Origin of the sequence: Paenibacillus sp. MAHUQ-63, assembly GCF_028765165.1 — a bacterium.
Lineage (GTDB): Bacteria > Bacillota > Bacilli > Paenibacillales > NBRC-103111 > Paenibacillus_E.
In genome coordinates this window covers 1,842,361-1,900,031 of sequence record NZ_JARADB010000001.1, presented here as the reverse complement: position 1 = coordinate 1,900,031, position 57,671 = coordinate 1,842,361, and the positions used below count along the sequence as shown (strand labels likewise).

47 protein-coding genes (2 of these 47 only partly in view) are annotated in these 57,671 nt (G+C 54.3%); 35 read left to right on the top strand and 12 right to left on the bottom strand.

Annotation, left to right across the window (positions count from 1 at the left end):
• From PUT07_RS08255 to PUT07_RS08160, 20 genes are all read left to right on the top strand, one after another.
• Positions 1-1,179, top strand: partial view of an ABC transporter substrate-binding protein gene (locus PUT07_RS08255; protein ID WP_274467387.1) — the 3' portion only. 126 nt of this gene lie to the left of the window's left edge; the window shows 1,179 of its 1,305 coding nt (coding positions 127-1,305); the start codon falls outside the window, past its left edge; its stop codon occupies positions 1,177-1,179.
• Between the two features lie 165 nt (positions 1,180-1,344).
• Positions 1,345-1,911: a CBO0543 family protein gene (locus PUT07_RS08250; protein WP_274467386.1), complete on the top strand. Its 567-nt coding sequence runs from the start codon at positions 1,345-1,347 to the stop codon at positions 1,909-1,911.
• Between the two features lie 173 nt (positions 1,912-2,084).
• The gene (locus PUT07_RS08245) at positions 2,085-3,359 is read left to right on the top strand and encodes an MFS transporter (RefSeq protein WP_274467385.1); all 1,275 of its coding nucleotides are present in this window, start codon (positions 2,085-2,087) and stop codon (positions 3,357-3,359) included.
• Between the two features lie 77 nt (positions 3,360-3,436).
• Positions 3,437-4,534, top strand: coding sequence for an NADH:flavin oxidoreductase (locus tag PUT07_RS08240; RefSeq protein ID WP_379239641.1), 1,098 nt, complete (start codon positions 3,437-3,439; stop codon positions 4,532-4,534).
• 52 nt (positions 4,535-4,586) lie between these two features.
• Entirely contained in the window at positions 4,587-5,165 is a 579-nt protein-coding gene (locus tag PUT07_RS08235; protein WP_274467382.1) for a TetR/AcrR family transcriptional regulator, read from the top strand.
• Positions 5,166-5,251: 86 nt separating this feature from the next.
• Positions 5,252-5,839 (top strand): TetR family transcriptional regulator, encoded by a 588-nt coding sequence (locus PUT07_RS08230; RefSeq protein WP_274467380.1) that lies wholly within the window; start codon positions 5,252-5,254, stop codon positions 5,837-5,839.
• Between the two features lie 454 nt (positions 5,840-6,293).
• Positions 6,294-7,034 (top strand): SDR family oxidoreductase, encoded by a 741-nt coding sequence (locus tag PUT07_RS08225; RefSeq protein WP_274467379.1) that lies wholly within the window; start codon positions 6,294-6,296, stop codon positions 7,032-7,034.
• Between the two features lie 112 nt (positions 7,035-7,146).
• Complete coding sequence (locus tag PUT07_RS08220; RefSeq protein ID WP_274467378.1) at positions 7,147-7,665, top strand: TetR/AcrR family transcriptional regulator; 519 nt, start codon at positions 7,147-7,149, stop codon at positions 7,663-7,665.
• A gap of 205 nt (positions 7,666-7,870) precedes the next feature.
• Positions 7,871-9,016 carry a mandelate racemase/muconate lactonizing enzyme family protein gene (locus PUT07_RS08215; RefSeq protein WP_274467376.1) on the top strand — a complete coding sequence of 382 codons (1,146 nt, stop codon included), beginning with the start codon at positions 7,871-7,873 and terminating at the stop codon, positions 9,014-9,016.
• Between the two features lie 32 nt (positions 9,017-9,048).
• Positions 9,049-10,050, top strand: a complete 1,002-nt coding sequence (locus PUT07_RS08210) for a galactitol-1-phosphate 5-dehydrogenase (protein ID WP_274467375.1) — start codon at positions 9,049-9,051, stop codon at positions 10,048-10,050.
• Positions 10,047-10,814: an SDR family NAD(P)-dependent oxidoreductase gene (locus PUT07_RS08205; protein ID WP_274467373.1), complete on the top strand. Its 768-nt coding sequence runs from the start codon at positions 10,047-10,049 to the stop codon at positions 10,812-10,814. The genes PUT07_RS08210 and PUT07_RS08205 overlap by 4 nt, the downstream gene beginning before the upstream one ends.
• A 37-nt stretch (positions 10,815-10,851) precedes the next feature.
• A complete protein-coding gene (locus PUT07_RS08200; RefSeq protein ID WP_274467371.1) occupies positions 10,852-11,844 on the top strand; it encodes a sugar phosphate isomerase/epimerase family protein in 993 nt (330 codons plus the stop codon).
• Positions 11,845-11,865: 21 nt separating this feature from the next.
• Positions 11,866-12,708 (top strand): SDR family NAD(P)-dependent oxidoreductase, encoded by an 843-nt coding sequence (locus tag PUT07_RS08195; protein ID WP_274467369.1) that lies wholly within the window; start codon positions 11,866-11,868, stop codon positions 12,706-12,708.
• Positions 12,692-13,465 carry an SDR family NAD(P)-dependent oxidoreductase gene (locus tag PUT07_RS08190; protein WP_274467368.1) on the top strand — a complete coding sequence of 258 codons (774 nt, stop codon included), beginning with the start codon at positions 12,692-12,694 and terminating at the stop codon, positions 13,463-13,465. Before PUT07_RS08195 ends, PUT07_RS08190 begins: the two co-directional genes overlap by 17 nt.
• Positions 13,466-13,499: 34 nt before the next feature.
• A complete protein-coding gene (melA, locus tag PUT07_RS08185) occupies positions 13,500-14,822 on the top strand; it encodes an alpha-galactosidase (protein WP_274467367.1) in 1,323 nt (440 codons plus the stop codon).
• 724 nt (positions 14,823-15,546) lie between these two features.
• Positions 15,547-16,878, top strand: coding sequence for an ABC transporter substrate-binding protein (locus PUT07_RS08180; protein ID WP_274467366.1), 1,332 nt, complete (start codon positions 15,547-15,549; stop codon positions 16,876-16,878).
• 68 nt (positions 16,879-16,946) lie between these two features.
• Positions 16,947-17,885 carry a carbohydrate ABC transporter permease gene (locus tag PUT07_RS08175; protein ID WP_274467364.1) on the top strand — a complete coding sequence of 313 codons (939 nt, stop codon included), beginning with the start codon at positions 16,947-16,949 and terminating at the stop codon, positions 17,883-17,885.
• The gene (locus tag PUT07_RS08170) at positions 17,882-18,700 is read left to right on the top strand and encodes a carbohydrate ABC transporter permease (protein WP_274467363.1); all 819 of its coding nucleotides are present in this window, start codon (positions 17,882-17,884) and stop codon (positions 18,698-18,700) included. Before PUT07_RS08175 ends, PUT07_RS08170 begins: the two co-directional genes overlap by 4 nt.
• A 48-nt stretch (positions 18,701-18,748) precedes the next feature.
• On the top strand, positions 18,749-20,455 hold the full coding sequence (locus tag PUT07_RS08165; protein ID WP_274467361.1) for a cache domain-containing sensor histidine kinase: 1,707 nt from the start codon (positions 18,749-18,751) through the stop codon (positions 20,453-20,455).
• Complete coding sequence (locus PUT07_RS08160; protein WP_274467360.1) at positions 20,452-21,957, top strand: response regulator transcription factor; 1,506 nt, start codon at positions 20,452-20,454, stop codon at positions 21,955-21,957. Before PUT07_RS08165 ends, PUT07_RS08160 begins: the two co-directional genes overlap by 4 nt.
• Here PUT07_RS08160 and PUT07_RS08155 read toward each other — a convergent pair whose 3' ends face one another.
• On the bottom strand, positions 21,958-22,848 hold the full coding sequence (locus tag PUT07_RS08155; RefSeq protein WP_274467357.1) for a helix-turn-helix transcriptional regulator: 891 nt from the start codon (positions 22,846-22,848) through the stop codon (positions 21,958-21,960). It lies immediately after the preceding gene.
• A 156-nt stretch (positions 22,849-23,004) separates the two neighbouring features.
• Here PUT07_RS08155 and PUT07_RS08150 point away from each other — a divergent pair, with 156 nt between their 5' ends.
• The 9 genes from PUT07_RS08150 (at position 23,005) to PUT07_RS08115 (ending at position 36,879) form a co-directional block, all read left to right on the top strand.
• Positions 23,005-24,834, top strand: a complete 1,830-nt coding sequence (locus tag PUT07_RS08150; RefSeq protein ID WP_274467356.1) for an APC family permease — start codon at positions 23,005-23,007, stop codon at positions 24,832-24,834.
• A 691-nt stretch (positions 24,835-25,525) separates the two neighbouring features.
• On the top strand, positions 25,526-25,594 hold the full coding sequence (locus PUT07_RS35585; protein ID WP_379239640.1) for a potassium-transporting ATPase subunit F: 69 nt from the start codon (positions 25,526-25,528) through the stop codon (positions 25,592-25,594).
• 35 nt (positions 25,595-25,629) lie between these two features.
• Complete coding sequence (gene kdpA / locus PUT07_RS08145) at positions 25,630-27,300, top strand: potassium-transporting ATPase subunit KdpA (RefSeq protein WP_274467509.1); 1,671 nt, start codon at positions 25,630-25,632, stop codon at positions 27,298-27,300.
• 36 nt (positions 27,301-27,336) lie between these two features.
• Positions 27,337-29,379 (top strand): potassium-transporting ATPase subunit KdpB, encoded by a 2,043-nt coding sequence (gene kdpB, locus PUT07_RS08140; protein WP_274467507.1) that lies wholly within the window; start codon positions 27,337-27,339, stop codon positions 29,377-29,379.
• A 22-nt stretch (positions 29,380-29,401) separates the two neighbouring features.
• Entirely contained in the window at positions 29,402-29,965 is a 564-nt protein-coding gene (gene kdpC, locus PUT07_RS08135) for a potassium-transporting ATPase subunit KdpC (RefSeq protein WP_274467355.1), read from the top strand.
• Between the two features lie 70 nt (positions 29,966-30,035).
• Positions 30,036-32,345, top strand: coding sequence for a histidine kinase (locus PUT07_RS08130; protein ID WP_274467354.1), 2,310 nt, complete (start codon positions 30,036-30,038; stop codon positions 32,343-32,345).
• 4 nt (positions 32,346-32,349) lie between these two features.
• Positions 32,350-33,939: an ATP-binding protein gene (locus PUT07_RS08125; RefSeq protein WP_274467353.1), complete on the top strand. Its 1,590-nt coding sequence runs from the start codon at positions 32,350-32,352 to the stop codon at positions 33,937-33,939.
• Positions 33,887-34,600 carry a response regulator gene (locus tag PUT07_RS08120; RefSeq protein WP_274467352.1) on the top strand — a complete coding sequence of 238 codons (714 nt, stop codon included), beginning with the start codon at positions 33,887-33,889 and terminating at the stop codon, positions 34,598-34,600. The genes PUT07_RS08125 and PUT07_RS08120 overlap by 53 nt, the downstream gene beginning before the upstream one ends.
• Positions 34,601-35,211: 611 nt before the next feature.
• Positions 35,212-36,879 (top strand): ribonuclease J, encoded by a 1,668-nt coding sequence (locus PUT07_RS08115; RefSeq protein ID WP_274467351.1) that lies wholly within the window; start codon positions 35,212-35,214, stop codon positions 36,877-36,879.
• Between the two features lie 13 nt (positions 36,880-36,892).
• Here the strand turns inward: PUT07_RS08115 and PUT07_RS08110 are convergent, their stop codons facing one another.
• The 3 genes from PUT07_RS08110 to PUT07_RS08100 form a co-directional block, all read right to left on the bottom strand.
• Positions 36,893-37,885 (bottom strand): zinc-binding dehydrogenase, encoded by a 993-nt coding sequence (locus PUT07_RS08110; protein ID WP_274467350.1) that lies wholly within the window; start codon positions 37,883-37,885, stop codon positions 36,893-36,895.
• A gap of 150 nt (positions 37,886-38,035) precedes the next feature.
• On the bottom strand, positions 38,036-38,866 hold the full coding sequence (locus tag PUT07_RS08105) for a hypothetical protein (protein ID WP_274467349.1): 831 nt from the start codon (positions 38,864-38,866) through the stop codon (positions 38,036-38,038).
• A gap of 285 nt (positions 38,867-39,151) precedes the next feature.
• On the bottom strand, positions 39,152-39,841 hold the full coding sequence (locus tag PUT07_RS08100; protein WP_338000746.1) for a response regulator transcription factor: 690 nt from the start codon (positions 39,839-39,841) through the stop codon (positions 39,152-39,154).
• Between the two features lie 287 nt (positions 39,842-40,128).
• Between PUT07_RS08100 and PUT07_RS08095 the strand changes: the two genes are divergently transcribed.
• Genes PUT07_RS08095 through PUT07_RS08085 form a run of 3 tightly spaced genes read left to right on the top strand, consistent with a single transcriptional unit; the run spans position 40,129 to position 45,658 of the window.
• A complete protein-coding gene (locus tag PUT07_RS08095; protein ID WP_274467347.1) occupies positions 40,129-41,415 on the top strand; it encodes an EAL domain-containing protein in 1,287 nt (428 codons plus the stop codon).
• 24 nt (positions 41,416-41,439) lie between these two features.
• Positions 41,440-44,688: a response regulator gene (locus tag PUT07_RS08090; protein WP_274467345.1), complete on the top strand. Its 3,249-nt coding sequence runs from the start codon at positions 41,440-41,442 to the stop codon at positions 44,686-44,688.
• Positions 44,689-44,743: 55 nt separating this feature from the next.
• Complete coding sequence (locus PUT07_RS08085; protein ID WP_274467344.1) at positions 44,744-45,658, top strand: PhzF family phenazine biosynthesis protein; 915 nt, start codon at positions 44,744-44,746, stop codon at positions 45,656-45,658.
• A gap of 15 nt (positions 45,659-45,673) precedes the next feature.
• Here PUT07_RS08085 and PUT07_RS08080 read toward each other — a convergent pair whose 3' ends face one another.
• The 7 genes from PUT07_RS08080 to PUT07_RS08050 form a co-directional block, all read right to left on the bottom strand.
• Positions 45,674-46,006: a DUF5658 family protein gene (locus PUT07_RS08080; protein WP_274467342.1), complete on the bottom strand. Its 333-nt coding sequence runs from the start codon at positions 46,004-46,006 to the stop codon at positions 45,674-45,676.
• Positions 46,007-46,562: 556 nt separating this feature from the next.
• Positions 46,563-48,119 carry an ABC-F family ATP-binding cassette domain-containing protein gene (locus PUT07_RS08075; protein ID WP_274467341.1) on the bottom strand — a complete coding sequence of 519 codons (1,557 nt, stop codon included), beginning with the start codon at positions 48,117-48,119 and terminating at the stop codon, positions 46,563-46,565.
• A 116-nt stretch (positions 48,120-48,235) separates the two neighbouring features.
• A complete protein-coding gene (locus tag PUT07_RS08070) occupies positions 48,236-49,690 on the bottom strand; it encodes a stalk domain-containing protein (protein WP_274467339.1) in 1,455 nt (484 codons plus the stop codon).
• A gap of 164 nt (positions 49,691-49,854) precedes the next feature.
• Positions 49,855-50,358, bottom strand: a complete 504-nt coding sequence (locus PUT07_RS08065) for an SRPBCC family protein (protein WP_274467337.1) — start codon at positions 50,356-50,358, stop codon at positions 49,855-49,857.
• Between the two features lie 61 nt (positions 50,359-50,419).
• Complete coding sequence (locus PUT07_RS08060) at positions 50,420-50,755, bottom strand: ArsR/SmtB family transcription factor (RefSeq protein ID WP_274467335.1); 336 nt, start codon at positions 50,753-50,755, stop codon at positions 50,420-50,422.
• 231 nt (positions 50,756-50,986) lie between these two features.
• Positions 50,987-51,787 carry a DUF2935 domain-containing protein gene (locus tag PUT07_RS08055; protein WP_274467333.1) on the bottom strand — a complete coding sequence of 267 codons (801 nt, stop codon included), beginning with the start codon at positions 51,785-51,787 and terminating at the stop codon, positions 50,987-50,989.
• 99 nt (positions 51,788-51,886) lie between these two features.
• The gene (locus tag PUT07_RS08050; RefSeq protein ID WP_274467331.1) at positions 51,887-52,792 is read right to left on the bottom strand and encodes a helix-turn-helix domain-containing protein; all 906 of its coding nucleotides are present in this window, start codon (positions 52,790-52,792) and stop codon (positions 51,887-51,889) included.
• Between the two features lie 123 nt (positions 52,793-52,915).
• Between PUT07_RS08050 and PUT07_RS08045 the strand changes: the two genes are divergently transcribed.
• From PUT07_RS08045 to PUT07_RS08035, 3 genes are all read left to right on the top strand, one after another.
• A complete protein-coding gene (locus PUT07_RS08045; protein ID WP_274467330.1) occupies positions 52,916-53,992 on the top strand; it encodes a Gfo/Idh/MocA family protein in 1,077 nt (358 codons plus the stop codon).
• Between the two features lie 22 nt (positions 53,993-54,014).
• Positions 54,015-54,851 (top strand): sugar phosphate isomerase/epimerase family protein, encoded by an 837-nt coding sequence (locus PUT07_RS08040; protein ID WP_274467329.1) that lies wholly within the window; start codon positions 54,015-54,017, stop codon positions 54,849-54,851.
• 288 nt (positions 54,852-55,139) lie between these two features.
• Complete coding sequence (locus PUT07_RS08035; protein WP_274467328.1) at positions 55,140-55,424, top strand: hypothetical protein; 285 nt, start codon at positions 55,140-55,142, stop codon at positions 55,422-55,424.
• An 84-nt stretch (positions 55,425-55,508) separates the two neighbouring features.
• Here the strand turns inward: PUT07_RS08035 and PUT07_RS08030 are convergent, their stop codons facing one another.
• Positions 55,509-57,671: the 3' portion of an AraC family transcriptional regulator gene (locus PUT07_RS08030; RefSeq protein ID WP_274467327.1), read on the bottom strand. Its footprint extends 162 nt past the window's final position; the window shows 2,163 of its 2,325 coding nt (coding positions 163-2,325); the start codon falls outside the window, past its right edge; it ends in the stop codon at positions 55,509-55,511.

Here is a 57,671-nt window from a genome sequence, read left to right as displayed (position 1 = left end):
AGTACGAAACCCGTGAAGCTCCGTATCGTATGGTGGGGCTCGCAGACGAGACATGACGCTACATTGAAGGCGCTGGACGCCTATACCAAGAAGCATCCGAACGTGACGTTCGAGCCGGAGTTCTCCGGATTCGACGGCTATGCGGACAAGCTGGCGACGCAAGCGGCCGCGAAGAACGCGCCTGATATTATTCAGATGGACCCGGTGTGGTTGTCCGAATACGCAGGACGCAATCAATTGGCTGACTTGTCCCAAGGGATCAATGTGGCCGATGTCGACAAATCGCTGGTGGACTCCGGCAAGTATAAGGACAAGCTCTATGCCGTTCCGTTAGGCAACAATGCGATCGGCGAAATTTTCAACAAAAATGCGGTCGATAAACTCGGCATTCAAGGACCGGCGAACGGCTGGACTTGGGATCAATATTTCCAATTCGGTAAAGACGCCAAAGCGAAGCTGGAGAAGGACAAATACGCGCTGCAAGACAACACGAAGGATTACACGTTCTATGCGTCCTATCAAATCAGCCAAGGCAAAGGCTATCCGGTAACGGCGGACGGCAAATTCAATTTCGATAAGGAAACATGGCTGAAGTTCGTGAACAAGTATGCAGAGCTGCGCAAAGAAGGCGTGGTTCCGCCGGCGGATATCACAGCTACGGATAAAGAGTCGGATGCCCAGATGGATCTCATGAACAACGGCTCGATCTTGGCAAGACAAGGGTTCGCGGCATTGTTCCCGGGATTCGAGGGCGTGAAGCCGGGCGTTTACAGCATGGTGACGCTGCCGAAAGGGGCTCAATCCGCAGGCTTCCTGAAGCCTTCGATGTTCTGGTCGATCAGCAGTGATTCCAAATATGTGGAAGAATCCAAGAAGTTCATTGACTGGTTCATTAACGACCAGGAAGCAGCCGACATTCTGACGACGACCCGCGGTATTCCCGTTTCCAAGAAGATGCTCGATTACTTGACACCGAAGCTGACTGCGGCCGACAAGCTGCAAATCGATTTGATCAAAAATGTGGCTACCGACGCTCAAGCGTTCAATCCGGGCGCTAAAGGTTGGAGCAACTATACGGCCAAGGACTATCCGGATATCGCGCAGAAAGTGATGTTCGGCAAGCTGACCCCGGAAGCGGGTTATGACGAGCTTGTGAAGAAGGCCAAAGAATACCAGTAAAAGAGGATGGAGCCCGCTAACCAGCGAGGCTCTTTTCATTTTTCTGGCAAATATACAAGTATTTCTAGCACTTCATTCTAGCAATTTCACATTATGCACTCATAATTACTGGCATTTGATAGCACACTAGTTGTCAAAGAACGAATTGATAAGGAGATAACCGTTATGGAAAAGCTGCTACTGAGGGGGTTGTTTCTGGCTTCTGCGGCCTCAATCCCATTTGTTTTAAAGCGTAGGAACTTGTTGATGCTCTTGGTTGTGTTCTTTGCCAAATGTGTGCTGTCGGTGACGCTGGACTCCTATTTTATCAAGCGAAAAAAGATTGCCTATCCGGCTCGGCCGTTCGCCCGAATCTTCGAGGCGAATATCCTGTACGACTTCCTGTTCTATCCGTTGTTAAGTGTGATCTGGGTCAGAATGACTTATCATTCCAAACCCATGGAAATGATAACCAAAAGCCTTTACTTCAGTGCACCGATGTCTCTCTTGCAATGGGCGCTGGAGAAGAAAACCAAGCTGTTCGAATGGAAGTCATGGACCGTGCTGCATACGTTCGCTTCGATCAATTTTACATTGTTTACGATTCGCGGTTTAGTAGGCTTGCTTAGAAGAATAGTGCCTGCAGAGAGGCTGGCTAGCGTCGGTTCGGTTCATCCCGGACTGGATGAAAATCGTTATCCGATGTACGTGGAAAATCGGGTTGATCGTGCGGAGATCTCTGCCGAGAGATGATTTCGCTGAGAGAACATTTCGATGGGGCGATCGAAGTGTTCTTTTTTTATTGACAATGTGCGACCGGATCGTATAGTATACAAATATATTTTAGAATGATCATTCCCGAATGGCGAGATCTTCATTGCGATTCACGAATATATCGTTCACGATAAAGAAAGGTGTGATCGTTCATGTTGCAGGAACAACCGAAGTCCAAATTTTACTATGGGTGGTTCGTCATCGGGATCGTCTTCCTGACGCTGCTTGTATCCGCGGGAATCAGCTCTTTCCCAAGCGTTCTTATTCAATCGTTGGAGAAGGAATTCGGCTGGGACCGCGCTGCCATATCGGGCGTTATTTCCATTCGCATCCTGCTCTATGGATTCATCGGTCCATTCTCAGCCGCGATGCTGGCTAAATTCGGCGTGAGGCGAACGATGATCGTCGCCATGCTGTTCATGGTGCTTTCCCTGGGATTAACCCCGCTTATTACAGCCGTATGGCAGCTGATGCTGCTGTGGGGCGTCCTTGGCGGACTCAGCACCGGCGCGTTAGCCAACGTGCTGGGGGTTACCGTGGCGAACCGCTGGTTCGTCAAGCATAAGGGCTTGGTTGTCGGCTTGCTGACAGCGAGCGCGGCGACAGGGCAGCTGCTGTTCCTTCCGCTGCTCGCCAGGATCACGAGTGCGGACGGTTGGAGGTATGCCGTCTATACACTCATGGGCGCGGTCCTGCTCTTGCTGCCGATCGTTGCCATATGGATGAGGAATCATCCGTATGACGTTGGGGCTGCCGCGCTTGGTACGACGGATGTCGTGAAACCGGCACCGTTCCAAGGAAATCTGTTTATGACTCCAATTCTTACACTTGTTTCCGTGATGCGGAGCGGGACGTTTTGGCTGCTCGCAGGGACGTTCTTCTTCTGCGGCTTTTCAACGAATGGTCTTATCGGCACTCATCTGATTGCAGCCTGCGGAGATAGCAATATCCCGATCGTTACGGCTGCAGGTCTGCTTGCTTTAATGGGCATTTTCGATCTTGTGGGCACAACGTTCTCGGGCTGGTTATCGGACCGTTTCGACAGCAGATGGCTGCTATTCTGGTATTACGGGCTGCGCGGACTTTCGCTGATTTTCCTGCCTAACGCACTGGGCAGCGGTTATACGCAGCTTACGATATTCGCAGTCTTCTATGGCTTGGATTGGATTGCAACGGTTCCGCCGACGGTGAAGCTGACGTCGGATGCGTTCGGCAGAGAGAAGGCCGGCATGATCTTCGGCTGGATTCTTGTCGCTCACCAGGCCGGCGCTTCAACGGCCGCTTATGGCGCGGGCTTCCTGCGCGAACTGCTTGGCAGCTACACGGTGCCGTTCGTGGCCGCAGGCTTCGTGTGTCTGCTGGCTGCCGTCATCGCACTGCGCATTCATAGAAGCAGAGCCGCAGCGGCGGCAGGATCCGTCGCTTAATAATTCAGCCGGTATAAGGAGAAGGTAACAAGGACGATCTTTCGTGATGTACGAAATTTGGAGGGAAACCGATGAGTATGGTTTACAAGCAATCCGTTCAATCGTTATTTCAGCCTTTTTCGCTTAAAACGTTATCCTTGTCCAACCGGATCGTCATGGCCCCGATGACCCGCAGCTTCTCGCCTGAAGGCGTGCCGGGGGCCGACGTAGCCGCCTATTACCGCAGAAGAGCCGAGAATGGCGTTAGCCTGATTGTGACGGAAGGAACCGTTATCGATCATCCGGCCGCAACGGGCGACCCGAACATCCCGAACTTTCACGGCGACGCCGCTTTGGACGGCTGGGCCCGCGTCGTGAAGGACGTGCATGCCGCAGGCGGCAAAATTATGCCCCAGCTCTGGCATGTCGGCATAACGAGGAGAATTCGGTCGGAGCCGAATTTGGAGGCGCCCTCGATCTCCCCTTCCGGCATTGATCTGATGGGAGAGAAGGCGGGAGAGCCGATGACGGAAGAGGAAATTGCCAAAGTGGTCCGAGCGTTCGCCGATGCCGCAGCCCATGCCAAGAAGCTGGGCTTCGACGGAGTCGAGCTGCACGGGGCGCATGGCTATTTGATCGACCAGTTCTTCTGGGACAAAACGAACCGGCGCACGGACCGTTACGGAGGCGACTTAGTCCGGCGTACCCGGTTCGCCGTTGAAATCATCGAAGCTTGCCGCCAGTCGGTAGGGCCGGACTTCCCTCTCGTACTGCGCATCTCGCAGTGGAAGACCGGTTCGTATGAGGCCAAGCTGGCCAAGACGCCCGAGGAGCTCGGCCAGTTTCTGGCTCCGCTAGTGGAAGCGGGCGTCGATATGTTCGACTGCTCGACGCGCCGTTTCTGGGAGCCGGAGTTCCCGGGATCCGACCTGAATCTGGCCGGCTGGACGAAGAAGCTGACTGGCAAGCCGACGATGACGGTCGGTTCCGTGGGGCTTGAAACCGAGCCTTACGGACAGCATGAGGAGCATGGTTTGATCGATAAGCTGTTGGAGCGGATGGACCGCGGCGAGTTCGACCTGGCTGCGATCGGGCGCGCCATCTTGGCGGATCCGGAATGGGCGGTCAAAATTCGCGAAGGAAGGGATAACGAGATTATTCCTTACACATCCGACCGCTTAACCGAGCTTTTCTAGTGATCATGCGGCCTGAAATGCTATACTAATCTCTGTACAAAGGAGGTCGCGTATGGCTAGAAGCAAAGAATTCGAGATTAATACCGTACTTCGCAAAGCGATGGACGTATTCTGGGAGAAAGGCTATGAGAAGACGTCCATGCAGGATCTGGTCAACGGCATGGGCATTCATCGCCGCAGCATCTATGATACGTTCGGAGACAAGCACGAATTGTTCATGCGAATCATGGACAAGTATGATGAATTAATGGATACGGCTATTCTCCGTCGCGATGCCGATGATCGCCTTTCACCGAAACAAGCGATTAGACATATGTTCGAACATACCATTAGCAAGAGTGAGTTCCCGTCCAAAGGATGTCTGATGGTCAATACAGCCGTGGAGCTGGCGATTCACGACGAGGAGGCGGCAGAGAAGGTCAATCAGAGCTTCTCCAGTACGGAAGCCCGGCTGCTTGAGCTTATTCAGCGCGGGCGGAAGAGCGGCGAGATCACCAGCCGCCATGAGGATGCTCAGCTGGCGCAATTTCTGAATAATGGGCTGCTCGGGCTGCGGGTACTGGTGAAAACGACGGGGGACCGGGCCAAGCTGCAAGCCATTGTGGACACTACGCTTTCTCTGTTGGATTGAATGAATGACAGAAAACAATCATTGATACTTTAGGCCTGCCAGAACCTTATGGTATGATGAGAATCATGCATTAAGGGAGAACCGTCATGGCAAATGATCAACCATTAACGAAAGAGGCTATTCTTGAGGCGGCGGAACAAGTGCTTCGGCGCTACGGCCCGGAGAAGACGTCTGTCGTCGATGTTGCCAAGGCTTTGCAAGTGAGCCATGGGACGTTGTATCGGCACTTTCCGAGCAAAGCGGCGCTGCGCGAGGCCGTTACGGAGCGTTGGCTGCTCAGGATCGCCGACCCGCTGCAGGAGATAGCGGAGCGAGCGGAGGGCAGCGCGGCGGACAGGCTGCGGCTGTGGCTGCGAACGCTGATCCAGAGCAAGCGAAAGCATGTCATCGAAGATCCCGAGATGTTCGGGATGTATACCTCCGTTACACTTGGAGCCGTGGAGATTGTTGCGGCGCACGTCGATCATCTGATCGGCCAAATGACACGGATCATCGCCGACGGGATCGGGACCAAGGAGTTTCGCTCCGGTCAGCCGGAGGCGATGGCTAAGGCGGTGTTCATCGCGACGACGCGATTCCACCATCCGTCCCATAGCTACGAGTGGTCTTCGCCTGACATTGACACGGAGTTCGAGCTCGTGTGGGAGTTGATTCTCACGGGGATTCGCGAGTGAGATTGAGCGGGCGCAGGAGATGGACAGCCGAAGAGGATGAACCTAGCGAGTATTCGCTAGGTTTTTTTGGTTTGTCTGAGAGCGATTGTGATACCAGATGCCATATTGATCATCTATATGATTTTTCGAATAGAATCAGCTGGGATGCAAAGCATTCGATTGAATGGATTCAGGAGGTGGGTAATCGCGCCCCATTGGACAGGATAGATGTGAATTAAACCTGTGAATACCGGGCTTGAGAAGCGAACGTGTACAAGCGGCCCGTTTTGGTAAATCGGAGGGGACATTCCTATGCGACGAAGAGCCGGGGGGAAGATGGACGGTGAGAGAGGCTGAAGATGGCTTTTTGATTATCAAATGACAAAATTATAAATTTGTCACTTGTAATTTGTTGTGGATATGCATATAATGAAATCAACAAGACAATCATGAATTAATAAGGAGGATTAATCCCATGAATCATTTATCCGGTAAAGTAGCTATCGTTACAGGCGCATCCCGCGGCATCGGGCGCGAAATCGCAGAAAGGCTGGCCGGCAGCGGCGCGAAGGTCATCATTAATTTCGCCAGCAACCCGGTACCGGCGGAAGAGGTTGTAGCTCGTATCAAGGCGAACGGCGGGGAAGCCATCGCGGTCAGAGCGGACGTGAGTCGTGTTGCCGAGATCGAGAAGCTGTTTCTGGCGGCGCTCGAGGCGTACGGGCAAATCGACATTCTCGTCAATAATGCCGGGATTATGGTGACCAAACCGCTTGCCGCTGTGACGGAGGAAGATTATGACCAACAGTTTGCGATTAATGCCAAAGGTACGTTTTTCGCTTGTCAGCAGGCATTGAAGCATATGAATAAAGGCGGGCGCATCATTAATTTCTCAACGTCCGTCGCCGGCATGATGTTCCCGACTTACAGCGTATATGTAGGCTCCAAAGGAGCCGTTGAACAGTTCTCGCGCCAGCTTGCGAAGGAATTCTCTCCGGCAGGGATTACGATCAATACAGTTGCCCCCGGCCCGGTGAATACGGAGCTGTTCACAGCCGGCAAGTCCGAGCAGCAAATTCAAGCCATTCAAAATCTGAACGCTTTCGGAAGATTGGGAGAACCGGAGGACATCGCAGGGGTCGTGCTGTTCTTGGCCAGCGAAGAGTCGCGGTGGATTACGGGCCAAACGATCCGAGTGAATGGCGGAATGGTTTAATCCAAAGCCTACGATGTCTTGCATTATCCGCAGGGATCATCTATACTAAGCTCAGATAGTGATTGATCAATTACTATCTGAGCTTTTTAATTTGCAAAGGAGGTCACTACGATTGGTTAAGGGTGTCACGTCTTCCGATCGGCGCAAGGATATCATCTCCGCCGCCGTCGAGATATTTGCCGAGCTTGGCTATTATCGCGCGACCACGGCACAGGTTGCCGAACGCGCAGCGATCTCCCAGCCGTACGTCTATCGGTTCTTCACCAAGGAGTCGCTGCTTGTGGCGGCGTTGGAAGTCTCCTGGCAGCGAATTCTCGAAACGTTCGGGCAGGTGAAGATGACGTCGTCGGCCGACCGGCTGGAGGAAGGCTTTATCCGAGCCTATGAGGCTGTCATGCAATCGCACCGGAATGAGATTTTGCTGCAGATGCAAGCGCAGACGATCCAAGAACCGCCGATCCGCGCGGCCATGAGGAAAGGGATGGAGGACGTGAAGCAGTTTGTCCTGCAAGCTTTTCAGGAAGCGGGCATGGAGCAGGCGGAGGAGCGTACTTCCAACTTTTTGGCAAGAGGCATGCTGTGCAACGTTTCTTTAGCGTTGGATATGCCGGATTTGATGCTAAAAAAATAGCATCAAATTTTTTTGAATATTGTTGATTGTTCGATCAATAATTTATGGGGTCGCCGAAAGGCGGGCCTCTTTTTTTTCGGAAAAGTCCAACATGTTCTCTCCTTTGGGCAAATATCGGCGGCATCATATTTGTTACAATGCTTATGAAAGCTTGTTAGCACTTCGACCCATGCTAGGATAGAAAAGTGAAAGGACAGGTAGCCCCATGATCATTACGAACGTAGAAACGTTTATCGTCGGGAACTCGTGGAAAAATTGGCTGTTCGTTAAATTGCACACGAAGGATGGCGTTTATGGTATCGGAGAAGGCACCTTGAACGGATTCGCCAAAACGGTGGAGGCGGCGGTTCACGAGCTGAAGCATCTGTACATCGGGATGGACGTTCATGATGTGGAGACGATCGCCCTCAAGATGACGCGTGACGTGTACTCGGATGGCGGACAAATCCAGGGCTCGGCGCTGGCCGCAATTGAAACCGCTTGCTGGGATATTATCGGCAAAGAAGCGGGGCAGCCGCTGTATAAGCTGCTGGGCGGCAAATGCCACGAGAAGCTGCGCTGCTATGCGAACGGCTGGTACCGGGGGCCGCGCGATCCGCAAAGCTTCCATGACAAGGCGAAGGATGTCGTCGCCAGAGGCTATACGGCTTTGAAATTCGATCCCTTCGGCAACGCTTGGCGGACGGTGGAGCGCAAAGACTTTCAGACCGGCCTGGAGATTATCGCGGCGGTTCGCGAAGCGGTCGGCCCGGAGGTCGACATTTTGATTGAAGGGCATAACCGGTTCAGCGTCCACACGGCGCTCCAATTCGCAGAGGCTATGCTGCCCTATGAGCCGGCTTGGTTCGAAGCGCCGGTGCCGCCGCAGCGGATCTCCTCCATGGTCGAGGTGGCGCGGCGCAGCCCGGTGCCTGTCGCTTGCGGCGAGGACTATTATAATCGCGAGCAGTTCGCCGAGCTGCTGAAGCACGACGCAGTACATATCATTCAGCTGGAGCCGCAGTATCTGGGGATCTCCGCTTCGAAACAAATATGCGGCATGGTGCATGCGCATAACGGGGTGACGGCTCCGCACAGCGCACAAGGCCCGATCTGTTCGGTCGTTTGTGCGCATTTGAATATGGCGACGCCGAATTTCTATATCCATGAAATATTCGATGAATTTAATGAGCCTTGGGAAGAAGAGCTGCTGACGCCTCCGCTCAAAGTGAACCGCGGATATTTGCTGCCGCCTGAAGGTCCGGGTTTGGGGATCGATCTGAACCTGGAGGAGATTGCGAAGCATCCCTATGATCCCGGTCATTGGCTTCCCTTGTTCAAGCAGGGCTGGGAGAAGCGCGAGAAGCATTGAATAAGCTGAGAGCCTGTTAAGGAGGGGTGCGCGTGAAGGCTTTAGTTTACGAAGGGCCGAGCACGATGATCATGAGGGAAGTGGAGCAGCCTGTGCCCGGACCGGATGAAGTGTTAATCCGCGTGGAGCGGGCTGGCATCTGCGGCTCCGAGCTTGGCGGCTACTTGGGACACAATTCCTTGCGGAAGCCGCCGCTCATTATGGGGCACGAATTCTCCGGCACCGTTGCACTGGCCGCGAGCGGCAGCAGCCGGCTGCGCCAAGGGGACCGGGTGACGGCGAATCCGCTCGTCTCCTGCGGGCGCTGCCGCGCCTGTACGAACGGGGCTGCGCAGCTGTGCCCGGAGCGCAAACTGATCGGGGCGCACCGTCCCGGAGCATTCGCGGAGTATGTTGCGATTGCGGAGAAGAACGTGTACCGGCTGGAGGATCATGTTTCAATGGATGAAGGCGCTTTCGCCGAGCCGTTTGCCTGTGCGGTGCACATCTGCAAGCTGCTCCGGCCGCTCCCGACGGACCGGCTGCTCATTATGGGCGGAGGGCCGATCGGCCTGCTGGCGCTGCAGGCGGCGAAGGTGTACGGCCTGAGGCATATCATGGTCGTCGACATCAACGAGCAGCGGCTGGAGATCGCCCGCGAGCTGGGGGCCGTGACAGCGGCGAGCGTCACCGGCGAGACGTATGACGCCGCGATCGATGCCGTCGGCATGGAGCTCACCCGCCAGGCCTGCGTGGAGTCGGTCAAACCGGGGGGCCGGGTCATCTTCACGGGACTGCATGAAGAAGCAAGCCGGCTGCCCATTAATGCCATCATCCGCAGTGAAATCCAAATGACCGGCGCTTTCGCCTATCACACCGACGATTTCGAGACGGCTCTTCAGTGGATCAGCGAGGGACGTGTATCCTTATCGCCATGGACACAGCTCGCTCCTCTCGAAGACGGGGGCGCTTGCTTTGAGACGCTAATCAAGAGCCCGGGCAAAATCGCCAAAATCTTATTCGCGCTGAACGGGGAAGGGGACAGGATGCGATGAGCTTGGATATATTCAAATTGGATGGCCGCATCGCTTTGATTACTGGCGGAACAGGGGGGCTGGGCTACGTGATGGCTGAGGCTCTAGCCCAGGCCGGGGCTGACGTCATCGTGACGAGCCGTGATCTGGCGAAGGCGGAGGCGGCGGCGCAAAGTATCGCCGCGGCAACTGGCAGGCGCGCGCTCGGTCTGGCCGCGGACGTCACCTCCGCCGAGCAGGTCGAGGCGATGGTCGATGCCGCCGTCGGGGCGTTCGGCCGGATCGATATTTTGATCAATAACGCCGGGATTAACGTGCGGAAGCCGATTGAGGATTTCGATGAGGCGAGTTGGGACCTCGTGCAACATACGAATTTGAAGGCGCCGTTTCTGTGCGCGCGCGCTGTGGCCAAAACGATGAAAAGCCAGCGCTACGGCAGAGTGATCAATATGTCTTCCATGCTGGGCAGCATCGCGCTTCCGGAGAGGGGAGCCTACTGCTCCAGCAAGGGCGGTCTCATACAGCTCACGAAGGTACTTGCTCTGGAATGGGCGCCGTACAATATTACAGTGAACGCGCTGTGCCCCGGTCCGATCGCGACCGAGCTTAACACGGTTGTGATGAACAATCCGGAGGCGAACCGGTTCTTCGTGGACAATATCGCACTCGGACGGTGGGGGAGACCGGAGGAGATCGTCGGCGCCATTATTTATATGGCCTCTGACGCTTCCAGCTTCATGACGGGGGCTTCAATGGTCGTTGACGGCGGTTGGACGGCGCGGTAGCGGCAGGAAGCCGCTTACCGAGGAGAGGGGAACGGGTATGAAACTAGGTCTTGCCGTATACGGCACAACGTTCATGATGGGCATTCATCCGCAAGCGAAACGTCCGCGCATTAAGGCCTCCGAGCTGCTGGATCAAGCCGCACAGTACGGACTCCAAGGCATAGAGCTCCCCCTGTCGCTGCTGGAGGGGGAGGATGCCGCCAGCTTGGCTCGCACGGCTCAGGCTCGCGGCCACTATCTCGTTATAGCCTCAGGGGGCTATGACCCGCAGCCGCTGAAGCATGCGATCGAAGCGGCTGCAAGGCTGGGCGCGAAGGTCGTAAGGACGGTCGTCGGCGGTGCGGATTTCGGCGGCGACCGGCGGCGGATGGCTGGGCGGTGGCACGATTTCATGCAGGAAGTGCTGGCCGGATTGGGAGAGGCGGCGAGAGCGGCAGAGCAGGCAGGTGTTACGCTCGCGGTAGAGAACCATCAGGACCTCGCTTCCGAGGAGCTGATCTGGCTCTGCGAGGAGATTGGCTCGCCGAGCTTCGGCATTACGCTGGATACCGGCAATCCGCTCGCTACGGCGGAGGAGCCGGTTGAATTCGCGAAGCGGATCGGCCCCCACCTCAAGCATGTTCACTTGAAGGATTATTGGATCTATTTAAGCGATGAGGGCTACCGGCTCGTGCGCTGTCCGCTCGGGCAAGGCGCGGTTGATTTCTCAGCCTTATTCGACGTGTTCGCTGTATTTTGTCCGGAGGTGTCTATGTCGATGGAGCTCGGGGCGCTGGAAGCCCGCCATACGCGAGTTCTCTGTGACGATTATTGGCGGGACTACCCGCCGAGGTCGGCGTCACAGCTGGCGAAGCTGCTGCGGTTCGTACAGGCGGAAGCCAGACCGGCAGGCGATTGGCGCACGCCTTACGAGAAGCGGGCACCGGAGGAGGACGTCGCCGCCTACGAACAGCGGCAGTTGTTATCGAGCTTGGCCTATATGCAGCATACACTCCAAGAACGCAGCCGGGCCATTCGGCAGACATTGTGAACGGAGAGGGGACGGAAGGCCATGCACATTGATTTAACGGGGAAAGTTGCCATTGTCACAGGGGCCGGGCGGGGGATAGGGCGAGTGATCGCTTCTGCGCTGGCGCGAGAAGGCGTCGTTACGGTTGTCACCGACATTAAGGAGGCTGACTTAGCGGATGTTCAGAAAGAATTCGACCGGGAAGGGTACAAGGGAAGCACGTACTTGTGCGATGTACGCGATGAGCGGCAGATCCAGCACGTCGTTGGGCAGGTGACGGATACCTACGGGCGTATCGATATTTTGGTCAATAATGCCGGGGTCGCCGGAGGAGCGCCTGTGGATGTGCTCTCGGAGGAGGTTTGGGATCTGAACCTCGACATTAACTTGAAAGGCACCTTCCTGATGTGCAAGGCCGTCGCACCGGTTATGAAACGGCAGAAGTCGGGACGCATCATGAACGCAGCCTCCTTCGCGGCGATCGTGCCGAGCTATGGCAGTGCCGCGTATGCGTCGTCCAAGGCCGGCGTAGAGCAATTCACCCGGGTATTGGCCGGTGAGCTGGGGCCGTGGAACATAGCGGTGAACTGCTATGCTCCGGGCATGATTCCGACGGATATGAACCATTTCGCCGAGCTGCAGGAGCCCCAGCAGCAGCGGCTTCTGGACACTCTGACGCTGCGCCGCTGGGGGGAAAAGAGCGATGTCGCTCACCTGATCTGCTTCCTTGCTTCCGACTATGCCGGTTATATTACCGGCACGATGATCGATATTAGCGGCGGCAAGCTGGCGACGCAAATTCCGCGAGTCGCTTATGAGAAAGCTGCCGCCGAAGGCGCTTACGAATTCCAGGAGAGGGGGAGAAGCGATGAGCGATCAGGTTAGCTACCGCTATATCGGCAAGACCGTGCTCGTGACGGGAGCGGCCAAAGGGATCGGAGCGGCGATCGCGGGCGAATATTTACTCGCCGGTGCGAGCGTTGTGATCGCGGATTACGACGAGCAGGGCGAAGAAGTCGCCGCTCAGTGGCGCCAGGAAGGCTACCCCGCCCAATTCGTCCGCTGTGACGTGGCGAAGGGCGACGAGGTGGCGCACATGGTCGCTTATGCGGAGACGGCGTTCGGAGGCTTGGACATCGTCGTGAACAATGCGGGCATATTCCCCCGCGCCGACTTATTTCAGACCGATGAGGCGTTCTGGGATAAGGTCATGGGGGTGAATCTTAAGGGTGCATACCTCACCTGCCAGGCTACCGTACCGGGCATGATCCGCAGGGGCGGCGGCAGCATCGTGAACATCGGCTCGCTGCACGCTTCCAAAGGGGCGCCGGATACGTTGGCCTACGCGATATCCAAAGGCGGCATCGTCACGCTGACGCGGAATCTGGCGGGGACTCTCGCGAAGCATCGCATTCGTGTGAACTGCATCCACCCCGGCTGGGTATCTTCGGAAGGGGAGCTGGCGCGGCTCGCATCGCTCGGCGAGGACGGGAAGTCGCTGGAGCAAGCGTCTCAGCGGATGCCGATGGGCCGGATGCAGAATGGCAAAGATATTGCATCCGCGGTGCTTTATATCACCTCGGATGCCGCCGGTCAGGTTACCGGGCAGCAGCTGACGGTTGACGGCGGTCTAGGTTTGTGAGGTTTGTGAGTCGAGTGAGGAGTGTGATGCCGGTATGACGAAGATTGCTTTCATTGGTGCAGGCAGCTTGGTATTTACCAAAAATCTGGTTCGCGATTTGCTGACGTTTCCCGCTTTTGAGGCTTGCACGATCGCTCTGATGGATATTTCGGAAGAACGGCTGGCCTATGCCAAGACAGCTGTAGATAACATCATCGCCGCGGGAGGATATCAGGCTACCGTGCAGGCGACGACCGACCGGGCGGAGGCGCTGACGGGAGCGGACGGCGTCGTCTGCACGATCCTCGTGGGCGACTTGGAAGTCTGGCGCACGGATATCGAAATCCCCAAAGCGTACGGCGTCGATATCAATATCGGCGATACCCGGGGACCGGCGGGCATATTCCGGTTTCTGCGCACCGTGCCCGTCATGCTGGAGCTTTGCCGGGACATCGAACGCTATTGTCCTGAGGCGATATTCCTGAACTATTCCAACCCGATGGCCATGCTCGTCAGAGCGATGCAAAGTCAGAGCAGCGTTCAGGTCACGGGCTTGTGCCACAGCGTGCAGGGAACCGCTGCGATGCTGGCCGGCTGGATCGGTGCGCCGATGGAGGAGATTACTTATCGCTGTGCGGGCATCAATCATCAAGCGTTTTATTTGGATTACAAATGGAAAGGGCAGGATGCCTATCCGCTAATTCGGGAAGCGGTGATGAGCCGGCCGGAAATTTACAACGAGGAGCAGGTTCGCAACGAGATGTTCCTGCACTTGGACTACTATGTGACCGAATCCAGCGGTCATAACTCCGAGTATAACGCGTGGTTCCGCAAGCGGCCGGATTTGATCGAGAAATACTGTACCCACGGCACGGGCTGGAATCCGGGACACTATGGCGAAATTATCCATTATGCCGAGAAGCTGCGGGGGAATTGGCATAAGCAGATGGAGACGTGGCGCGATAGCCCCGTCGATCTGAGGCGCGGCGAGGAATATGCCTCTTACATCTTCAATGCGACCATTGGAGACGGTACGCTCTTCGAGTTCAACGGCAATGTGCGGAATATGGGCTACATCGATAATTTGCCTCGCGGCTGCTGTGTGGAGGTGCCGGTGTTGGCATCCAAAGGGCGGCTGAGCCCGATTCACGTCGGCCCGCTTCCGGATCATCTGGCGATTCTCGTGAACACAAGCGCCCGCTGCGAGGAACTGGCCGTGCGAGGGGCGCTTACCGGGGATCCGCGGGACATTTTCCACGCGGTCTGCTTTGATCCGCTAACGTCAGCGGTGTTAAGCTTGGCCGAGATTAAAGAGATGGTCGACCGCATGTTCGAGGCGAACCAGGCTTGGCTGCCTCAGTTCCGGCACACACAGTAGTGAAGTGGTGAGGGGGGACCTCTGTCGAGCGAACGGTTGCCCGGAGAAAGCTGTGCGATAATCGGATGGTCCCTGATTTCCCGTTGAATGCCGTGCTCCTTCAGGACGGTTTGGCCGATAAGCGCTATGCCCCCCATCCAGGTGATCCTGGTTGGCCGTCAGGGCTGGATTAACTGGAATTTCTCCTTCTATTTCTTCCTAATGATGCTCATACCGGCGTGATAACTGGAAAATATCGTGTTATTTTGATAGAAAATGCCGTATTTTCCCCATCAACCGCCATTTTAGCTGGAGATATTCCTGTTATTCTTCTCGGCCGGCCATTTGGGCATTGAATTAACGGGAGTTTTTCCAGTTATCGCAGACAAATGGGCGCAAGTGGGTTGGACTGGGAGGAAACGCAGTGAGGGTGAGCGGGAATGAGGATTATGATGGTGAATGAAGTCAAATGATCGAGAGCGGGTGCAAGCGGAAGGCAGGTGCAAGTGGTTAGGATCAGGAGACAGGCAGCGGAATCGCTGAATAAATAACATATAGCTCAACCCTCGCTCCCTTGAGGTTGGGCTTTTTGCTATAAGCTCCATAAAAAAAAGCGCTTCCATTGTAGATTTAGTACACTTGTAAGCGCAACCAAATTTGATATGATTAACTTGTGATACATTCTGTTACGAACAGAAGACATGCAGGGTCATCACTCAAACATGCAAAGGGAGGATTCGTAAAAATGAAAAAAACATTTTTAAGCGTCGCTGCCATGATGCTCACGGTGTCAGTCGTCTTCATGGGCTGCTCCAGCCGGCCAAGCTCCGGGACATCGACCGACAGTCCGGCGGCGACTACGAAACCGACAACGACGACGGCAGCCAGTACCCCAGATGCCAAACCGAGCGGGGATAAAATCAAGCTGACGGTTTACAGCACGATCTCCGAGCTGCCCAATCAGGAAATGATGAAGGGGATTGCAGCCGATTTCACGAAGGAGAACCCGAACATCGCTGTTGAATTCCAATTTCCCGGCGCAGAATACGAGAATATCCTAAAGGTCAAAATGGCGGCAAACGATTTGCCGGACGTCTTCGATACGCATGGTTGGGCGATTATCCGATATGGCAAGTACTTGGCCGATTTGCGCAATGAGCCATGGGCTAAGGATATGACCGACACGATCAAGCCCGTCGTCACCGACAAAGACGGCAAGGTCGAAGCGCTTGTCATGAGCGAAGCCAAAGACGGCATTTCCTACAATGCCGAGATTCTTGAGAAATACAGCATTACTCCGCCCAAAACGTTCGACGAACTGATGGCGGCAGCCGAGAAAATCAAGACATCCAGCAATGGCGCCGTCACGCCTTTCTTCATGTCAGGTGTGGATAACGGAATGATCGGCGGCTTCTCCGATCTGTACGCCACCTCGATGTTCATCTCGCCGGCGACGAACGATGCCAAAACGCTGCTTGACGGGACCTTCGATTGGAACAAATGGACGCCGCTTGCTCAGAAACTCCAGGATATGAACAAGAAGGGGTATATCAACAAGGATGTGCTGACCGCCAAATACAGCGACATGCCGCAGCTGTTTGCGCAGGGCAAAGTGGCTTTCGTATTCGGGGCGCCTTCCTTCGCGGACGAAGTGTACAAATACAATAAAAATGCGAAAATCGGTATAGCTCCGCTGACCTCCATGGTCGATGGCGACAGCCAATCCTTCTCCGGCGGCGAGCGCTACACGATGGGCGCCTGGAAGGACGGCAAGCATTTGGCCGAATCCAAGAAGCTGATCGCTTTCTTCGCCAAGCCGGAGAACATGTCCAAAATCGCCAACGCCACCAAGCTTCCGGCCGGACTGAAGAACATCGAATCCAAGCATGAATTCTCCGAGTACTACAAACAATTCGAGAATATTCGCGTATTCCCTTATTTCGACCGGGTCTACCTACCGAACGGCATGTGGGACGTCATGTGCAAAACAGGCGTCGCCCTGCTCGCCGGAACCGTTACGCCTCAGCAATTCTCCGATAAAATGAAATCCGAATACTTGCGTCTGCGCAATCAGTAATAGCTGACAGAAGGAGGGTGACAGCTGCCCTCCTTTCTCTCTTTTATATGAAGGAGGAAGGTGATCTTATGGCTGAATCAAGGACCGCACTTGTACAGACCGGTACCCGGAAGAAATCGGAAACGGCTTGGAACCGCCTCGTGCGCAGCGGAGCTCTGCTGAATTTGCTCTACATTCCGGCGCTGATCTTGTTTATTATTTTCATTTTCTATCCGTTTTTCAAAGGGGTCAAAATTTCGTTTACGAACTGGGATGGCTACAATCAGGATTACAAATGGATCGGCTTCACCAACTACAAGCGCATGTTCACGGATCCGGAAATTATTAAGGTCATCGGCAATACGGCCATATACGGTATCGGCAGCGCTGTGTTTCAGAACGTTATCGGGCTGCTGTACGCTTTATTTTTGAATATGAACATTCGAACCCGAGGACTTGTCCGCACGGTCATTTATTTGCCGGTTATCATCTCGTCCTTAATTATGGGATATATCTGGTACTTCTTCTTCCAGTTTCAGGGCGGAGCCATCAATGACATTATTTTGTTGTTCCACAACGAGCCGTCGAACTTGCTGGGGGATCCCAAGCTCAACGTGTGGATTATTACATTTGTGAATACGTACCAGTATTTGGGGATTGCGATGGTACTCTATTTGGCCGGCCTGCAATCCATCCCCCGGGACTACTATGAGGCTGCGACGATTGACGGAGCGGGCCCCCTGCAGCGATTCGCTCATGTGACATGGCCGCTGATTGCGCCTGCTTTTACCGTCTCCATGGTATTGAATCTGATCGGCGGTCTCAAGCTGTTCGACGTCATCGTCGCGTTGACGAACAGCGGTCCGGGTTATGCATCGGCTTCATTATCTTCGATTATGTATCTGCTTTACTTCGGGCGTGAGGATGCCGGTTATGCGGCGACGATCGGGATCTTGATGTTCATCATGATTTCCATCGTCAGCATTTCAGCGCTGTTGTTTCTCAGGAAGAGGGAGGTTAACGCATGAAAAACAAACGGAAAAGCCTGTTAACGTTCGTCTCCCTCCTCATCTGCTTGATTCATATTTTACCGTTCTATATTTTGATTACGACCTCGCTCAAAGCATTCGACGACCTAAGCTCCAAATGGATGTTTCCCGGTTACTTGTATCTCGACAATTTCCGGGATGCTTGGAAGGAGGCGCATTTGGCGGAGGCATTCCGGAGCAACTTCATCGTAACCGTCATCTCCATCGTGCTGATCGTCATCGTCGGCGCCATTGCGGCTTATCCGCTTGCCCGGCGCCAAACGAGCTGGAACAAGTTCATCTATGCCGTTTTCGTTTCGGCGTTAATCGTTCCCCCATTGACTATTTTGGTTCCCTTGTATAAATTTATGGTAGATATTGGCGGCATGAATCAATACTGGGGCATTATTTTATTGTTCATTACGTTCAATCTGCCAATGACTATTTTCTTGTACACCGGCTTCATCTCCACCATACCGCGGGATTTGGACGAAGCGGCGATGATGGACGGGGCAGGGCGCTTTCAGCTTTTTTTCACCGTGATCCTGCCGCTGCTTAAGCCTGTCACCGCGACTGTCATTATTTTGTCCGGCGTTGCGGTGTGGAACGACTATCAATTCTCGATTTTCTTCTTGCAGAAGCCGGAAATGAGAACCATTACGGTAGCGCTCTCAACGTTCTTCGGCCAGTATACGAGCAACGTGGGCTGGGTGGCCGCGGGTTCTTTCATGGGCGCGATTCCGATGACGATTGTTTATTTATTTTTGCAGCGCTACTTTGTCTCAGGACTGGCTTCCGGCGCCATCAAAGGATAACGCTAGGAGGATGATACCATCAGACAATCGATTCGATTCCGGTTATCCTTGCTCTTCTTCATCACGATTGTTATTCCGATTGTCGGTATTGTCGTGAAACTGCCTTCTTATTATCTCGATTTGATCAAAGAACAAGAGTCCTCTCTGCTTGAGGGGACTTTAACTGCTCTTACGTTCGATATCCAAACGTACTTGGACGATTTGGAACGAATGACGGTCACCCCTTATTTGAACAATGAAGTCATGCTGGCTTTGAAGCTGAAATCAACCTCACAATGGCAGCTCCTCACCCCCTATGAGCAGTACGAGGCGGAAGAGGTGCTGAATAAGACACTCCCCAACTATTTGAAAAATATGCGCAAAGACATATTGGGAACCATTCTGCTGCCGATGGATGGTTCCGTTTATATTACACCGCCGGGCAGCTACTCGGATCAGGCGGTGAAAGGCTTTCCCTTCGCCAAGCAGGACTGGTATATCAAGGCGGTGCGGGCGGACGGGAATGTGGCGTTCACCGGCGTTCACAAACAGGACTATTTGAATAACGCGGATAGCGAGGTCTTCTCCGTCGCGCGTTTGATCAAGGACCCAGATTCCAGCCGCCCCCTGGGCATTATCATGGCGGATGCGGACACCGACCTCTTGGATCAAATGATGAAAGGCATCCGGCTGAGCAATGACGCGAAGGTGGTCATCCTTGACGATAACCAGCAATTGATCTATGCGAATCATGCGATTTCGACGGACATGCTGCAGCAGCTTGCATTCGGAAGCAAGACCGTCACGGATGCGAAGGAATCGTATTCGGTCGTCCGCGAGCAGATCTCTCGCGCTAACTGGGTGATTGCGATCCTGTCGCCGGAAGCATTCATCCAAGCGCATTTGCAGCGCGTGTATTGGATCGGGTTCGCTTTTGCAGCCAGCGGCCTGTTGATCGCATTGATTTTGTATTTTACCGTGTCGCACTGGATCGTTACGCCCTTCAAGCGGATGATTCAAGTGATGAAGCGCGTGCAGCGCGGGGATATGGATACCCGGTACCGGGTTAAGGGCAACGATGAAATTTCCCAGCTGGGCGTCAATCTGAATACGATGATCTCTAAGCTCGGGGAGCTGATCGACCGGGAATACAAAGCCGTGCTGGGCAAGCGGAACGCGGAATACCGGGCCTTGCAGTCGCAGATTCAGCCGCACTTTCTGTACAATACCTTGAACGGCTTCATCGGTCTCAACCGGACGGGGCAGAGCATGCAGTTGGAGCGGGCGATTCTCTCGCTGAGCGGAATGCTGCGTTACACCCTGGAGCATAACGATTGGGCGCAGCTGCAGGAGGAAATCGATTTTATTAACAAGTACTGCGGACTGCAGCAGGTTCGTTTCGCGGACAAAATTCAGGTGCACCTGTCCTGCGATCCGGATGCGCTGACCATCATGATCCCGAAGCTGCTGCTGCAGCCGATCATCGAGAATGCGATCATTCACGGAATTGAGCCTTGCGATCACAGCTGCGAGCTGCACATGGAGATCCGTCTTCAACCTATGGACGGCGGGGAAGACGAAGAGTTATCCATTCTTATCCGCGATAATGGGGTAGGGTACGATGTGAGCGAGGTGCAGGAGGGCCTTGGGATCCGGAATGTGAGAGAGCGGCTGCAGCTGTCCTTCGAGGGGGCATCGATGGCTGTCCGGAGCGCCAAGGATGAAGGGACGAGCGTTCAGATCCTAATACCTGTAAAGGATGTGAGACGAGGATGAAATTGATCATAGCGGACGATGAGAATTTGATTCGGGCGAGCATTCGCAGTATGGTGCAGGATGTGGAATCCTCCTGGCAAATTGTCGGCGAGGGAGCCAATGGGGAGGAACTCCTCGAATTGGTCAAAGAACATAAGCCGACCGCAGCGATCATTGATATCCGAATGCCCCGGATGAACGGGCTGGAGGCTATGCGTCTGGGCAAAATCATCTCCCCGTACACGAAATGGATCATTCTGAGCGGATTTTCCGACTTTGCTTACGCACAGGAAGCACTGCAGTTGGGAGCTTCCGATTATTTGCTGAAGCCCTTGAATCCTTCGGATCTGGAGCGGGCGCTGACGAACACGGCCAAACATAATCAGGAATTCATTCAAATGCATAATCAGCAATTCGAAAACAATTTATTCGCTCTATGCAACGGCTTGACAAGTTTACGATATGAGGAGCTGGATAGCGTCTATGTGCAGGGGTGGTTCATCGGGGCCGTCTGCATGTTCGACACAACGCTGACCGGGAAGTCCTTGTCGGACATGACATGCGCCTTCTATGACGATCTCCGTGCGCGGATGGCGGGCAGCCTCGTCTATGGGATCAATTATGCCATTGTGTCGCTGCCTGACGGCGAATGCGCAGCCATCGGGTCATGGGATCCGGCCAAAGGCGCGGACAGCGGAGAACCGGTGAAGCAATTTTTTGAGGAGCTGGCCGGGATTGCTCAACAGCACCGGCGGGAAGACTGGGCAGTAACCGTGATGCAAACGAACGAGTGCCGGGGATTCGATCAACTGAATGCGCAGCTGGGACAGCTTGGCGAGTGGAGCTGCCTGCGGGCGGTGAGGGGCATCGGGCGCCGGATCGGGTACGGGGAGCTGGAGGCGGAGGCCGGCGTTGCGGACAACGTGAGAATCAGCCAGCTCCTCTGCGCGATGAAGCAGCATCTGCATTTCAGAGCTTACTTGCATTACCAAACGGCGGTGAACGAGCTGGAGGGCGTGCTGCAAACGGGCAAGAGAGGAGCTGGAGGCGAGCTTGTGAAGGAAGCCGTTCAGCTGTTTATCCGCCAGGCGCTGGGAGTGGGGAATTCCCAGGCCGGGCCGCTGCCAGAGAGCGAACTGATTAGGGAGCTTCGCCTGATGGGCGAGAGCAAGCTCCGGGAGAACAAGACAAGGGAGCCGGTTGCGGCCGACCTCATCGATCAGGTCATCCGCTATCTGGAGCAGCATTACATGGATGATATCGGTATCGGCTCGATCGCCCAGCAGCTCAATGTCTCGGCCAACTATTTAAGCATGCTGTTCAACAAAAAAACAGGCACCCCGTTCGTCAAATATTTAACGAACATCCGCATGCTGAAGGCGAAGGAGCTGCTCCTCAATACGAATTTGCAAGTGAAGCAAATCGCCGAGAAGGTCGGCTACTACAGCACGCGGCATTTTACCAAATTGTTCGTGGAGAACTGCTCCAGCTATCCGTCCGATTACCGCAAAAGCCATGCCTAATCAAATGATTTGTGAGAATTTGCGGTACTGCTGCGCCGACATGCCTTCCCACTTCTTGAACACGCGGCTGAAGTAGTGGAAGTCGTCATAGCCGATTTCCATCGCGATTCGTTCGATTTTATCATCGGTTTCCCGAAGCAGTCTCTTTGCCTGTTGGTGCCGGACCGATTGCAGGTACTTATTAGGGCTCATGCCCAGCATATCCTTAAAAAGCTTACTCATATAGTCTTCATGAACATTGATGAAAGCGGCCATTTCACCATTGGTCCACTTTTTTCGGTAACTCGTTTGGAGTTCATGGGCTAGATGCAGTAAGCTTTCTTCGTATTTGGGGTGGAGCGTGCGGTTCGTTTCGGCTTGATGCCGAATGAGCAGGGTGAGCATTTGCAGCATGAGCCCTTTGCACACCATTTCATAGCCCTGCCGTTGCTCGGTCATTTCGTGGATGGTTGCTTCCATAAGCGAAACAATGCTAGGAGGCAGCATGACGGCATAGTGCTCTGGGAACAAGGCTGTGCCGTCGACGTACGGCATTGCGCAGAAACAGTCCGGGTGGAGGTTGCTCTCATCGACGACAATATCGTTCTGCTTCAACCGCAGGTCGCTGAAGAAATCGAAATGAATGCCCAGCAGATGTGCGTGCGGCGCCGATAACACCTCGATGCTGTGAAAGATACCCGCAGGCAGGAACAACAAGTGCCCCGCGGGGACCGGTATCGTCGTCCCCATCAGTGTTGCCCGGAGTTCGCCTTGGATCACGTAGAGGAACTGAAAATCATAAATGCGCCGCGCCCATTTGAACTGCGGCGTTCTCTGATGCAATTGCGCCCAATGGACGCTTGGCGCTAGTTCGCGAAAAGCCGTATGCCGAATCGGAGATGTAACGGTCATGGTCATCACCATCCAACGGGTAGACTAAGTCAGCTTCATTTCCATTTTATCACAGGATGCGGTCGGCTTTTGTAGAAGTTTGGCATAACTTTTTTGGTTCTTTTATGGGATGACAGGGTAATTTAAGGGAGAACTCCAACAACAGGTGGTGGGATCATGCTGTCAGCCTTGAAACGCTTTTTGATCGGTCAGCCATTGAAGTCAGCCGAGCTGGGAGAGCAGAAGCTGAATAAAACCAAAGCGCTAGCGATACTGTCTTCCGATGCGCTCTCTTCCGTCGCCTACGGACCCGAACAAATTTTGATTGTCCTGATTACGGTCGGCGCTGCGGCGCTCTGGTACTCGGTACCGATCGGTGTAGGCGTATTGATTCTGTTATTAGCTTTAATTTTGTCTTATCGGCAAATCATTTACTCCTATCCTCATGGCGGCGGCGCCTATGTCGTATCTAAGCAAAACCTGGGCGTCAATGCCGGGTTGTTGGCAGGGGGCTCTCTGCTCGTGGACTATATCCTCACGGTTGCGGTCAGCATCTCGGCGGGCACCGACGCGATTACGTCGGCCTTTCCAAGTTTGCACCCGTACAATGTGGACATTGCAACCCTGCTCGTGATCGGCATCACCATCCTAAACCTCAGAGGTATTACGGAATCCGCATCGATTCTGGCGTATCCGGTCTATTTATTTATTTTGGCGCTGTTTATTTTGATCGGTGTCGGTCTATATAAATTGTCGACCGGCTCGATCTCGCCGGAGGTGCCTGTAACTATGGGGACGCCTGTGGCCGGGATTACGCTGTTCCTGCTGCTGAAGGCTTTCGCTTCCGGCAGCTCCGCTCTAACCGGTGTGGAGGCGATCTCGAACGCGATCCCGAATTTCAAGGACCCCGGTCCGCGCAACGCCTCCAAAACCTTGGCGGCCATGGGGCTGCTGCTTGCCATCTTGTTCGCCGGCATCGTATATTTGGCGTTTGCCTACGGCATTGCGCCGAAAGCGGAGGAAACCGTTGTCTCCCAGATTGCCTCCAAGACGTTCGGCCGGAATTTCATGTATTACTTCATTCAGGGCACGACGGCCATGATTCTGGTCCTTGCCGCGAATACGGGGTATTCGGCCTTTCCGCTGCTCGCCGTTAACTTGGCCAAGGATAAATATATCGCCAGAATGTTCACCATTCGCGGCGATCGGTTGGGTTATTCGAACGGCATTATTTTTCTGGCGATCACCTCGATCATTCTGATTATTGCGTTCAAAGGCCGGACGGAGCATCTGATCCCGCTGTATGCGGTGGGCGTGTTCATCCCTTTCACACTGGCCCAAACAGGGATGCTGGTGAAATGGGTGCGCGAGAAGCCGGAGAAATGGATCGTGAAATTGACGATCAATCTGGTCGGCGCACTAATCAGCTTCACGGTTATGCTTATCTTCTTCATTACGAAGCTCGGGCAGGTCTGGCCGGTCTTCATCTTCCTGCCGCTCATTGTGTACATCTTCCACAGAATCAAGAAGCACTATGAAGCGGTTGGGGAGCAGCTGCGGATCACGACCTGCGAGCCTGCGCTGCCGATCGACGGCAACATTATGGTTGTGCCTGTCGCGGGAATCACGCATGTGGTCGAGAATTCGCTCAACTATGCCAAATCCTTGCTGCCGCCGCAGCAGATTATTGCAGTGTATGTGGCTTTCGACCGGGAGACGGAGAAGCAGTTCGAGGAGAAATGGTTGAAGTGGCAGCCGGAGATCCGCTTGGTGACGCTGCATTCGCACTACCGCAGCATCATCCAGCCGTTGACGAAGTTTATTGACACCGTTGAGCATAAAGCGATGGAGTCGAACTATCGGGTGACGGTGCTGATCCCGCAGTTCATCCCGAAGAAGAATTGGCATAACATTCTTCACAACCAATCCAGCCTGCTGATTCGGGCGTTTCTGCTGTATCGGAAGGATCTGATTGTGACGACGGTGCCGTATCATTTGAAAAAATAGCCCGCGCTCGGGCTGCGCGCGCAAGAGGCGCAGGCGGCGAGCAGATGGGCGCACGTACGGCGTCTAACGGACACCACGGCCGTTAATGCCGCGAAAAACGGCGCGAAATGCGATCTAACGGACACCACAGCTCTTATTTGCTGAATTTCTGGCGAAATTCGCCGGAAATGAGCAAATAGCGGCTCTGGTGTCCGTTAGATTTTCAAAGCGGCGGAAACGGCCGGAATAGGGTCCGCTGTGTCCGTTAGCCAGGCGGGGACGCGGGGCCTCATCTTAATAGTTAGCTGGTAAAAGAGCGCAGCAAAGTGTCTTCATCCACTCGAAGCAGAGTGGGGGAGGCGCTTTTTTGCATGTCCAGAACATTTTTATACTTTTTTTATACGGCGGCGGGGATTCTTTACCCCCTTTTTATAGGAATCGGACTTACAATGAGTCAGGAAAGGAAGCGATGAACGTTTATGCGGCACCGACCAAAGCTGGGAAGAAATTCATAAGTGAAGTTTCTCCTGTCCTCCCTGGGTGCAAGTAAGAACAGAGATTTCGGCTGATGCTGAAGGAGGTGCGACGTTGCGATGTACAACGATGTCACGATGATTTTATTAATGGCATTAACGTTTCTGGGATTTTGGGGATTTTTCAAATACTGTGACAAAGCGTAAGCACCGCAAAGGAGGCGTTATAGGTGATCGTTATGGGTGTAGTTGCCGTCGCCGTCATGATCTATCTGGGCTTTGTCTTGGTGAAGCCGGAGAAGTTTTAGAGCTTGGATAAGCAGGGGGAGAACCTACTATGGGTATGGGATTGTTGCAAGTTGTCATAACACTCGGGATCGTCATGATCTTGGTGAAGCCGATGGGCAGTTACTTGGTAAAAGTATTTGGACGGGAGAAGACCGCTCTTGACCGTCTGTTTGGCCCGATTGAACGAATCGGTTACCGGCTGGCCGGCGTTCGGGAAGATGAGGCGATGGGCTGGAAGAAGTATGTAGGAGCCGTACTGTTAGTCAATTTTGTGATGCTCGTTGCCGTCTATGCGGTATTCCGGCTTCAAAAGTACCTGCCGCTGAACCCGGACGGCATTGATAATATGCCGCCGGCTCTTGCTTTTAATACGGCTGTTTCTTTTATTACGAATACGAACTGGCAGGCCTACAGCGGTGAAAACACACTTAGCTATTTCTCACAAATGGTGGCGATCACGTTCCCGATGTTTACGTCGGCGGCAACCGGCTTTGCCGTAGCAATAGCCTTCATTCGCGGTCTCGTAGGCCGTCAGGACGATCTAGGCAATTTCTATGTAGATATGACGAGGGCGATCACTCGCGTCTTTTTGCCGCTCAGCTTCATCGTTGCCTTAGTGCTTGTGTTCCAAGGTATTCCGCAGACGCTGCAAGGAGCGGTGCAGGCTACGACGCTGGAAGGCGCCCAGCAGACGATTACGCGCGGTCTCGTTGCCTCGCTGGAATCGATCAAGCACATCGGGACGAACGGTGGTGGTTGGTTCGGAACGAATGCTGCGCATCCTTATGAGAATCCGACCCCGGTAACGAACCTGATCCACATTGTCTGCATGCTGCTGCTGCCTACATCGCTGGTGTATGCCTTCGGTCTCATGATTAAGAATAAGAAACAGGGCTGGACGCTGTTTGCAGCGATGGGCATCATTTTCCTGGTGATGCTGACAACGGTGTTTTATGCGGAGTACAAAGGCATTGCCGCCATTGACGCTATGGGCGTACACGGGAATATGGAAGGCAAGGAAGTTCGTTTCGGCCTGTCCCAGACGGCGCTGTTCGCCGCTGTAACGACGGCAGCTACGACGGGGAGCGTCAATGCGATGCACGAATCGCTCACTCCGCTCGGCAGTATTGCGCCTTTTGCCGAAATGATGCTGAATAACGTGTTTGGCGGCAAGGGCGTCGGGCTATTGAACGGCCTGCTGTATGTGATATTATCCGTCTTCATCTGCGGATTGATGGTTGGCCGGACACCGGAGTTTCTGGGCAAGAAGATCGAGGGCAAAGAAATCAAGCTGGCGGCCATCGCGATTCTGATCCATCCGCTCATTATATTGGCTCCGACTGCATGGGCGCTGTCCCGGCCGGAATCGGTGCATTCGATCGCTAACCAGGGGCTGCACGGATTGGGCGAAGTGCTCTACGCTTTTACGTCCGGCGCGGCGAATAACGGCTCTGCCTTTGGCGGTCTGACAGCGAATACGAATTTTTACAACTTGGGGATCGGGATGGTCATGCTGTTCGGGCGCTATATGTCCATCATCGTCATGTTAGCTATCGCAGGATCTCTGGCAACGAAACGGATTGTTCCGGTTACGACAGGAACCCTTCGTACGAACACGCCTTTATTTATGGGGATTATGATCATGATTATTTTAGTTATCGGTGCTCTAACGTTCTTCCCGGCGCTGGCACTTGGGCCGATCGCTGAACATCTGGCGGCGCGCTAAGGATAGACGGGATAGAGAGGGAGGATTACTATGGCTATGGCTGCGGAACGCAACAAAACGATGTCCAAAGAGATGCTGAGTCAAGCGGTCTTGGACGCATTCAAGAAATTACATCCATGGGTGATGATGAAAAATCCGGTCATGTTCGTCGTAGAGATCGGCACGGTCATTGCGCTGCTGCTGACTCTGGCTCCGGATCTGCTAGGCGCAACAGAGGTAGGACGCGGTTATAATGCCGCCGTGTTCCTGATTCTGCTCTTCACGTTGCTGTTCGCGAATTTCGCGGAAGCGCTGGCCGAAGGCCGGGGCAAAGCGCAGGCGGATACGCTGCGGAAAACGAAGTCGGATACGAAAGCTAGGCTGGTTGGGAAGGACGGCACGTTCCAGGAAGTGTCCTCGACTTCTCTGCGCAAGGGAGACATTGTACGTATCGAGGTTGGCGAGATCATCCCTTCCGACGGGGAAATCGTCGAGGGCTTGGCCTCGATTGACGAGTCCGCCATTACGGGCGAATCCGCGCCGGTCATTAAGGAAGCGGGAGGCGATTTCTCCTCCGTAACGGGCGGGACGCGGATAGCTTCCGATTACATTGTGATTAAGGTAACGACGGACCCCGGCGAGTCGTTTCTGGATCGGATGATCGCGCTTGTCGAAGGCGCCAAACGGCAGAAGACGCCGAATGAGATAGCACTGACCACGCTCCTTGCGGTGTTGACGTTGATTTTCCTGATCGTTATTGTGACGATGGTGCCGATCGCGCAGTATTTGGGTGTGAAATTGGAGATTTCCACCTTAATCGCTCTGCTTGTCTGTCTCATACCGACGACGATCGGGGGACTCTTGTCGGCGATCGGGATCGCGGGGATGGACCGGGTCACGCAGTTCAACGTGCTGGCGATGTCGGGGAAGGCCGTTGAAGCGGCAGGCGACATCGATACGATGATTCTCGATAAAACGGGTACGATCACCTTCGGGAATCGAATGGCCGCAGAATTCGTGCCGGTGCAGGGCGTGCCCGTCAAAGAGTTGATTTTCGCAGCGCTGCAAGCTTCTGTCAAGGATGAAACGCCCGAGGGCCGCTCGATCGTGGAGTTGGCGAACAAGCTGGGCACGACCTGGCAGGCCGGCGACTACGAAGCCGCACAAGTGGTGGAGTTCACGGCCGATACGCGGATGTCCGGTCTTAATTTGGCGGACGGTACAGCCATTCGCAAAGGTGCCGTGGACGCCATCCAGAAATATGTGACGGCACTTGGCGGTAAAGTCCCTGCCGATTTGGAAAGCAGCTCCAACCGGATTGCCAAAGCCGGAGGTACGCCGTTGGCAGTCGCTGTAGGAGGACGCATTTATGGCGTCATTTATCTCAAGGACACAGTCAAACCAGGACTTAAGGAGCGATTCGCCGAACTGCGTGCCATGGGTATCAAGACAGTCATGTGTACGGGCGATAATCCGCTGACGGCAGCGACGATTGCGCTCGAAGCCGGTGTAGACGAGTTCATTGCCGAGGCGAAACCGGAGGACAAAATTGCGGCGATCAAGAAGGAGCAGCAGGAAGGCAAGCTAGTCGCGATGACCGGAGACGGTACGAACGACGCGCCGGCGTTGGCGCAAGCGGATGTAGGACTGGCCATGAATTCAGGGACGATGGCGGCCAAAGAAGCGGCGAACATGATCGATCTGGATTCCGATCCGACCAAGCTGTTGTCGGTAATCTCTATCGGCAAACAGCTGCTGATCACGCGCGGTGCATTGACGACGTTCTCGATTGCCAATGATATCGCCAAATACTTCGCCATCATCCCGGCGATGTTCATTCTGGCCATGCCGCAGCTGCAAGCGCTCAATATTATGCAATTGGCATCTCCGGAATCGGCCATTTTGTCGGCGCTGATCTTCAATGCCATCATCATTCCGCTGCTCATTCCAATCGCAATGAGAGGCGTGAAATACAGAGCGATGTCGGCCAACAAGCTGTTATCGCGGAACGTCTTGCTTTACGGACTCGGCGGTGTCATTGTACCGTTCATCGGCATCAAGATCATCGATTGGGTGCTGTACGGTCTAAATATCGTATAAAGAGGAACGAGGAGATCATGATATGAAATCGGTTGGGATTGCTATTCGTATATCGGTACTGCTAATGGTCGTCTGCGGGCTGATTTATCCGCTCGTGACGACAGGCGTTGCGCAGCTGTTGTTTCCCAAACAAGCGAACGGCAGCTTGGTGGAAGCTGGCGGCACCGTCGCCGGATCGGAGCTGCTCGCGCAAGGGTTTGCATCGCCGAAGCTGTTCCATCCGAGGGCATCGGCAGCCGGTTATAACCCGGCGGCTTCGTCCGGCTCCAATATGGCCGTGGCTTCAAGCGACTATGCTGCGGCTATGGCGGAGAAGGTTGAAGCCTGGAAGAAGGAGAATCCCGCGCTTACCGATATTCCGGCAGAGCTTGTGACGGTATCGGGCTCCGGCTTCGACCCGGATCTGTCGCCGGAAGGAGCGAAAGCACAGGTGCCTCGCATCAGCAAGGAGACGGGGATCGGTGAGCGTCAGCTGAACGAGTTGGTCGACCGGCTGACGAAAGGGCGCCAGCTCGGCGTATTCGGGGAGCCGAGGGTCAACGTGACCGAATTGAATATGGAATTGCTGAAGCAGGTGAAAATGTAAGAGGCAGGCGCCGCTCTCCTTCCATGGTGAGTGGTTTCTGCGCATTCAAGGGCAGAGGAGAAGAATACCTGTGGATAACTTCAAACGGAAAACGCCGGAGGAGATTTTATTATCCATCTCCAAATTGCACCGCGGTTCCTTGAAAATATATATGGGGGCTGTCAGCGGATCGGGGAAAACGTACCACATGCTTCGGGATGGACAGAACCTCAAGAAACAGGGCATCGACGTCGTGATCTGTGCAGTCTCAACGCTGCAGCGGCCGGAAACGATGGAACAGTTGGGTGACTTGGAGCGGGTTCCAAGTATTCATTGGTTCCGGGGGGACGTGGAGCAGAAGGATTTGAATGTCGAAGCCTTGGTGATTCGAAATCCGGAGGTTGTCCTCACGGACGGCCTGGCGCATCGGAACCGCCCGGACGCGCGCTTTCCGACAAGGCTGGAAGACATTAAGTTCCTCCTCTCCCAAGGCATAAGCGTCATTACGACAGTGAATGTCTACGAATTGGAGGAGGCGAAGGATGTCGCGCATAAATTAACGGGGATTGAAGTCCCCCATTGCGTGCCTTCGGACACTCTGGAGCTGGCCGATGAGGTGCGCCTGATCGACGCGACCCCGGAGACGATCCTGAGCCGGTTGGCGGAGGGGCATCTCAAGGGCCGTCAGGACGAGGGAGTCTTCAAACGCGGCAATCTGGGCGTGCTGCGAGAGCTGGCGCTGCGCCTGGTAGCCGAAGATGTGAACGACTCGCTCGAAGAACACCGCGATCAGATGGGCTTCTCCGGTCCCTCCGGAGTGACGGAGCGGATCATGGTCACGACGCAATATCACTGGAACGGCTCGATCTATGTTCGCCGGGGACAGCAAATTGCCAAACGCTTGAACGGCGAGCTTCTTGTCGTTACGTTACGCTACAAGAATAAGCTGTTAACGAAAGAAGCGGCCGCTTTTCGCAAATCCATCATGAAGCTGGTGGAGAAAGTCGGCGGCACCTTCGAGGAGCTGCCCTTGCTCTTTCGCCGGTGCATCCCGCGAATTTTGGTGGACTATGCCACCCTGCATAAAGTGACGCGCATCGTGCTCGGCCACTCGAAGCAAACCCGATGGCAAACATTGTGGCAGGGTTCCGTCATTAACGGCTTGCTGCGGAGAACGAAGACGATCGACTTATTTCTGGTGGCGGATCGGGCATCTATGGAAGGGGAGCGGATTCTGCCGGCCCATATCCAGGCGGTGAAGGAGCCCCATAAGTATAAGCGTCTCAGCAGGCAGGAAGTGGAGGCGAAGATTGAGAAGATCAGCCGCGGACGCTTCAAGGTGTATATCGGTGCCGCCCCCGGCGTCGGCAAAACATATACGATGCTGCGGGAAGGCGACGATCTGCTGAAGAAAGGGATCGACGTGAAGATCGGGCTGCTGGAAACGCATGGACGCCATGAAACGATCCAGCAGATTGGCGAGCTGGAGACAATTCCCCGGGCGAAGCTGTATTATCAAGGCGTGAGGCTGGAGGAAATGGACACGGAGGCGATCATTCGGTTAAGACCCGAGGTCGTCTTGGTCGATGAATTGGCACATACGAATGTTCCCGGGAGCAAGCATAAGAAGCGGTATGAGGATGTGTTGGATATTTTGGAGGCGGGCATCTCGGTAATTGCGACGCTGAATGTGCAGCACCTGGAGAGCTTGAACGACGCCGTAGAGCAGATCACGGGGATCCGCGTGCGGGAGACGGTGCCGGACAGTCTGCTGCGGGCCGCCGATGAGGTGCAGCTCATCGATGTTGCTCCCGAGGCGCTGCGGCAGCGCATGCGGGAGGGTAAGATCTATGCGATGGCGAAAGTGGAGCAGGCGCTGGGCCATTTCTTCAAAATAGGCAACTTGATCGCCCTGCGCGAGCTCGCCCTGCGGGAAATTGCCGATGATGTCGACGAACGCTTGGAGTCGATGGAACGTAAAAGCTCGCTCCGCGGACCGTGGCGCCGCAAGGAAGTGATCTGCGTAGGCGTGACGGAGCTCGCCCAGGCTGACCGCTTGATCCGCCGGGGCTTTCGGATTGCGCACCGGCTGAAAGCGGCTTGGCACGTCTGTTTCATTGATCCGGGTCCGGCAGACGGGCTTCGACTGGACACCGATAAGATGGAGAAGCTGAGGAGACTAACCGTCACGCTGGGCGGCCATTTCTCTTATACGGAAGCGGGAAGCCGCAAGCAAGTGCCGCGCGTATTCGCAGAATTGGCCGGCAAGGCGGCGGCGACGCAGATTATCGTTTGGAAGGATACAACGGTTCGAAGGCTGCTCCCTTTAACGAGCCATATGGATGTGCTCATCGTAGCGGATTACGATATATGGCAAACCGCAGGAAATAAGGTAAAATGAGGACATGATGAATAAACCAACGGAAATTCCGGTTAGCTGGCAATCCTATGGCGTGACGGCTCTGTTTATTGCAGTGCTAACCTTATGCATGCATATATTCAGTGCAATGGTGGGTTTGGTCAATATCGCTCTGCTCTATTTACTACCGGTCCTGTTCAGTGCGGTGCGCTGGGGAAGAGGCCCGTCTTTCTTCGCGGCATCGGCCGGTGTGCTGGCTTTCGATTTCTTGTTCGTTCCCCCGGTTTTCAGCTTGTCGGTTGCCGATTTGCGGTATTTGCTATCCTTCCTTGTTTATATTTCCGTTGCGGCCTTAACGGCAAGCTTGGCTTCCAGGCTGCGCAGCCAATTCCATCAGGCCCAAATGAGGGAGGCCAGCACCGCCGCGCTCTATGAGCTGAGCCGCAAGATGACGGCAATCTCGGACGTCGATGTCCTCCTGAAGCAGCTCGTGCAGCATGTGTCGGACACGTTGGAGGTGAAGGCAGCGATTTTTCTGCCGAATGAACAAGGTGAGCTGCGGATGGAGGCATGCTCCGAGGAAGGTTGGGACGACGCCCAAGAGGAGTCGCAGGTGTCTATCGCTGCATGGGTGTACAGACATCATACGCTGGCCGGCCGGGGCACGTCGTCCTTGCGGGAAGCCACCCATCTCCATGTCCCGCTGCTTACCGGCAAGCAGGCGCACGGCGTGTTGGCTGTCGATGCACGGACGTACAGCCAGTCCGGCATGCCGGAGCTGATCCGGACCATTGAGGCGCATGCCGATTTGGCGGCTGTCGCGCTGTCCCGCGTCAAGCTGGCCAATGAAGCGAAGGTCGCGCAGCTTACGGCGGAATCGGAGAAGCTGCGCACCGCGCTGCTCGATTCGCTATCGCATGAGCTGCGAACACCGCTCGCCGCGATTATCGGGTCGGTGACCGGCTTGCTGGAGGGCGATGCCGTGTTCAGCCCTGAAGACAAGCGCGAGCTGCTGCTGACGATCCGGGAGGGCTCGACCCGCATGAACAGGCTCGTAGGCAACTTGCTGGGCATGGTCAGGATCGAAAGCGGCATGCTTCGGCTGAACCGGACATGGAGCGGCATCGACGATCTGATCGGGGTTGCGCTCACCCAGTTGAAGGATGCGCTGCAGAGCCGGAAGGTAAGTGTCCGGCTGGCGCCGGATCTGCCATCGCTCCCGCTGGATGATGTACTGATGGAGCAAGTGCTGATCAATGTGATCAGCAATGCCATCAAATATTCGCCGGAAGGCAGCGAAATCCGTATGGAGGCGGAGTTCGACCGGGATATGCTTCACTTATATGTGAAGGATGAGGGGATAGGCCTTGCACCTGGCGATGGCGAACGGCTGTTCGAGAAGTTCTACAGAGGGCAGCTGACGAAGCATATCCCAGGTACGGGCTTGGGGCTCGCGATCTGTAAAAGCATTGTAGAAGCTCACGGCGGACAGATAGCCGCAAAGCCTAACGAGCCCAAGGGGACGGCGGTTCGTATAAGCTTGCCTCTGCATGTTCCTTTAAGAGAGAGGGGTGAAGATAGAGATGGAGATGCAGATGGAGAGGACACCTACAGGGGCGAAAATATTAATTATTGACGATGAAGCGCAAATCCGTAAACTGCTTCGGGTCACCCTTAATGCACACGGTTATGAAGCGGCGGAAGCGGCAACCGGGCACGAAGGGATGCTGCAGGCGACGATGGTGCGTCCAGACCTGATCGTCCTCGACCTTGGATTGCCCGATATGACGGGGATGGAGGTGCTGGCTCACATTCGGGAGTGGTCGAAGGTCCCGATTATTATTTTGACGGCCAAGGATCAGGAGCAGGATAAAGTCGCTGCATTGGATCAAGGGGCGGACGATTATGTGACGAAGCCGTTCGGCATGGGCGAGTTCATGGCCCGCATGCGTGTTGCGCTGCGGCATACCGCCAAGACGCAGGATGAACCGGTACTGCGGCATGGTCAGCTCGTCATTGATCTGGCGCACCGGACGGTTGAGCTGCAAGGGGAGAAGCTGAAGCTGACCCCGACGGAGTACGATTTGCTCAAAGTGCTGGCGTTGAACGCGGGCCGCGTCATGACGCACCGCCAGCTGCTCAAGCAGGTGTGGGGCGGTTCCCAGTATGAGTCCGACAGCCAATATTTGCGCGTATATGTCGGCCATTTGCGGAAGAAAATCGAAGCGGATTCGACAAGGCCGCAATACATTCTTACGGAGCCGGGGATCGGCTACCGTTTTGCATATCAGGAGTAGGCAAGTTCGAGCTGCTCAGCCTCCCACGCACTCCATTTGTCATAAATGGAAAAACTCCTGTTATTTCAGCGTTCAATTGGCTCGTGGAGCGAATAACGGGAATTTCTCCCGTTAAAACTCCGGATGCAAAACAAATATGGACAATTTTCATGGAATTAGCTGGAGAAAATCCAGTTATCACCTCAGCAGGAGTGCTATTACGCCGAAATAAAGGGAGAAATTCCAGTTACGCGTACCTCCTGCGCAGGATCCTCCTAATAGCACCAGCACCGCCGCCTCCTGCGGGACTCTCCTAAACATCAGCTCCGTCACCTCTGAGCGGATTCTCCTAATCGCACCAGATACGTCGCCTCCTTCGGGATCTTCCTAATCGCTCCAGCACCGTCGCCCCCTACGCAGTACTCCCCTAATCGCCCCAGCTCCGACATCATGCGCGGGATTTTCCCACCCCCCCCCCTAACAGGCTAGCCTTCCAATCCTAAAGAACTCTGCTCGCAACCGTTAAGTTCCTCACCGTCAGCGATCCAGAAAGATCACGATCGTTTGCATAGGGAGCTGCCATCCGCGGAAAATTAAGACAAAGCAGAATGTCACATAGGGGGTAAAAGATTTTGAACAAGCAGGATCAGCAATTATCGGTCTTCTCTTTAGGCGGCATTAACGAAATTGGCAAAAATATGTACGTCGTCCAGCATGGAAACGATATCGTCGTAATCGATTGCGGCTCCAAATTTCCGGACGAAACCTTGCTCGGCATCGATCTTATCGTTCCTGATATTACGTATTTGCTCGAGAACAGCGAGAACGTCAGAGCGTTAATCGTGACTCACGGGCACGAGGACCACATTGGCGGCATCCCTTATATTCGCAGACAATTGAATATGCCCATCTATGCGACCAGGCTGACGCTGGGTCTGATCGAAGGAAAGCTCAAAGAGTCCGGGCTGCTGGCCGGCACTCAGCTGAACGAGATTACGTCCGATTCGAGCTTGACGCTGGGCAGCATCACATCCACCTTTTTCAAGACGAATCACAGTATTCCGGATTGTTTGGGGGTCGTGTTCCGTACGCCAGCAGGCACTGTCGTTCATACGGGGGACTTCAAGTTCGATCTCACCCCTGTCAATCATCAATACCCGGACATCCACAAAATGGCCGATATCGGTTCGAAGGGCGTCACGCTCCTTCTATCGGAGAGTACGAATGCCGAGCGGCCAGGGTACACGCCTTCCGAAAGCCATGTAGGCAAACATATCGAAGAAGCATTCCATAGAGCGAAGCAAAAAGTGTTCATCGCCACCTTCGCGTCTAATGTGCACCGGCTCCAGCAAGTTGTGGACGCCGCCTCGGCGACGGGCCGCAAGCTGGCGCTGCTGGGACGCAGCATGGTGAATGTCGTGAAGGTGGCTTCGGAGCTCGGCTACTTGAATGTGCCGGAGGGCATGCTGGTGGATGCGGCAGAGGCGGGCAACCTGTCTTCCGACCGTATTGCCATTCTGTGCACGGGCAGTCAAGGGGAGCCGATGGCCGCCCTTTCCCGGTTATCCCGTTCCAACTACCGCAATGTCGAGATTCAACGGGGGGACACGGTTATTCTCTCCTCTTCGCCGATTCCCGGCAACGAACGCAATGTCTCCAAGACGATCGATAATTTGTTCAGTCTGGGCGCAGAAGTGATCTACGGATCCAGCTCGTCGACAGGGATGCACGTCTCCGGCCACGGCAGTCAAGAAGAGCTGAAGCTCATGCTGACGCTGATGAAGCCCAAATATTTCATTCCGATCCACGGCGAATACCGCATGCTGCACCAGCATCGCATTCTGGCGGAATCGGTCGGGGTCGAGCCGGACAATATTTTCATTCTGAATAATGGGGATGTCGTGGATATCCAGGGGGAGACGGCGGTCCAAACCCGCAAAGTCACCGCGGGCAATACGTTGGTCGACGGCTTGGGAGATGTCGGGAACATCGTTCTAAGGGACCGGAAGCAGCTGTCGGAGGAAGGGATCCTCATTGTAGTTCTTTTGCTGAGCAAGGCGGATGGCAAAATTTTGTCAGGACCGGACATCATCTCCAGAGGGTTCGTATATGTGCGCGAGTCCGAGGATCTCATTGACCAAGCAAGCATCCTGGCGGCAGATACGGTCAACAGAATGCAGGCCGAGCAAATGAATCAATGGAATGTGCTGAAAATTAACGTGAAGGAAGTATTGGGGCGTTTCTTCTATGAGAAAACGGGCCGAAGACCCGTCATCCTCACCATCATTACGGAGTTTTAGCCTTGCGGATATATTAAACAGGCAAGATCAGCACTTTGCCCGAAGTCATATTAGCTGCATACTGATGGATCGCATCCACCGTTTGCGGGAGCTTGAACGTTTGGGAGATTTCCGTCTGGATGTGCGATCCGACGGATTTCTTCATCGAGCCCTGCAGGGAGAGCAGTTCGAAGATCGATTGGGTCTTCACCCAATCGGAAGCCCAGAAGCCCGTGATCTGCTTCCGGCGGAAAACGAGATCGTTGGCGTTAATGGTTGTCGTATGGCCGCCTAGCAGGCCGTATTGGAACAGCGTGGAGCCATCCGGGAGCGCCGAGAGCACGGTACCCGTCAAGTCTCCGCCTACGGCATCGAAACAGACGGTAGCTCCGAGCTCGTGGGTCTTGCGCCGCAGCGTCTCCTCGAAGGCTGGGGCGGCGCTGTTCACGATATGCAGCCCGCCGATTTCTCGCAATAGCTGCTCATGCTCACTTTTGCGAACTACACTGATGACGGCGAGGTTATGCGCTTTGGCGAGCTTCACGAGTATTCGGCCAAGCGCGCTGGCGCCGGCTGTCTGTACGATCGCCTTGGATCTGTGCTGCTTGGCGATCTTCACCATGGCCAGGGCACTCGCGGGATTTACGAAGAAGACCGCGCCCTGCTCGTCCGACACGTGGTCCGGCAGAACCATGCAGGTCATGGCGCTGGCTTTGGTATACTCACTCCAAGAGCCGTACACTTCCGAAACGAAGGCTACGCGCTTTCCTTTCAGCATACGGGCGACAAGACTGCTGCCGGTTGCAATGACCGTTCCGCAGCCTTCCATGCCTCCAACCGAAGGGAGTGCCCGCTTTATGCCGTAATTGCCGGAAAGAAATAATAAGTCCGCAGGATTAATGGAAGCTGCATGCACTTTAATGAGGACTTCATTGTTTCCGATTGCCGGAATCGGCGTTTCGCCGAATTCTATCCCCGAAACCCCGCTGTACTGCTTGATCAGCGCGGCTTTCATCATTTTCGACATACGTAATGACCCACCCGTCCTAGATGAAATGTTTACTAATGTTCACTGTATTATATAATACAGGGTGATTGGGTGGGAATAATGGCTAACATCAAATTTGCATAAAGATTTGATTAAGTGGGTGCCTTCGAGGCACCCTTTTGCATGAAATTATAATTGCTTCATAAAGCCATGGGCGATATTCAGGTCGGAGGGCATGAATTTGGCGGTGCCCGATTTGATCAGGCCGGCAAGCACAATGCAATTCGAGGCGATGGCGCCGCGCATCCAGTTGGGATCGAAGGGAGAGTTCGCTTCAAGCGAGCCGAGATCCAGCATGGCCAGCTGCTTGGTGAATAAGGTGAAGTCGCTTCTCAGGCAGTATAAGTCTTGTTCCAGCTCGATCTGGAAATGCTTCAGGTAAGTCTTCTCGCCGCCGGTATATGCAAATGGGCCTAACGTAGCGGGGAAGCGGGAGGATAGCCATTTGATGCATGTGGTTATTTGCCTCTGGTGCGGGGGGCAGAGCAAGTTGAATTGCTGATTCAAATCGGAAATCCCGAAGGGGATCAGATAGGGAGCCTCGCACTCATGCGTAATAATCTGGATGCTGCCGCTTCCGGCGTGGATGACGTCGAGATGGCTGGGGATATCGGATTCGGCTATCGCTTTGCGCAGCAGCTCGGCTTCTTCCTTCTGGGAGATCGTCCGGTAAGCGATGCGGAGATTTCTGCATATTTCCTCCATATGCTCGCACAACTGCGGCGACCTCCGCATCGCATCGGTCCCGATCGCCTCGACGTGGCCTTGCAAGTCCCCGTCCGGCATGGAGCCTTGGCTGGACAACAGCGATTTGATCTGGTTCTCAATCGCCGGCAGACAAACCTCGCTCTCTAGCAGTTCCCACGTAAGAACATCGATTTGCTCAATTCCCTCATCTGACTTCCTGAATACTTTGGCGCTGTGACTGCCCAGATCCAAAATTAATTTATCACTATGCATAAGATTTCACCCGTTTGTTCCTTTGTCATGGTTTACGCGTCTGTGAATCCATGTTAGTTTGCTAGATGCTGTATAATTGGCATTCTCCTGTAAAATAAAGGCTCTCAGAAGTCCAATCATATATGATAAATGTTTCCTGTGTCAACCAGTTTTTGCTAAAAATTAGGATAAGTTCCGATAAAAGAAATTCCAACAAAATGTAAGTATTTCCGACATCGGGCAGCTGATTAGGAGGGGGCGGAACGCAAAAAAAGACCCGTTCCAAGAAAGGACCGGGTCGTTATTTTATAGAACAAATTTATAGCCTACACCCCAAACGGTTTTGATATATTTGGGCTCTTTGGGGTTGACTTCAATTTTCCTTCGCAGGTTCGTAATATGTACATCAATGGCGCGATCGTTGACGTAAGAGTCGAAGCCGCGCAAGGCATTGATCAAGTCCTCCCGGCGGTAAACGCGTTCGGGATGCTCGTACAGCAGCCGCATCAGTTCGAATTCGGAGAACGTCATATCGACGGATTCGCCGCGTACGTAGAGCGTTCTTTTCTCCAAATTGATGTTCAAATCCATGGGCGGCACCGTCACAGGCTGAGGAGCCTGCTGGTCTTCGGACGGTTGGGTTTGCTTGAACCGGCGTAAGAGCGCCTGGATTCTGGCCTTCATCTCATGCATGCTAAACGGCTTGCATAAATAGTCATCGGCACCGACGGTAAATGCCTCGATCTTCTCGCTGACTTTGGAGTTGGATGAGATGATAATGATCGGAACGGGTGTCAAGCTGCGCAAAGAGTTGCATAAGTCCGTTCCTTCGAAGTCGGGAAGCATGAGATCCAGAAGAATCAGATCCGGGTTAAATTCTTGCAGCGCTGCGAGGCCGTCTTGACCATTGTGGGCTCTCTGGACGAGGAAGCCTTCTTCCGTCAGATACATGCAGACCATTTCACCGATTATATCGTCGTCCTCAATTAACAGCACTCTGTCCAATTATAAACTCCCCCAGACTAAGCTTATTTGTAATTCTAAATTGTGAATGAACAGAGGGATCTTAAGTCCTAACAATTAACTCATTAATTCTATTATAAGGTGTCGAAAATTAAGAGTAAACCGCTCACACACATATTTTATCGGGTATTTGTTAGTAAAATGTTAGCGAAAAACCGCTGAGAAATCATACCTTTTAGGTAAGTAACCTAATAAGTGGAAGCTACAATAAGAGACAATACGGCTTTTATGGAAATTTGCATGCAGGAGGTGTTAATGGAATGGGTCTTATGGATAGGTATGGAGTCCTGATTGTAAGTGACTCAGTGGAACTGAGAGAGAACCTGCTCCCCGTCTTCGAACGGGATGAACAGTTCCGGGTTACCGGGCTCGCCAAGCACGGCAACGCCGCACTGGACGATCTGTTGGCAGGGAGACCGGACTTAGCCGTGATCGATCTGGCAATGCCCAATCTTGGCGGTCTTACGGCGCTTCAGCTTATTATGAATCATAGTCCAATTCCAATCGTTGTGCTTAACACGCATACACCCGAAAGTACCATGCAGACCGTCCAAGCTATGCGGATGGGGGCTGCGGATTATTATCATAAAGATATGCTTGTAGGGCCATCCTCGCACGAAATGATGATCTCCTACTTCTTGGAGCGCTGCAAAATGGCGGTGCTGAACGGCATTCAAGGCGTCTATGAATCTCCGGTCAATACGGCTGGAATTGCGGAGGCTGCGCTTACGGACACGCTGCAGGTGAAGCGGCAGCAGTTCCAGAAGCGGATGGACATTGAGTTCCATCTGCGCAAGGCGATCGCCAATCAGGAATTTTATCTGGTGTACCAGCCTGTTGTGGATGTCTATATGAACCGGATCGTGGGATTGGAGAGTCTGATTCGTTGGCGCAATCCATCGCTGGGGCAAGTGCCGCCTTGCGATTTCATACCGGTGGCGGAAGAAAGCGGCCTGATTCATGAGATTGGGGAGTGGGTGCTCCGGGAGGCCTGCACGCAGAACAAGAAATGGCAGGATGCAGGCCTGCCGAAACTGTTCGTAGCCGTCAATTTATCCCGGCGCCAGTTCAATGACAGCGGATTAAGCGTGACGATCCAGAAGATTTTGGAGGAAACGGGCTTGCAGCCGAAGTATTTGGAACTGGAAATTACCGAGAGCATGAGCATGGAAGTGACGTTGGCCGCAGATGCGCTCAGTCAGCTGAAAGGGCTAGGCGTACACGTAGCGATGGATGACTTCGGCACCGGGTACAGCTCGCTCGGGTACTTGAAGGATTTCCCAATCGATAAGCTGAAGATCGATCAATCCTTCATTAAGGGTTTGAAGCACAGACAGGTGAATGCGGCTATCGTGAATACGGTGATTACGATGGCCAAGAATTTGAATCTGCTCGTCGTAGCCGAAGGGCTGGAGAGCGAGGAGGAGCTGCAGGTGCTGCGGGATTGCGGCTGCCGGTTCGTGCAGGGCTATTATTTCAGCAAGCCGGTACAGGCGGATCATATCGAGGAGCTGCTGCACACGGATACGCGCGTAGTCAACAAATAGGGTAGGCAAGATGAAGATAGGCAGGTGATCGTTCTGCTGCGCGATCTGGTTACGAATTTCGCCATTATTACGGTTTTTGTATTATTCGTCGAACAGTTTTTCATCATGACGAAGCTCGATGAGAAGCCGTCATGGTATTATAAGATTTACGTCGGGATCACGCACGGCATTCTCGTCCTGATCCTGATTAATTCCGGGGTGACGGTTGACGGCCAGTTCTCGCTGAATTTACGTGGCATTGGGTTTCTGCTGGCCGCTTACCTGGGAGGATATCCGTCCATTATCATTGCCTTCGTGGTGTTATGGCTATGGCGCTTCTTCACGGATAGTTTCAACTCACTTCCGGTCATTTTCATCGGACTGGCGGCGATTACGGGCACAGCGTTTATTTTTGCCAGAACGCGTACGTACTGGTTCAAGTGGTTATACGGTGCCACCTTCTTCTATACGTTCTATTACGGGATGATTTGGCTTGTTTACCGAACCCCCGCGACAATCATTTGGAGATACGTGTGTTACCAGATGGTGTGTGTAGCGGTAGTGGCTTGCTTTCTCGGCTATCTGATCCGCGCGCGGGAGTACAAGCAGCAGATTCGGCAGGTGGAACAGGAGCTCATCGATATGCTGCGCTTCCAGCCGGGCTTAACGTTCAAGTACCATAAGCACCGGGAACATTTTATCTACATATTAATCGAAGGTCAGTTACTCTATCAGCTCGGCATGAGGCCAAACCAATTCATCGGTAAAAGCATACAAGATATCCAAGCGCCAGGCAGCAGCTTCCTGGAACCGTTGCATCCGTTCTTCGAGCTGGCTTGGCAGGGCGAACGGGTTACCTACGAGTATGATTTTGACGGCACCACGCTGCTAGTGACACTGCAGCCGATTAGCAGATTCGGCAGCGTAGCGGAGGTGATCGGATCGGTCGTCGACGTGTCGGAGCACCGGGCCGTTCAGATGAAAGCAAGGGTCAGGGACGAGCAGTACCGGACATTGGTGGAGAATTCGGAGGACTTCATATTCAGGTTCTGGCTGGATGGGAGCATTGCCTCGGCTAATTATAAAATGTATGAGACCTACGGCCTCAAGCCGGACCTGGTCAAAGGCAAGCAATTGACCGAAGTGATACAGATGAACGATCCGCAGAAGTGGGAACGGGCTTTCACACAGTCGATTGCCCAAGGCAAGACACAGCAGTTCGATATGAACCTTCTGCTGCCGGACGGCACCGAGCATGCGTACAATGTCACGCTATCTCCGCTATTCGATGAGAAGCGAACCGATATTATCGGAGTGACCGGTACGGTCCACGATATAACGGACCTGAAGAAGCGGGAGGAGGCGGATGAGTCCAACCGGGCGAAAAGTCAATTCCTGGCCCGGATGAGCCATGAAATCCGCACGCCGCTGAACGGCATTATGGGACTGTCGCTGCTGCTGCAGAGAACGGAGTTAACGGCGGTACAGAAGGATTATTTATGCAAAATGGATGCTTCATCCAGCGTCCTGCTCGCTGCGATTAACGATATTTTGGACTTCTCGAAGATCGAAGCCGGCAAATTGATTTTGGAGAAAGCGGACTTCTCCCTGGAAGAGTCGCTGCAGAAGGTGGCGGATCTGATCAGCGTTTCCTTGGGCAATAAGCATATCGAGATTTTGCTGGACACGTCGGCCGATATGCCCGATTTGGTTAACGGCGATTCCTTCCGCTTGGAACAGATTCTGATTAATCTAATGAATAATGCGATCAAATTTACGAATTACGGCCATATCCGGCTGCAGGTTCAGCTGGAGGAGTACGTGGAGGAAGGCGTCGTCATCTCCTTCGCTGTGGAGGACACGGGAATCGGCATCTCCAAGGAGCAGCTGGCTTTGCTGTTCCAGCCATTCTCGCAAGCGGATACATCGACAAGCCGTAAATATGGCGGCACGGGACTTGGCTTAGTGATCTGCCAGCACTTGGTGCAGTCTATGGGCGGCGTTCTGCAGGTGGAGACGATACCGGGGAAGGGCAGCTGTTTCTATTTCAGCTTGATCTTCGGGCACGATCAACGCGCAGAGGAAACGCTTCGGCGGCAGGGGCTCCCTCCTGCCGCACACCGGCCCGGCAATAAGCTGGCGCTGGTCGCCGAGGATCATCCGATCACCGCACGGCATCTGTCCGGACTGCTTGCCGATTGCCGGCTTGAGGTGACAGCTGTGCCGGCGGCAGCGGACATCTTCACTGCGTTGGAGCAGCAGCATGTGCCCCGTTATCTGTTCCTGGATATGCAGATGTCCGCTATGCAGGACCCGTCCGTATGGCAGCGGCTGGTGGATTCGGCCGACCGCTCCCGGACCCAGTTGATTGCGCTAACAACGCTGCAGGGACGTGAGGACATGGCAGCCTTGCCGGACGTTCTGAAGGCGGATGCGGTTCTCGTGAAGCCAGTGAGCAGACTGTCGGTGCGGAAGATGCTTCAGGCGCTGGATACGGACTCGCCATACATGGGGACGGCTGGCATGCCAGCGGAGCAAACCAGGACAATAAGCCATTGCCCGCCCTCCAAAGGGTATATCCTGGTTGCCGAGGACAATGAAATCAATCAATTGGTGATCACACAGCTTCTGGATCAATTGGGGTACACGGCTGTCATTGCGAATAACGGGCATGAGGCGTTGTCGCGAGCGGAGGAGCAAGCGTGGAAGCTGATTCTCATGGACATTCATATGCCTGAGATGGATGGTTATGAGGCGACGCAGAAGTTAAGGCAGCTGAAAGCGATGAAAAGCGTGCCGATTGTTGCTCTGACGGCAAACGGTTTCGTGAAAGAGCCGATGCAAATGCTCAAGCTCGGACTCAACGATATGCTGGTTAAGCCGGTGAACGAGCAGCAGCTTTCGAATATGCTGGAGAAGTGGCAGGATTTAAGCTGGTTGTTGAACCTGCAAGGGCTCGATACGGAGCGCGTGCTGCGCAATATCGATGGGAAAATACATATTTATCAATATATGATCGAAAAATTTAAGCTGGATTACCGGCATTTCGCAGAAAACCTGCTCGCCTGTATGGTCCATCGCGAGGATGCGGCGGCACGCCGTATGGTGCATACGCTCAAGGGGGTTGCCGCGAATTTCTATGCGGAATCGCTGCACAGTGCCGTGATCGCTTTGGAGCAAGAGATGGAGGAGGAGATCAGGCTGGAGGCCTGCAAGGAGGGCATTGTGCGTGTTCAGTACGAGATCGATCAAATTCTGGGAGTGGCGGTAGGCGGCCGGATAAAGAAATACTAGGCTGGATTTCGTGGTATGATAGCAGAAAAAGGAATCGGAAGGTGATTCATAACAAATGGTCACAGTTCATCATTACGATGCTTTCAGCCAAATTCCGAATAAGGGGAATCCGGCTGGTGTCGTGCTTACGGGAGAAGCGCTGACAGCGGATGAGATGCAGCGTATCGCCGCGCAAGTCGGCTTTAATGAAACGGCGTTTCCGCTGAAGTCCGATAAGGCGGATCTGCGCATCCGCTTTTTTACTCCTGGTCATGAGATTAACCTGTGCGGACATGCCACGATGGCTACGATCTATGCTATGCATGCCAGAGGTTTGTTGAACGGTCAAACCGAACTGACGATTGAAACCGGAGCCGGTGTTTTGCCGGTGCACATTCAGGCGGCGGACCCAGCTCCGGCTGAAGCCGAAGCCGGGCGAACAGACGGGGGAGTCATCATCAGGATGCAGCAGGCTCCGCCGCAATTTCAAGCCTTCCATGGCTCTATGGGCGATCTTGCGGCATCTATGGGCATTACCGAAGACGACATCGAGACTTCTCTCCCCACGGTGTATGGCAGCACTGGAACATGGACTTTGCTGGTTCCCGTCAAGTCGCTGGCCGCATTCCGGGCGATGAAGCCGGTTAACGAGCAATTCCCTGCGGTGCTGAAGGAGATGCCGAGGGCTTCGGTCCATCCCTTTTGCTTGGCAGCCTATGACGCCCGTGCGCATATGCATGCCCGCCATTTCTCATCGCCCTACTCCGGCACGGTCGAAGACCCGGTGACGGGGACGGCGTCAGGCGTAATGGGGGCGTACTATGCCAAGTATATCGAGAGAACGACGGGCTCGTTGTTGTCGCTGACGGTTGAGCAAGGCCATGAGATCGGCAGAGACGGGCGTATTGGCGTTTCGGTCGATACCCGGCGTGAGCCGTGGGAGATCGCAATTACGGGGACGGCGGTGCACGTGAAGGATTTTGAGGTGTAGCCGGCAGGCAGCCGCCTAACTGTTCGCAAGGTAAGACAAACCGAACGTCAGCCACACGAAGTGATACACATTAACGGCTCCATAAATAAGAACGGTGGCGGTCAGTGAGGGCTGTACCCAAGCTCTTCTGCGGATATAAGGGTAGAAGGCCATCAGCAGCAGAGGAAGGATGGTTTTTAGCAGATAATACCCTCCGACATGCCACTCGTAAACACTTCGTATCAAGGGGTTCAATTCCTCAATCAAGCGAAGCTGGAGTCCGATGTCCGTGAAGATGGCATCGCTAAGACAAAAAATAAGCAGCCAGACTAATGTTCTACTCTTGAACAAATGCCGAAAGAAGGTCATAGGCGTCCTCGCTTTCCGATCGAAGGAGTGAGTGGGGCGTTCTGGCATATCTTTTATGATACACTTCGTATCGTGGGAATGCAACCGATGCAGCACGCGCGCTATGCCTGGACCGGACAGGACCCGACGAGACCAGACGAGACCAGACGAGACCAAACCCGACGAGACCAGACGAGACCCGATGAGACCCGACGAGACCCGACGAGACCCGACGAGACCAGACCCGGTAAGGCTCTTGTGTCCGCAGCCGGTTAACGGTTCTAACTGTGTCCGCAACTCTCCACCTGGGTGGGGCGGTTAAGCGGAAATATGGTTCGTAATCAAGCCGGAAACAACGGTTTTTGAGGCTGAAGCGGAAATACAATGCGTTATTTGCATTGATTATGGGGGGTTGACGTTAAAATCAACCCAATAGAGCATCCAATTTCCGCTCAGGTGACGAAAAGGTCAATGTGGGGAGCAATAAGGATCTGTATTTCCCTTTGGCAGAGTGAGCGGCACAACAAAAAGGCCGCCCCGTGCAGATCCATCTGCAGGGAGCAGCCCTTTTTATTTTTTAGAACACTTTTGTTGTCCAGGACTCACAATTCCATGTCTCGGTGACCACGTCGCGATAGAAATCCGGTTCGTGAGAGATGAGCAGGATGCTGCCTTTGTACGCTTGAAGCGCGCGCTTCAATTCATCCTTGGCATCCACGTCCAAATGGTTCGTCGGCTCATCGAGCACGAGCAGGTTCGTTTCGCGGTTGATCAGCTTGCAGAGGCGCACCTTGGCTTTCTCGCCGCCGCTGAGCACGACCACCTTGCTCTCGATATGCTTCGTCGTCAAGCCGCATTTGGCTAGCGCTGCACGTACCTCGAACTGCGTGAACGAAGGGAACTCGTTCCAGACTTCCTCAATACAGGTGTTATTGTTGGAATCTTTGATTTCCTGCTGGAAGTAACCGATTTGGAGGTTATCTCCCTTTTGAACGGAGCCGGATACCGGTGTGATTTCGCCCAAAATGCTGCGCAGCAACGTCGTCTTCCCGATTCCGTTCGCTCCGACCAAGGCAATCTTCTGGCCGCGCTCCATGCGCAGATTCAGCGGTCTGGACAACGGCTCGCCGTAGCCGATCACCAGATCCGTCGTTTCGAAGATCAACTTGCCCGACGTACGGCCCTCTTTGAAATTAAACTGCGGTTTCGGCTTCTCCCGCGCCAACTCGATGACTTCCATCTTGTCGAGCTTCTTCTGTCTGGACATCGCCATGTTGCGTGTCGCTACGCTCGCTTTGTTGCGGGCAACGAAATCCTTCAGCTCGGAAATTTCTTGCTGCTGGCGCTTGTAGGCTGATTCCAGCTGCTGCTTTTTCATTTCGTACACCTGCTGGAAGTGATCATAATCGCCGACATAGCGGTTCAACGCTTGATTCTCCATGTGATAGATCAAGTTAATAACGCTGTTTAGGAACGGAATGTCGTGGGAGATCAGAATGAAGGCATTCTCGTACTCCTGCAAGTAGCGTTTCAACCATTCGATATGCTGCTCATCGAGATAGTTCGTCGGCTCGTCGAGGAGCAGAATGTCCGGCTTCTCGAGCAGCAGCTTCGCCAGCAACACTTTGGTCCGCTGTCCGCCGCTCAAATCGTTCACGTCTTTGTCCAGGCCGATATCGGTAAGACCGAGACCGCGAGCGGTTTCCTCCACCTTGGCATCGATCATATAAAAGTCCTGATTCGTCAGCATATCCTGAATCGTGCCGACATCCTCCAGCAGCTTCTCCAGCTCTTCCGGCGTGACGTCGCCCATGCGGGCGTACATATCGTTCATTTCCTGTTCCATGTCGAACAAATATTGAAAAGCGCTCTTGAGAACGTCGCGGATCGTCATCCCTTTGCTAAGCACCGCATGTTGATCCAGGTAACCGACACGCATGCGCTTGGACCATTCGACTTTGCCGTCATCCGGCTGCAGCTTGCCTGTAATGATGTTCATGAAGGTCGACTTGCCTTCGCCGTTCGCACCGATCAGTCCGATGTGCTCGCCTTTGAGCAGGCGGAATGAAACGTCGTTGAAGATGGCGCGGTCTCCAAAGCCGTGGCTTAATCTTTCTACATTTAATATACTCATGAAACGACACCTTTTCTTTTAAACTTTGTCTCGTTTTATTATAAGCGCTATGGGATGGAAAACTCAATGAACGGCGGGTAAAATTGTTGCAAATCCGCGGCCCCGGGGCTTGGTCCTTACGGCAGTCGCACAGACGCCCGGTACAAGGTGCTGTTCCAGTCCACCTTGCTGTTCAGCGACTCCGCTACGAGACGGAGCGGAACATACATCCGGCTGTCCGCCATGATTTGCAGCGGGACGGGCACGGCGACGCTCTTGCCATTGAGCGTAGCGGTAGAGCTGCCGTCCTTCAGCTTCAACGTGACGCCGGCGCTGGTGATCGTTGCGGTTCGCGCAGCGGCGTCCCATTGGAAGCCGGCGTTCATCGCGGTGATGAACGGGCGGATCGGAACGACCGCCGTCTCCTTGACGATGAAGCCGCTGTAATCATACACGGGCTGCCCGTTGATATCGATCTGCACCTTCGGCTTGTCCAGCTTGCGCACGACAAGCGCATTGCTCAGCTCGCGGCCGGGATAGGTCATCATCGTGTTATTGGCATACAAGCCGGAGCTGGCTCCGCCATCCATGTTCATCGCTTCCTTCAGCCCCAGCTGAATGGCGATGGCGGCGAGCTGGGAGAGCGTTGCGCTGGGCACCGTTCCCATCACGAGACGGTCCGAGCCGTCGATGCCGATGAAGCTGCGGGCGGCCGCGGATTGCGTTACTTTGGGATCGGAGAATCCGTCCCGTTTGACATCAAGGTCGACGGCGCCGCCGGTCACCAGCTTCGGTCCGACGCCGATCGCGGCCAGCCACGACTTGGCGTTCAGCGAAACGCCGCCTTCGCCTTTGGCGACGAGCTCCTTCGTGACACGGTCGCCGACGTCCAGATTCGGCAGCACGTGCTGCCGATTGTTCGCGCTGTTCCCGACGAACAGCACATACCCGCCGTCCGGAACCTGGACGGAATCCGTCGTGATGCGCGTGATGAGCCCGTCCTCGATCACGACTTTGGTGCCGTTCGGGAAGCCGATCCAGCTCCCGAAGTCCGGCGTGTACCAGACGACTTGGTCCGTGCTGGCGTCGCCGAAATATTTGTTCACACCCCAGGGGCTAATGGGGTATGTGCCCGATCCTTCGCTGACCCGAACGGCGATGTCGAGGTCGACGAGCTGAATGTCCGGCACCTTGTCCCGGTTCAGGATGAAGGTTTGGTTTTCGCCGGAGTGCACAGCTTCTCCAGCCTCCACCAGGGCTCCGTTCGGATAGCGGACGTACGGGTCGGATTCGTACGCGTTGAAGAACGTGCCGTTAATGGCGGCAACGGCGCCTTCGCGTTCGGCTATGGCCTGCAGCGGTGCATCGTGGCCGATGCCGCCGTCTGCCAGGGCGGGGGTGAGCTCCAGCGTCGGATCCGTCAAGTCGACGGTGACGACGTTGACATTGAAGCTGCGGCCGGAAGCGGAGACCGACTTCGTGACGGCGTTCACGGAGGGGGAGTACAGCGCCGAAGCGGGGGAGCCCCCGGCGAACAGGGCGGCAGTCAGCAGCAGGGCGGCACCGGTTTTCATATATCTATAACGGAACATGTGCGTTAATCTCCTTCTTCGGTCGAATGCTGCCGGAATTCGTTCCGGCTATTTATATTATTCGGCCGATTGAGCACGATTTGTGACGTTTGGAGGCTCAATCGCGCCTAGGAGATTGATGGCAACAAAAAACACCGGCTCAAGATGAGCCGGTGTTAGAACGCTTAAGCAAGTTTGGTCAAGTATTCATCCAATTGGCTGAATGTGCCGCCGAAGCCTTGCTGCATGCTTAACTCCATGGATGCGAAGAAGGCAGCTTCCTCTTCGGTTGGGTTGACGGGTGCTCCGTGGACCGTGATAACCGTCTTGCCGTCTTGCTCCTCGAACGTCACGGTGTTCATCACTTCCAACGGGAAAACGGGGCTGAACGGAGCGCGTACCGTGTTGGCATCTGCATCGGAGAACGCATTCGTGTAGACGAGCTTCTCCGGCGGCGTAATTTCGTAGTAGACGAACTTCGCCCACATTTGGAATCCGTCGGGAGATGTCATGCTGAAGTGAAAGGCGCCGCCGGGACGCAGCTCGTGCGAAGCGATGGCCAACTCCATCCCGGTCGGACCCCACCACTGCGCAAGATGCTCAGGCCGAGTCCAGCATTGGAAGACGAGCTCACGCGGAGCGTTGAAGGAACGGGTGATGACGAATGGCTTGGCCGTTGTTTCGGACATGGGTAAATACCTCCCTATTTGGGTTATAGGATAGTACGGAGCGCGGCTGGCGGCGGCAGCGCTATGGCTTGCCGCCGGACTTTTTGTCTTGTTCTTGGAGTTCCTGCAAATAGGCATCCAAACGGTCGAATCGCTCTTCCCATAATTGGCGGAAAGACTTCACCCAAGCATCCAGCTCTTGAAGAGGCTGGGGCCGCAGCTTGTAGATTCGCCGGTTGGCAATCGGTTGTACCTCGACAAGTCCGGCCTCGCTGAGAACGCGAAGATGCTTGGAGGCTTGAGGCTGGTTCATCCCTAGTCGATCGGTGATTTCCCCTACGGTCAGGGGGCCGTCACGCAAGAGTTCGACGATGTGTAATCGGTTAGGCTCAGCGAGTGCGCTCATAGTCGAATTCATAAATGTAATATACCTCACTTGGAATATTCCAGTCAAGGAATACTTAAAATCAAGCCGGCGGGAGCCGGCATCGTATGTCCGAAAGATCCTGACGTTATTGGAGAAAAGGAGGGATCTTGGGTATCTCTCTATCATACATCAAAAATGCAATGCGAGGTATCAGGGCAGTTGAAATGAACGCATAGCAAAAAGGCTGCAGCCTGTGCAGCCTCCGTCCATTCGCAGATAGGCTCATCCAACCTGCCTACCCTTTAGCATGGCTTCAAATTCATCGATGATGAACAGGAATCTCTCTGCCTCCCGGAACACGTGGTCAGCGAGCAGAGGATGGATGATGCTTTTGATCCGGCAAGCTTCAATGAGCTCCCGCGCCGTCTTCTTGAAATCCCGGAGAGACACGACGGATACGCGATTCTGATCAAGGAACTGGCCGAGCAGCGGTTCCGTCTGAGATTGCGGACGCATACCGCTCAAATCAATGGCTTGAAACAGCAGCTGATCGAAATCGTGGCTGAAATTGCGCGCTTGCTCCACGAGCTGCCGTTCCGACGGGTCGAGCAAATGACCGATGAATTTGGCGTGGTCCGCCATAATGCGAAGGAAGAAAACGTTTTCGTTAATAATAGCATCAGGAAGAGCATCCAGGTTCCCGGCGTTCAATTCCTCCAGCCGGTTTCTGAAGTAGTTGGCTTCCCTGCTGATATGATCGACTAACAGAGGGAAATTGTTCCCGCCGGGCAGTTTGCATTGAATAATCAATCCAAGCACCTTGCGTTTGAACGCCCAAATGTGCGTAGCTGCCGAATGCACCTCCAGATTGAACCGGGCTATCTGATCCGGATCCGCCGCCTCCGTAAAGGCATGCGATCTGGCTTCGATGTGCTCGAAAATCTGATAAAACTGGTTAGCCTCCTGAATTAACTGCGTATCCTCACAACGAAACCCGAGCTTCAGAAAGAGGGAATGTTCTTTCATAATCCGTGACCAGAAACGAATTTCCTCCAATGAACGCGCAACAAACTCGTTTGACAAGGTTAGCACTCTCCCCACGGTCATATGTTCATAAAATATGTATAGTAACCTGTGGGGACGGATATGCCAGATCCGTTACATTCGCATGAATCGCCGCCGTTATTTCCGCCCTTCGCCGACCATTTTGCGGTAATCCTTCGGGACGATTCCTTTGCTTTCCCGGAAAATACGGGAGAACGTTTTGTACGATCCGTAGCCCACCTCGTGAGCGATTTCCGTTACGCTCATGTCCGTGGATACGAGCAAGGAGCAAGCATGGCGCAGGCGCAGATCGTGCAGGAAATGCACGAAGGTCTGCCCTGTCGTCTGCTTGATTACCTCGGAGATGCGGGAGATGCTCATTGAGAACCGCGAGGCGAGGTCCGATAAAGCAAGCTCCTCCTGGTAGTTGCGGTGAATGTAGTGGATGATCGGCCAGACGGCATGGCTCGTCTTCGCACCGGACTGCGGCTGAAGTTCCCGGGCGGCCTGAGCCTCCGCCTCTTTCATAGGGCCGGCCTGTTTCCAACGGTGCCGGTCGAAGCGAATGAGAATTTCTTTGAGTCTGCTCTTCAGCAGCGTCTGTCTGTAACGTTCGCTGCCGCTATACTCCTGGTACATCTCCTCCAGGAGAGCCAACATAAGCTGTTGGTCGCCACCGCTCAGCTGTACATAGGCCGGCAGGGACGTGATATCGTTCAAGAGGCCGGACAGACCGGGATCGTTCCCCGATTCCATGAGCATATCCATGGGAAACATGCAGTTGTACAGAACGAGCTTCTGCCCGGGATCGGTAAATATTTCATGCACCTGATAGGGCAGCACGAACGTGAACGTGCCGGTCTTCATATCATGCTTCACATCGTTGACGCTCTCCGATCCCGTTCCTTCGATAACATAGGAGAACTCCAGGAAATCATGGCGATGGGCCCGGAAGCCATGCTCCAGCGTGTTTTTGCTGAGATGAAGAGGAAATGCCGAATGCATATTTGGATACGTTTTCAGGTAATCGGGGAAGTACGTCATAACCAGGCTAAGCTCCTTCGAAGAAATGGGACGTTTTCCGAAATATAAGGTACGTTTCTTTGCTGGCTTTATTTTAACATAAAAGGAGATCGAACATGATGATCATATGAGGAGGAACGGGCAGTGGGTAGCGATAACAAAATCAGAATCGGCATTATTGGTGCCGGTAATATTGGCGGCGTGCATATTAGGGAGTTCTCGAAACTGGCGGATTCTTGCGAGATTACGACAATTACGGACGCATACCTGCCTCTGGCGGAAGCGAAGGCTAAGGAGTACGGCATTGCAACCGTTGCGGCCACTCCGGAAGAGCTGATTCGAAGTGCGAATGTAGACGCTGTCATTATCGGCGTTCCTAACCAGCATCATGCATCCTTGGCTGTACAAGCCATTGAGGCCGGCAAGCATGTACTGATCGAGAAGCCAATGGGCATTCATGCTACGGCGGCCAAGCAAATCTTGAAAGCCAGTGAAGCATCGGACAGAGTCGTCATGATCGGTCACCAGATGCGCTGGGAAGCCGTGCCGCAGCTGATCAAAGAGCAGGTCGATGCCGGCGAGCTGGGCAAAATTTATACGGCCAAAACCGGCTGGTTCCGCCGCAAAGGCATCCCGGGCTGGGGGACTTGGTTTACGAAGATGAACGAATCGGGCGGGGGCCCGTTGATTGATATTGGGGTTCACATGCTCGATCTTGCCTTGTATTTGATGGGCAATCCGAAGCCTGTGTCGGTATTCGGCGCCACGTATGCCGAATTCGGCCCGCGGAGGAAAGGGATCGGCACTTGGGGGACACCGAACTGGAACGGCACGTATGATGTCGAGGATCTGGCTACGGCGCTCATCCGCATGGAAGACGGCAGCACGCTGACGCTGGAAGTCAGCTGGGCGGTTCACATGGATACGGACAATACGCCGTTCATTCATCTGATGGGCTCGGAAGGCGGAGCGAGCTATAAGGGCGCGACCGGCAAGCTGCTGACGGAGAAGTTCAACCGGGCGATTGAGACGGATTTGAAGAAGCCGGAGAATGATGAAGGCGAACGTCAGCGTCTTAGCCGCCACTTCTTGACTTGCATCCGCGAAGGCAAACAGCCGATCACTTCCGCTCTATCGGGGTACACGAACAACCTGATTCTGGATGCGATCTATGAATCTTCCCGCACAGGAAACGAAGTGAAGCTGAACTGGGACATTTAATTCATATTGGGGAGGAATTACGATGCTAAGAGGGTTAACGGGAGCAGGACTCGGTAAGCTGGAAAGTACGGAGCAATTCTTGGAGCTGGCGGCTCGATACGGCTTCGCGGCCGTCGATCTCGACGCGTTGGCGCTGGTCGAGAGCCATGGCGTTGACGGAGCGCGCGAGCTGCTGAGCAAGCACGGTCTCGTCATCGGCTCGATCGGCTTGCCGGTGGAATGGCGCGGCAGCGAGGAGACGTTCCGCGCCGGCCTGCCGAAGTTGACGCAAGCCGCGGCTGCGGCTGCGGCACTCGGCTGCACGAGCTGCTGCACATACATTCTGCCGTCCACCGATTTGAATGCCGCGCACTTCATGGCGCTGGCGACGCGGCGGCTGCGCACTTGCGCGCAAATTCTCGGCGCTTACGGCATCCGCCTCGGTCTGGAATTCGTGGGACCGCATCATCTGCGCACACGCTGGAAGCACCCGTTCATCTGGACGGTCGAGGAGACGTTGGACTGGATCGATGCGATCGGCGAGAGCAATGTCGGCCTCCTATTCGACGCGTACCATTGGTACACGAACGGGCTCACCGTGGCCGACATTGAGAAGCTTCGCCCTGAACAGATCGTCCATGTCCACATCAACGACGCGCCGGATGTGCCGGTGGAGGATGTGCTGGACAATGGACGCGTGTATCCGGGCGAGGGTGTGATTGACCTGGCGGGTTTCCTGCAGGGCTTGGCGCGCATCGGGTATAAGGGCGCCGTTTCGCAGGAGATATTGACGGCGACTCCGCCGACGGACGCTCCCGAGAGCTTGGCGCAGCGTTCCAAGGCCGGCTTCGATAAAGTTTACGCGGCGGCGGGCCTGTAGACGGATGAACGATGCCAGCGGCCGGCTAAGTCAGCTGGGGAATTCGCGGTTCATGCATAGCAGTGAGCGGAGGACAGGTGCCGAAGCTTGCTAACGGACAGAGAAGCCCCTATTCGGCGAATAGGGGCTTCTTTAAGCATGTAACGGACACCACCGCCCGTTCCCTGCCCATTCGACAAAGGTTCCTATATTCCATCCACACGGTCCGACAACATTTTCAGGCATTCTCGTATACTATGGTCCTGTCCTCTTAAATATGCCTATTTTTAATGAAAAGGAGACTGGATCATGCAAATTAAGAAGAAGGATGACATTGGCCTGATTTTGGACAACTTTTCGTCGTATGCTAAGTGGGATCCTTCGGGCCAGAAATTATACCTTGTGTTTGCCGATAAAAAACGCGGAGGTCAATGGACGCTCATGAACTACGCCGATGACCGGTTCAGTGTGCATGGGCGGGGGCAAGACTATTTGGACGAAGACGAGGCCTTTTTTGACGAGCGCAATAGCGTGGTGTCGTTCCTATGGAACAACCGCGCTGCCCTGAAAGCGGCCGTAGAGCCGGGCGAATAGCGGCAGGGAAAGAGGCAGAAGCCTCCGAAACCACCAACGAACGATCGTGGTGGCTCCGGAGGCTTTTGGCGTTTTGGCGGGCGTCTACAGGCTTTGTGCGGCGCCGCCTTCCTTTTGCTTATCGCGGTACTGCCCGGGCGTAAGGCCCTCCTGCTTGCGGAAGGAACGGATGAAGTTCTGCGAGTTGTTATAGCGCAGCTTCGAAGAGATGTCCTTGATCGGCATATCCGTTTCCGAGAGCCACTTCTTGGCCATGTTGAACCGGTACGTCGATAAGTAATCGCTGAAGGAGCAATTCGTCTCCTTGCGGAAAATGCTGCTCAAATAGTTCGCGTTATAGTGCAGTCTGGAGGCGCAGTCCTCCAGCGTCAGGTCGGTGTCGTAATATTTGTGCACGAGATCGATAATCTTCTCGGAGATGTTGTGATACTGGGCATCCTGCCTGTCGCGGTAAATGCGGATCAACGGGTGGACGACCTCCGTCCAGAACCAGTCCTCAATCTCCGCCGTCATATGCAGGCCCAGCAGCTCCTCGAACAGCGAGCCCTTGTTCGGATGAATCTGATTCAGCGAAATGCCGGATTCCTGCATCACCATGAGCAGGTTGTTGAGCAGCCGCGCCAGCGGAATTTGATATTCCTGCGGCGAGAGCGGAGCGGCGAAGACGGCTTGCAGGAGTTGGCGCAGCAGCTCCTTGGACTTATCCTTCTCGGCGAGTTTGATCGCGTCGGTCAATTCGTTCTCAAGCGGCTTCGGATAGTTCAGATTCAAGAAATGCTTGCCGGAGTTGATGTTCTCGTACTGGATGATGATGCCCTCGCCAAGTTTGATGCGGTGCTTCAGCGCCTCCAGCCCTTCCTTGTAGGCAATCGACATTTGCGTGAAAGTATGAATCGGCAGACTCATCCCGATGCTCACATGCAGGTTCAGGTAACTGAAGATATGCTGCTGCATTTGCTCGGTCAGCGCATACACTTTGTTGCGGAAAGCTTCGGCTTCGCTGTCCGGACTGCCGATGAGCGTAACGACGGTCTGATCGATAATGACCGGAGCGAGACGCTGGTCGGAAGGGATAAGCTCCTCGATCATGTTGTGCGCGGCGAACAGCAGCAGCTCCATGTCTCTCTTCTCGTATCGCGTATTGTCGATCGAGTCGATCTGCAGCGTAATAACGGACATCGTTTTCCACTCTTCAATGTGCTTCGTATAGCCGAATTGGGCCAATTTCTCCAGCAGCTCGCTCGGTTTGATATGCCCTTGGAACGCTTTGATCAGGAAGAAGGTCCGCACTTGCCCGATATGCTGATGAACCTCGCGTTCCAGCTGGGACTTGGATTGAAACAACGTATGGACATGCTCGCTGATCATCTGGAACTCGTTGGCCTTCCGCTTCTGATTCACGGTGACAAGGCCTCCGATCTGATTGAGCAGGAGCTGGATCGGCGAGTACATTTTGCGCGACCCGAGCCACGCCAGCAGCATGGACAGGAGCAGCATCAGAATACACACGTAGATCGTGTAGATTCCGATTTTGCGGGATTCCTTGGTCAGACTGTCGATCGAAGTCAAGGACAGATAAGTCCAATTGTTCAGATTGGAGTGCAAGAAGCTGACGGAATAGCGCTTTTGGTTGATATCCGCAGTGAATCGCCCCGTAGGAGCCGCGAGCTGGCTCACATCCTTCAGTCCCGCCTCGGTGATGGATTTGCCGATCAGGCTGGCGTCCGGATGCACGAGAATCCGGTTCTGCTCGTCCAGAATGAGGATATCGTCCAGATGCTCGGTATCGTTGTGGATCAAGTCCTGCAAGGAGCAGGCCGGAATATTCGCCATCGCCAGACCGTATTTCTCCAGGCCTGTCGTCGGCAGCTTCTTAACCAGCGAAATGCTGTAATCGCAAGTCACACTCCGCGCATTTTCCTCGGTGAAAAACCACTTCGACGGATTCAGCACCCACGTGCTGTTCTCCTGCGTATTCGTCAATTCCAGCAGCTTGTCGTAGAAGGGGTAGCCGTCGAAACGGTACAACCCCGAATTTTTGATCATCCAGTTCTCGCGGGCATTGATCAGGATGACATCCTCGAGCTTCGTGTCAAAGGACTGCATATACCGAATCTCGCTGCGCAAATCGTCATACATCATGAAATCGTTTACAGTTAAAGGCATATCCATCGCCTTTTTGAGAACGGTGGAATTTATGACCTGATTTAGCGTATGGTTGACAGTTGTTAATTTCTGCTCTACATT

What these genes read in the sequence shown, in the direction of transcription:
- PUT07_RS08150 (WP_274467356.1), top strand. Translation starts at nt 23,005, where the DNA reads ATGCTGTCAGCCTTGAAACGCTTTTTGATCGGTCAGCCATTGAAGTCA.
- PUT07_RS08230 (WP_274467380.1), top strand. Translation starts at nt 5,252, where the DNA reads ATGGCAAATGATCAACCATTAACGAAAGAGGCTATTCTTGAGGCGGCG.
- PUT07_RS08085 (WP_274467344.1), top strand. Translation starts at nt 44,744, where the DNA reads ATGGTCACAGTTCATCATTACGATGCTTTCAGCCAAATTCCGAATAAG.
- PUT07_RS08205 (WP_274467373.1), top strand. Translation starts at nt 10,047, where the DNA reads ATGAGCTTGGATATATTCAAATTGGATGGCCGCATCGCTTTGATTACT.
- PUT07_RS08050 (WP_274467331.1), bottom strand. Translation starts at nt 52,792, where the DNA reads ATGACGTACTTCCCCGATTACCTGAAAACGTATCCAAATATGCATTCG.
- PUT07_RS08125 (WP_274467353.1), top strand. Translation starts at nt 32,350, where the DNA reads ATGATGAATAAACCAACGGAAATTCCGGTTAGCTGGCAATCCTATGGC.
- kdpA (WP_274467509.1), top strand. Translation starts at nt 25,630, where the DNA reads ATGGGATTGTTGCAAGTTGTCATAACACTCGGGATCGTCATGATCTTG.
- PUT07_RS08215 (WP_274467376.1), top strand. Translation starts at nt 7,871, where the DNA reads ATGATCATTACGAACGTAGAAACGTTTATCGTCGGGAACTCGTGGAAA.
- PUT07_RS08170 (WP_274467363.1), top strand. Translation starts at nt 17,882, where the DNA reads ATGAAAAACAAACGGAAAAGCCTGTTAACGTTCGTCTCCCTCCTCATC.
- melA (WP_274467367.1), top strand. Translation starts at nt 13,500, where the DNA reads ATGACGAAGATTGCTTTCATTGGTGCAGGCAGCTTGGTATTTACCAAA.
- PUT07_RS08160 (WP_274467360.1), top strand. Translation starts at nt 20,452, where the DNA reads ATGAAATTGATCATAGCGGACGATGAGAATTTGATTCGGGCGAGCATT.
- PUT07_RS08190 (WP_274467368.1), top strand. Translation starts at nt 12,692, where the DNA reads ATGAGCGATCAGGTTAGCTACCGCTATATCGGCAAGACCGTGCTCGTG.
- PUT07_RS08075 (WP_274467341.1), bottom strand. Translation starts at nt 48,119, where the DNA reads ATGAGTATATTAAATGTAGAAAGATTAAGCCACGGCTTTGGAGACCGC.
- PUT07_RS08195 (WP_274467369.1), top strand. Translation starts at nt 11,866, where the DNA reads ATGCACATTGATTTAACGGGGAAAGTTGCCATTGTCACAGGGGCCGGG.
- PUT07_RS08080 (WP_274467342.1), bottom strand. Translation starts at nt 46,006, where the DNA reads ATGACCTTCTTTCGGCATTTGTTCAAGAGTAGAACATTAGTCTGGCTG.
- PUT07_RS08040 (WP_274467329.1), top strand. Translation starts at nt 54,015, where the DNA reads ATGCTAAGAGGGTTAACGGGAGCAGGACTCGGTAAGCTGGAAAGTACG.
- PUT07_RS08155 (WP_274467357.1), bottom strand. Translation starts at nt 22,848, where the DNA reads ATGACCGTTACATCTCCGATTCGGCATACGGCTTTTCGCGAACTAGCG.
- PUT07_RS08105 (WP_274467349.1), bottom strand. Translation starts at nt 38,866, where the DNA reads ATGCATAGTGATAAATTAATTTTGGATCTGGGCAGTCACAGCGCCAAA.
- PUT07_RS08235 (WP_274467382.1), top strand. Translation starts at nt 4,587, where the DNA reads ATGGCTAGAAGCAAAGAATTCGAGATTAATACCGTACTTCGCAAAGCG.
- PUT07_RS08110 (WP_274467350.1), bottom strand. Translation starts at nt 37,885, where the DNA reads ATGTCGAAAATGATGAAAGCCGCGCTGATCAAGCAGTACAGCGGGGTT.
- PUT07_RS08200 (WP_274467371.1), top strand. Translation starts at nt 10,852, where the DNA reads ATGAAACTAGGTCTTGCCGTATACGGCACAACGTTCATGATGGGCATT.
- PUT07_RS08120 (WP_274467352.1), top strand. Translation starts at nt 33,887, where the DNA reads ATGGAGATGCAGATGGAGAGGACACCTACAGGGGCGAAAATATTAATT.
- PUT07_RS08245 (WP_274467385.1), top strand. Translation starts at nt 2,085, where the DNA reads ATGTTGCAGGAACAACCGAAGTCCAAATTTTACTATGGGTGGTTCGTC.
- PUT07_RS08240 (WP_379239641.1), top strand. Translation starts at nt 3,437, where the DNA reads ATGGTTTACAAGCAATCCGTTCAATCGTTATTTCAGCCTTTTTCGCTT.
- PUT07_RS08250 (WP_274467386.1), top strand. Translation starts at nt 1,345, where the DNA reads ATGGAAAAGCTGCTACTGAGGGGGTTGTTTCTGGCTTCTGCGGCCTCA.
- kdpB (WP_274467507.1), top strand. Translation starts at nt 27,337, where the DNA reads ATGGCTGCGGAACGCAACAAAACGATGTCCAAAGAGATGCTGAGTCAA.
- PUT07_RS08175 (WP_274467364.1), top strand. Translation starts at nt 16,947, where the DNA reads ATGGCTGAATCAAGGACCGCACTTGTACAGACCGGTACCCGGAAGAAA.
- kdpC (WP_274467355.1), top strand. Translation starts at nt 29,402, where the DNA reads ATGAAATCGGTTGGGATTGCTATTCGTATATCGGTACTGCTAATGGTC.
- PUT07_RS08070 (WP_274467339.1), bottom strand. Translation starts at nt 49,690, where the DNA reads ATGTTCCGTTATAGATATATGAAAACCGGTGCCGCCCTGCTGCTGACT.
- PUT07_RS08225 (WP_274467379.1), top strand. Translation starts at nt 6,294, where the DNA reads ATGAATCATTTATCCGGTAAAGTAGCTATCGTTACAGGCGCATCCCGC.
- PUT07_RS08180 (WP_274467366.1), top strand. Translation starts at nt 15,547, where the DNA reads ATGAAAAAAACATTTTTAAGCGTCGCTGCCATGATGCTCACGGTGTCA.
- PUT07_RS08095 (WP_274467347.1), top strand. Translation starts at nt 40,129, where the DNA reads ATGGGTCTTATGGATAGGTATGGAGTCCTGATTGTAAGTGACTCAGTG.
- PUT07_RS08065 (WP_274467337.1), bottom strand. Translation starts at nt 50,358, where the DNA reads ATGTCCGAAACAACGGCCAAGCCATTCGTCATCACCCGTTCCTTCAAC.
- PUT07_RS08035 (WP_274467328.1), top strand. Translation starts at nt 55,140, where the DNA reads ATGCAAATTAAGAAGAAGGATGACATTGGCCTGATTTTGGACAACTTT.
- PUT07_RS08060 (WP_274467335.1), bottom strand. Translation starts at nt 50,755, where the DNA reads ATGAATTCGACTATGAGCGCACTCGCTGAGCCTAACCGATTACACATC.